Source organism: Nonomuraea sp. NPDC003214, assembly GCF_053590035.1.
The window spans coordinates 337,589-393,407 of record NZ_JBSFSX010000001.1 but is presented as its reverse complement, the minus strand read 5'-3'; the positions used below and the strand labels follow the sequence as shown (position 1 = coordinate 393,407).

The 55,819-nt window shown below is 71.5% G+C and carries 51 protein-coding genes (2 of these 51 cut by a window edge); 24 read left to right on the top strand and 27 right to left on the bottom strand.

Annotated features, from left to right (window positions below):
• Positions 1-30, bottom strand: the beginning of a protein-coding gene (locus ACWDXC_RS01855; RefSeq protein ID WP_364179472.1) for a maleylpyruvate isomerase family mycothiol-dependent enzyme. The gene continues 675 nt to the left of window position 1, outside the view; the window shows 30 of its 705 coding nt (coding positions 1-30); the start codon lies at positions 28-30; the stop codon falls past the left edge of the window.
• Positions 31-130: 100 nt separating this feature from the next.
• Positions 131-865 carry a hypothetical protein gene (locus ACWDXC_RS01850; protein ID WP_449976962.1) on the bottom strand — a complete coding sequence of 245 codons (735 nt, stop codon included), beginning with the start codon at positions 863-865 and terminating at the stop codon, positions 131-133.
• A 187-nt stretch (positions 866-1,052) separates the two neighbouring features.
• Between ACWDXC_RS01850 and ACWDXC_RS01845 the strand changes: the two genes are divergently transcribed.
• Positions 1,053-1,925: a sugar kinase gene (locus tag ACWDXC_RS01845; RefSeq protein ID WP_449976959.1), complete on the top strand. Its 873-nt coding sequence runs from the start codon at positions 1,053-1,055 to the stop codon at positions 1,923-1,925.
• A gap of 15 nt (positions 1,926-1,940) precedes the next feature.
• Here the strand turns inward: ACWDXC_RS01845 and ACWDXC_RS01840 are convergent, their stop codons facing one another.
• Positions 1,941-5,210 carry a discoidin domain-containing protein gene (locus tag ACWDXC_RS01840; protein WP_449976957.1) on the bottom strand — a complete coding sequence of 1,090 codons (3,270 nt, stop codon included), beginning with the start codon at positions 5,208-5,210 and terminating at the stop codon, positions 1,941-1,943.
• Positions 5,211-5,438: 228 nt separating this feature from the next.
• Between ACWDXC_RS01840 and ACWDXC_RS01835 the strand changes: the two genes are divergently transcribed.
• The 6 genes from ACWDXC_RS01835 (at position 5,439) to ACWDXC_RS01810 (ending at position 11,694) form a co-directional block, all read left to right on the top strand.
• Positions 5,439-6,428, top strand: coding sequence for a LacI family DNA-binding transcriptional regulator (locus tag ACWDXC_RS01835; RefSeq protein WP_219505424.1), 990 nt, complete (start codon positions 5,439-5,441; stop codon positions 6,426-6,428).
• A gap of 93 nt (positions 6,429-6,521) precedes the next feature.
• Positions 6,522-7,871, top strand: a complete 1,350-nt coding sequence (locus ACWDXC_RS01830; RefSeq protein ID WP_449976954.1) for an ABC transporter substrate-binding protein — start codon at positions 6,522-6,524, stop codon at positions 7,869-7,871.
• A gap of 3 nt (positions 7,872-7,874) precedes the next feature.
• Positions 7,875-8,741: a carbohydrate ABC transporter permease gene (locus tag ACWDXC_RS01825; RefSeq protein ID WP_219505428.1), complete on the top strand. Its 867-nt coding sequence runs from the start codon at positions 7,875-7,877 to the stop codon at positions 8,739-8,741.
• On the top strand, positions 8,738-9,613 hold the full coding sequence (locus ACWDXC_RS01820) for a carbohydrate ABC transporter permease (protein ID WP_449976950.1): 876 nt from the start codon (positions 8,738-8,740) through the stop codon (positions 9,611-9,613). The genes ACWDXC_RS01825 and ACWDXC_RS01820 overlap by 4 nt, the downstream gene beginning before the upstream one ends.
• Positions 9,610-11,121, top strand: coding sequence for a glycoside hydrolase family 13 protein (locus ACWDXC_RS01815; RefSeq protein ID WP_449976948.1), 1,512 nt, complete (start codon positions 9,610-9,612; stop codon positions 11,119-11,121). Before ACWDXC_RS01820 ends, ACWDXC_RS01815 begins: the two co-directional genes overlap by 4 nt.
• Positions 11,122-11,163: 42 nt before the next feature.
• On the top strand, positions 11,164-11,694 hold the full coding sequence (locus ACWDXC_RS01810; protein WP_449976945.1) for a carboxymuconolactone decarboxylase family protein: 531 nt from the start codon (positions 11,164-11,166) through the stop codon (positions 11,692-11,694).
• A gap of 6 nt (positions 11,695-11,700) precedes the next feature.
• Here ACWDXC_RS01810 and ACWDXC_RS01805 read toward each other — a convergent pair whose 3' ends face one another.
• The 7 genes from ACWDXC_RS01805 to ACWDXC_RS01775 form a co-directional block, all read right to left on the bottom strand.
• The gene (locus ACWDXC_RS01805) at positions 11,701-12,933 is read right to left on the bottom strand and encodes a hypothetical protein (RefSeq protein WP_449976942.1); all 1,233 of its coding nucleotides are present in this window, start codon (positions 12,931-12,933) and stop codon (positions 11,701-11,703) included.
• Positions 12,934-13,005: 72 nt separating this feature from the next.
• Positions 13,006-14,247 carry a phospholipase D-like domain-containing protein gene (locus ACWDXC_RS01800; RefSeq protein ID WP_364179455.1) on the bottom strand — a complete coding sequence of 414 codons (1,242 nt, stop codon included), beginning with the start codon at positions 14,245-14,247 and terminating at the stop codon, positions 13,006-13,008.
• A gap of 43 nt (positions 14,248-14,290) precedes the next feature.
• The gene (locus tag ACWDXC_RS01795; RefSeq protein ID WP_449976938.1) at positions 14,291-15,286 is read right to left on the bottom strand and encodes a LacI family DNA-binding transcriptional regulator; all 996 of its coding nucleotides are present in this window, start codon (positions 15,284-15,286) and stop codon (positions 14,291-14,293) included.
• A 33-nt stretch (positions 15,287-15,319) separates the two neighbouring features.
• Positions 15,320-16,690: a GH1 family beta-glucosidase gene (locus ACWDXC_RS01790; RefSeq protein ID WP_449976936.1), complete on the bottom strand. Its 1,371-nt coding sequence runs from the start codon at positions 16,688-16,690 to the stop codon at positions 15,320-15,322.
• Positions 16,687-17,490 carry a carbohydrate ABC transporter permease gene (locus ACWDXC_RS01785; protein ID WP_357583798.1) on the bottom strand — a complete coding sequence of 268 codons (804 nt, stop codon included), beginning with the start codon at positions 17,488-17,490 and terminating at the stop codon, positions 16,687-16,689. Before ACWDXC_RS01785 ends, ACWDXC_RS01790 begins: the two co-directional genes overlap by 4 nt.
• Positions 17,487-18,449 carry a carbohydrate ABC transporter permease gene (locus ACWDXC_RS01780; protein WP_219505444.1) on the bottom strand — a complete coding sequence of 321 codons (963 nt, stop codon included), beginning with the start codon at positions 18,447-18,449 and terminating at the stop codon, positions 17,487-17,489. The genes ACWDXC_RS01785 and ACWDXC_RS01780 overlap by 4 nt, the downstream gene beginning before the upstream one ends.
• Positions 18,446-19,729, bottom strand: a complete 1,284-nt coding sequence (locus tag ACWDXC_RS01775) for an ABC transporter substrate-binding protein (protein WP_219505446.1) — start codon at positions 19,727-19,729, stop codon at positions 18,446-18,448. The genes ACWDXC_RS01780 and ACWDXC_RS01775 overlap by 4 nt, the downstream gene beginning before the upstream one ends.
• Positions 19,730-20,087: 358 nt before the next feature.
• Here ACWDXC_RS01775 and ACWDXC_RS01770 point away from each other — a divergent pair, with 358 nt between their 5' ends.
• The 4 genes from ACWDXC_RS01770 (at position 20,088) to ACWDXC_RS01755 (ending at position 24,322) form a co-directional block, all read left to right on the top strand.
• Positions 20,088-21,167, top strand: coding sequence for a HesA/MoeB/ThiF family protein (locus ACWDXC_RS01770; RefSeq protein WP_219505450.1), 1,080 nt, complete (start codon positions 20,088-20,090; stop codon positions 21,165-21,167).
• Positions 21,164-22,321, top strand: a complete 1,158-nt coding sequence (locus tag ACWDXC_RS01765; protein WP_449976930.1) for a hypothetical protein — start codon at positions 21,164-21,166, stop codon at positions 22,319-22,321. The genes ACWDXC_RS01770 and ACWDXC_RS01765 overlap by 4 nt, the downstream gene beginning before the upstream one ends.
• A gap of 64 nt (positions 22,322-22,385) precedes the next feature.
• Positions 22,386-23,372 (top strand): Fe2+-enterobactin ABC transporter substrate-binding protein, encoded by a 987-nt coding sequence (gene fepB, locus ACWDXC_RS01760; RefSeq protein ID WP_449976928.1) that lies wholly within the window; start codon positions 22,386-22,388, stop codon positions 23,370-23,372.
• Positions 23,372-24,322 carry an alpha/beta hydrolase-fold protein gene (locus ACWDXC_RS01755; protein WP_449976926.1) on the top strand — a complete coding sequence of 317 codons (951 nt, stop codon included), beginning with the start codon at positions 23,372-23,374 and terminating at the stop codon, positions 24,320-24,322. Before fepB ends, ACWDXC_RS01755 begins: the two co-directional genes overlap by 1 nt.
• A 12-nt stretch (positions 24,323-24,334) precedes the next feature.
• Here ACWDXC_RS01755 and ACWDXC_RS01750 read toward each other — a convergent pair whose 3' ends face one another.
• Positions 24,335-25,351, bottom strand: a complete 1,017-nt coding sequence (locus ACWDXC_RS01750; RefSeq protein ID WP_364179440.1) for a FecCD family ABC transporter permease — start codon at positions 25,349-25,351, stop codon at positions 24,335-24,337.
• Positions 25,348-26,274 carry a FecCD family ABC transporter permease gene (locus ACWDXC_RS01745; RefSeq protein ID WP_449976923.1) on the bottom strand — a complete coding sequence of 309 codons (927 nt, stop codon included), beginning with the start codon at positions 26,272-26,274 and terminating at the stop codon, positions 25,348-25,350. Before ACWDXC_RS01745 ends, ACWDXC_RS01750 begins: the two co-directional genes overlap by 4 nt.
• A 133-nt stretch (positions 26,275-26,407) precedes the next feature.
• Here ACWDXC_RS01745 and ACWDXC_RS01740 point away from each other — a divergent pair, with 133 nt between their 5' ends.
• From ACWDXC_RS01740 to ACWDXC_RS01710, 7 genes are read left to right on the top strand one after another with little or no spacing between them, the layout of a single operon-like run.
• Positions 26,408-27,160 (top strand): 2,3-dihydro-2,3-dihydroxybenzoate dehydrogenase, encoded by a 753-nt coding sequence (locus ACWDXC_RS01740; protein WP_449976921.1) that lies wholly within the window; start codon positions 26,408-26,410, stop codon positions 27,158-27,160.
• 11 nt (positions 27,161-27,171) lie between these two features.
• Entirely contained in the window at positions 27,172-28,257 is a 1,086-nt protein-coding gene (locus tag ACWDXC_RS01735) for an isochorismate synthase (protein WP_449976918.1), read from the top strand.
• Positions 28,244-29,755, top strand: a complete 1,512-nt coding sequence (locus ACWDXC_RS01730; RefSeq protein ID WP_449976915.1) for a (2,3-dihydroxybenzoyl)adenylate synthase — start codon at positions 28,244-28,246, stop codon at positions 29,753-29,755. The genes ACWDXC_RS01735 and ACWDXC_RS01730 overlap by 14 nt, the downstream gene beginning before the upstream one ends.
• Positions 29,756-29,757: 2 nt before the next feature.
• Positions 29,758-30,372, top strand: a complete 615-nt coding sequence (locus ACWDXC_RS01725; RefSeq protein ID WP_219505471.1) for an isochorismatase family protein — start codon at positions 29,758-29,760, stop codon at positions 30,370-30,372.
• Positions 30,369-30,560 carry a phosphopantetheine-binding protein gene (locus ACWDXC_RS01720; RefSeq protein ID WP_219505472.1) on the top strand — a complete coding sequence of 64 codons (192 nt, stop codon included), beginning with the start codon at positions 30,369-30,371 and terminating at the stop codon, positions 30,558-30,560. Before ACWDXC_RS01725 ends, ACWDXC_RS01720 begins: the two co-directional genes overlap by 4 nt.
• Positions 30,553-34,458, top strand: coding sequence for a thioester reductase domain-containing protein (locus tag ACWDXC_RS01715; RefSeq protein ID WP_449976912.1), 3,906 nt, complete (start codon positions 30,553-30,555; stop codon positions 34,456-34,458). The genes ACWDXC_RS01720 and ACWDXC_RS01715 overlap by 8 nt, the downstream gene beginning before the upstream one ends.
• Positions 34,452-34,733, top strand: coding sequence for a DUF2218 domain-containing protein (locus ACWDXC_RS01710; protein WP_449976909.1), 282 nt, complete (start codon positions 34,452-34,454; stop codon positions 34,731-34,733). Before ACWDXC_RS01715 ends, ACWDXC_RS01710 begins: the two co-directional genes overlap by 7 nt.
• Before the next feature lie 72 nt (positions 34,734-34,805).
• Here the strand turns inward: ACWDXC_RS01710 and ACWDXC_RS01705 are convergent, their stop codons facing one another.
• Entirely contained in the window at positions 34,806-36,713 is a 1,908-nt protein-coding gene (locus ACWDXC_RS01705; RefSeq protein ID WP_449976907.1) for a hypothetical protein, read from the bottom strand.
• Positions 36,714-36,831: 118 nt separating this feature from the next.
• Between ACWDXC_RS01705 and ACWDXC_RS01700 the strand changes: the two genes are divergently transcribed.
• A complete protein-coding gene (locus ACWDXC_RS01700; protein WP_449976904.1) occupies positions 36,832-37,128 on the top strand; it encodes a hypothetical protein in 297 nt (98 codons plus the stop codon).
• Between the two features lie 77 nt (positions 37,129-37,205).
• Here ACWDXC_RS01700 and ACWDXC_RS01695 read toward each other — a convergent pair whose 3' ends face one another.
• From ACWDXC_RS01695 to ACWDXC_RS01660, 8 genes are all read right to left on the bottom strand, one after another.
• Complete coding sequence (locus tag ACWDXC_RS01695; protein WP_219505476.1) at positions 37,206-37,616, bottom strand: type II toxin-antitoxin system VapC family toxin; 411 nt, start codon at positions 37,614-37,616, stop codon at positions 37,206-37,208.
• A complete protein-coding gene (locus ACWDXC_RS01690) occupies positions 37,613-37,837 on the bottom strand; it encodes a FitA-like ribbon-helix-helix domain-containing protein (RefSeq protein ID WP_449976901.1) in 225 nt (74 codons plus the stop codon). The genes ACWDXC_RS01695 and ACWDXC_RS01690 overlap by 4 nt, the downstream gene beginning before the upstream one ends.
• Positions 37,806-38,261, bottom strand: coding sequence for a hypothetical protein (locus tag ACWDXC_RS01685; protein WP_449976899.1), 456 nt, complete (start codon positions 38,259-38,261; stop codon positions 37,806-37,808). The genes ACWDXC_RS01690 and ACWDXC_RS01685 overlap by 32 nt, the downstream gene beginning before the upstream one ends.
• A 15-nt stretch (positions 38,262-38,276) precedes the next feature.
• Positions 38,277-38,693 (bottom strand): hypothetical protein, encoded by a 417-nt coding sequence (locus tag ACWDXC_RS01680; RefSeq protein ID WP_449976896.1) that lies wholly within the window; start codon positions 38,691-38,693, stop codon positions 38,277-38,279.
• Positions 38,694-38,759: 66 nt separating this feature from the next.
• Positions 38,760-39,893 (bottom strand): NAD(P)/FAD-dependent oxidoreductase, encoded by a 1,134-nt coding sequence (locus ACWDXC_RS01675; RefSeq protein WP_449976894.1) that lies wholly within the window; start codon positions 39,891-39,893, stop codon positions 38,760-38,762.
• 45 nt (positions 39,894-39,938) lie between these two features.
• Positions 39,939-40,784: an RNA polymerase sigma factor SigJ gene (gene sigJ / locus ACWDXC_RS01670; RefSeq protein WP_449976892.1), complete on the bottom strand. Its 846-nt coding sequence runs from the start codon at positions 40,782-40,784 to the stop codon at positions 39,939-39,941.
• Positions 40,784-41,671: a serine/threonine-protein kinase gene (locus ACWDXC_RS01665; RefSeq protein ID WP_449976890.1), complete on the bottom strand. Its 888-nt coding sequence runs from the start codon at positions 41,669-41,671 to the stop codon at positions 40,784-40,786. The genes sigJ and ACWDXC_RS01665 overlap by 1 nt, the downstream gene beginning before the upstream one ends.
• A gap of 40 nt (positions 41,672-41,711) precedes the next feature.
• Entirely contained in the window at positions 41,712-43,466 is a 1,755-nt protein-coding gene (locus ACWDXC_RS01660; RefSeq protein WP_449976888.1) for an HsdM family class I SAM-dependent methyltransferase, read from the bottom strand.
• Between the two features lie 75 nt (positions 43,467-43,541).
• Between ACWDXC_RS01660 and ACWDXC_RS01655 the strand changes: the two genes are divergently transcribed.
• Positions 43,542-44,312 (top strand): PP2C family protein-serine/threonine phosphatase, encoded by a 771-nt coding sequence (locus ACWDXC_RS01655; protein WP_219505488.1) that lies wholly within the window; start codon positions 43,542-43,544, stop codon positions 44,310-44,312.
• Positions 44,313-44,552: 240 nt separating this feature from the next.
• On the top strand, positions 44,553-45,230 hold the full coding sequence (locus ACWDXC_RS01650; RefSeq protein WP_449976886.1) for a CHAP domain-containing protein: 678 nt from the start codon (positions 44,553-44,555) through the stop codon (positions 45,228-45,230).
• A gap of 310 nt (positions 45,231-45,540) precedes the next feature.
• On the opposite strand, the gene ACWDXC_RS01645 is transcribed toward ACWDXC_RS01650, so the two are convergent.
• Complete coding sequence (locus ACWDXC_RS01645) at positions 45,541-46,581, bottom strand: glucose 1-dehydrogenase (protein WP_449976884.1); 1,041 nt, start codon at positions 46,579-46,581, stop codon at positions 45,541-45,543.
• Between the two features lie 88 nt (positions 46,582-46,669).
• Between ACWDXC_RS01645 and icmF the strand changes: the two genes are divergently transcribed.
• A complete protein-coding gene (gene icmF / locus ACWDXC_RS01640; protein WP_449976881.1) occupies positions 46,670-49,867 on the top strand; it encodes a fused isobutyryl-CoA mutase/GTPase IcmF in 3,198 nt (1,065 codons plus the stop codon).
• Between the two features lie 187 nt (positions 49,868-50,054).
• Entirely contained in the window at positions 50,055-50,555 is a 501-nt protein-coding gene (gene tpx / locus ACWDXC_RS01635; protein ID WP_219505497.1) for a thiol peroxidase, read from the top strand.
• On the opposite strand, the gene ACWDXC_RS01630 is transcribed toward tpx, so the two are convergent.
• Positions 50,525-51,436 carry a TIGR03619 family F420-dependent LLM class oxidoreductase gene (locus tag ACWDXC_RS01630; RefSeq protein ID WP_364179404.1) on the bottom strand — a complete coding sequence of 304 codons (912 nt, stop codon included), beginning with the start codon at positions 51,434-51,436 and terminating at the stop codon, positions 50,525-50,527. The two genes, tpx and ACWDXC_RS01630, sit on opposite strands and share 31 nt — an antisense overlap.
• 4 nt (positions 51,437-51,440) lie before the next feature.
• Positions 51,441-52,259: an SAM-dependent methyltransferase gene (locus ACWDXC_RS01625; RefSeq protein WP_357583765.1), complete on the bottom strand. Its 819-nt coding sequence runs from the start codon at positions 52,257-52,259 to the stop codon at positions 51,441-51,443.
• 54 nt (positions 52,260-52,313) lie between these two features.
• On the opposite strand from ACWDXC_RS01625, the gene ACWDXC_RS01620 reads away from it, so the two are divergent.
• On the top strand, positions 52,314-53,096 hold the full coding sequence (locus ACWDXC_RS01620) for a helical backbone metal receptor (RefSeq protein ID WP_449976875.1): 783 nt from the start codon (positions 52,314-52,316) through the stop codon (positions 53,094-53,096).
• Here the strand turns inward: ACWDXC_RS01620 and ACWDXC_RS01615 are convergent.
• The 3 genes in view from ACWDXC_RS01615 to ACWDXC_RS01605 are tightly spaced (at most 3 nt apart) and all read right to left on the bottom strand, a layout consistent with a single transcriptional unit that may run on beyond the window.
• Positions 53,061-54,233, bottom strand: coding sequence for an ROK family transcriptional regulator (locus ACWDXC_RS01615; RefSeq protein ID WP_449976872.1), 1,173 nt, complete (start codon positions 54,231-54,233; stop codon positions 53,061-53,063). The genes ACWDXC_RS01620 and ACWDXC_RS01615 overlap by 36 nt on opposite strands.
• 3 nt (positions 54,234-54,236) lie before the next feature.
• Entirely contained in the window at positions 54,237-55,082 is an 846-nt protein-coding gene (locus ACWDXC_RS01610) for a carbohydrate ABC transporter permease (RefSeq protein ID WP_449976869.1), read from the bottom strand.
• Positions 55,069-55,819, bottom strand: partial view of a carbohydrate ABC transporter permease gene (locus ACWDXC_RS01605; RefSeq protein ID WP_219505506.1) — the 3' portion only. 164 nt of this gene lie beyond the right edge of the window; the window shows 751 of its 915 coding nt (coding positions 165-915); its start codon lies beyond the right edge, outside the window; the stop codon is at positions 55,069-55,071. Before ACWDXC_RS01605 ends, ACWDXC_RS01610 begins: the two co-directional genes overlap by 14 nt.

Here is a 55,819-nt window from a genome sequence, read left to right as displayed (position 1 = left end):
GTCGAAGTCGCGGAGCAGATCTTCAGCCATACCTGCGCGCTACCCCCAGGACCGCGCCTCTCACCGGGGCCGCCGAACGGCGAAGGCCCGGCCCCCCACGTTGGGGGACCGGGCCGTCAGTCGTCAGGGCTTAGCGGTGCCAGCCCCAGGAGGAGACGCGCACGTAGTCGTGACGGCTCTCGGCGCCGTCACGCTTCCAGTCGCCCTTGTAGACGGCCTTGAACGTGCCGCTCTTGTAGGCCTTGGTGCTCGCGTGGAAGTCGCCGCGCCAGTTGGTGCGGTCGGAGTCGACCCACTTCCAGCCGCTGTGGCCGTTGGCGCGGTAGTAGATGTGCACCTTCTGGTTGCGCAGGGGCTCCCAGCCACGGTCGTCGGCCTGGAGGCGGCCGGAGAAGTGGATGGTGCGGCCCTTGCGGACCTTGTACGGGTCGGCGGAGAACCGGGTGATCCGGGTGTCGGCCTTGCCCGCGCGGATGTCCACGTAGAAGCGGATCGTGTCGGTGGCGACCTTGTCACCGTCGTCGTCGAAGGCGACCGCGGTGGCCTTCCACTTGCCCTCGACGTCGTTCTTGTTGAAGGGCACCGAGAAGAGCCACTTCTCCAGCTCGCGCACGTCGCGGGCGACGAGGGTGCGGGCCGCGCGGCCGTCGGGCTCGACGCTGAGCTCGACGCGCTCGACGTCGGAGCTGGCGCCGACCTTGAACTTGGCGGTGGTCTCGCCGTCGCCCCGGACGACCACCGGGTTGGGCGAGATGTCGAGGATCTCGACCTCGGACGCCTTGGCGGTCGCGCTCGCGGCGCCACCGGACACCAACATGGTGCCGCCCACCAGGGCGGAGACGATGCCTACAGCGATTTTCTGCATGAGGGTGCTGATTCCTCTCCCCGTATCGCTGGAGCCGGTCCGGGATGACCAGCTCCGTCTACTACTTTGAGCCACAGTAGGAGGAAAAGGTTCGCAAAAGTTACGAGAAAAATATGATCACGGTGTTTACCTGGGGCCTTGATAGAAAATCCGTTTTGGGACAGATGACCGACTACAGTCGGTCTTCATGATTGACGTCTACACCCTCGGCGAGGCGCTGGGGGTCGTGTCCAGCGGCCGGGTCCGGCACGAGAGCGAAGCCAGGCTGGACGTCTGCGGGCCGGAGTTCACGCTGGCCGTGGGCCTGGCGCGGCTCGGTCACCGGTGCGCGTTCGCCGGCAAGGTGGGCGCCGACGAGCTGGGCGCGCGGGTGCTGACCGCGCTGCGCGGCGAGGGCGTCGACGTGGCCGACGTGCGCGTCACGGAGGGCGCCGCCACCGGGCTGCTGCTGCGCGAGACCCGGGTGGGCCGCCCGCCCCACGTGAGCCACTACCGCACGGGCTCCGCCGGGTCGCGGCTGACCCCGGGCAACGTGCCCATCGACCGCGTCGGCGCGGCCAAGATGCTGCACGTCTCCGGCGTCACCGCCGCGCTCGGCAGGGACGCGCTGGAGGCGGTACGCGCCGCCGTGGCCGCCGCGAAACGCGCCGAAGTGGTCGTCTCGTTCGCCGTCGAGTACCGGCCCGAGCTGTGGCCGTCGGTGCGCGAGGCCGAGGACGTGCTGAGCGAGCTCGCCTGCGACGCGCACCTGCTCTTCGTCCACCAGGACGAGCTGGACCTGGTCAAGCCCGCGCTCACGCCCGAGCGCGAGGTCGTCGTCGACCGGGGCGCGAAGGGCGCGAGCGTGCGGGCCGACCGGATGCGCTACGACGCGCCCGGCCCGCAGGTGCCGATCGTCGACACCTCGGGCGCGGCCGACGCGTTCGTGGCCGGGTACGTCAGCGCCGCCCTGGACGGGCTGACCCCGCCCGAACGGCTGCACCGCGGGACGCTGCTGAGCGCCGCCGCGGTGTCCAGCGCGAGCGACTGGCAGGGCCTGCCGCATCGGGGCGAACTCTGACGGCCCGGGCTCCGGTTACTGGATGTTCAGGGTGAACGTCGAGGTGGTGTTCCTGACGTCCTGATGGTTGCCGCCGAAGCGCAGCCCCCGGAACGTCGCCGAGCCAACCGCCGGACCCTGTCCCGGCTCGGGCAGCTCGTTCACCCAGATGCCGAACCCGGACTTGGCGTCGAAGGCGTCACCGCTCTTGCGCGCCCCGGTGATGGAGACGTTCTCGAACACGGTGTCCGTGACCGGGTTCAGCGGCTGGTTGCCCGCGTACCCGGTCTGGAACATGATCCCCGAGTACGTCGGGTCCACGATCTCCAGGTTGCTGACCCGGATGCCCTGGAACACCTTCGAGGCCGAGAACAGCCACATCGCCGGGAACGTCTGCTGCCCCCAGAAGTGCCCGCCGGCCCGGACCAGCGAGATGTTCTCGAACCGCGTGGGCGGGCTGGCCCCGAAGCCGTGCATCGGGATGCCGAAGTCGAGCGAGCTGATCGTGACGCCCGAGTAGACGAGCGTGTCGGCCACGTAGATGTTGCGGAACACGTTGTCGTAGCCGCCGTAGACCGCGACCCCGGCCGCCCGCCAGGTGAGCAGCGACGTCAGGTTCTCGTACACGTTGCCGTGCTGCTGGCCGCTGTTGTTGTCGATGGCCGAGAACAGCGCGAAGCTGTCGTCGCCCGTGGAGCGGGTCTCGATGTTCGTCACGTGGTTGCCGGTGCTGCCGTTGGTCATGTTGAGCCCGTCGGCGAACACGTTGCGGATGCGCGAGTTCTTCAGCGTCATGTCGTCGGTGTTGGAGCCCCAGTACATGCAGATCTGGTGCTCGACCCACAGGTTGTCGATCGTCATGCCGGCGACGTTGCTGAGGTCGAACACCTTGCCGGGGCCGTCGATGCGGCTGGTGTAGTTGCCGAAGTAGGCGAATCCGGCGAACGTGGAGCCGTTGGCGGTGGCGTCGGCGCGGAAGCCGATGTCGGTGTTCTCCTGCCCGGCGGGGGCGTGGAAGCGGGTGTACCAGGGCCCGGCTCCGACGACCTTGACGGGCTTGCCGTACACCTGGAACTTGCCGGAGGTCCGGTAGTCGCCCGGGGGCAGGTAGACGCCCTCCAGCCCGGGCTCCTGGCGGGCGCGGTCGAGCGCGTTCTGCACGTCCTGGTGCCCGAGGCCGGCGGGCACGGCGTAGCGCGCCGGGTCGGGGTTGGCGGCGGGGGAGACGTGCTCCAGGTCGACGAAGTCGATCGTGTAGGTGGAGGTGTTGGCCGCGTCCTTCTGCAGCCTGATCTTGCTGCCGGCCTCGACGGTGGTGCCGAGCATCAGGTTGGCCTCGTCGTAGATGTGCCGGGGCGGCCCGGAGCCGGGGGAGTTGTTCGGGCTCGCCTCCGGCCCGTACAGCCAGGCGTAGCGCGAGGTCAGCGGGATGGCCTTGAGGAACATGCCGTCGACGTAGACGTTCAGCGTGGAGTCGATGCCGCCGCCGCCCGGCGCGTCGGGGATGGAGAACCGGGTCACGAGCGTGTTGGTGCGGGCCCGGGCGGTGAACTCGACGTAGGAGCCGGTGCTGCCGAGCGTGACCGCGCGGCGGCCGGACGCCTCGCCGGCCAGGTGGCCGATCTCCCTGCTGGGGCCCAGCCGGGTGGCGCCGCCGCCGACGGCCGCGTCCTCGGCCTCGTAGGTGTCGTACGGCATGCTCGCGCCGCGGCCGACGGCGAGCTGGTGGGTGCTGGTGTTGTTGGCGCGCTTGACCGGGAGCTCGGCGGCGTCGGCCGCGAGCACCACCTTGACCGTGTGGCGGCCGTCGGCGGCGGTCCAGGCGCCGAGGCTGACCGGGGCGGTGGTGGCGCCGGGCGCGATCACGCCGGAGGCGGAGCCGGTCAGCGTGCGGACCACGGCGCCGGAGGCGTCGGCGACGGTGAGCGTGATGCCGTGCGAGCCGCCGCTGGACGCGATCGTGCCCTGGTTCCTGATCGCGACGGAGAACGTCACGGTGTCGCCCTGCGCGGGGTTGCCCGGGGTCCACGCGACGGAAGCGGCGACCAGGTCGGCGGTGTCGACCGGTTTGACGGTCAGGTTGGCGGTGGCGGTGTTGTTGGTCTCGTCCCGCTCGATGATCTCGCCGCCGGGGTCGACCTCGGCGGTGACGGCGTACGTCCCGGCGTCGCGGGCGCCGATCGCGGCGGTCACGGTGGCGGTGGCGCCGGGGGCCAGCGGGCCGACGTCCGCGCTGCCGGCCTCGGCGTCTCCCAGGGAGAACGTGACCGACGTGGCGGCGGACGGGGCCGTGCCCGCGTTCCTGACCTGGGCGGACAGGGTGATCGTGTCGGTCTCGACCGGTGCGGCGGGGGAGGCAGTGGGCGCGGTGACGGTCAGGTCGGGGTTGGCCGAGGCGGCGCCGAACACCTGGAACTCGGCGACCTGCCCGCCCGGCGCGCCGGAGTTGGCGGTGAAGCGGAGCTGCACGTCGGCGGCCTTGCCGGTGACCGGGATCGTCACCGTGTTGCCGGTGGCCGGGCTGAAGCCGTAGGTGGCCTGGGCGGCCAGGGTGGTGAAGGAGGTGGCGTTCTGGCCGCGGCCGAGCACCTGGATGGCCTGGGTGCGCGGGCCCCACGCGCCGTCGGGGTTCAGTTTGACCGCGACCGAGGTGAGGTCGTGGTCGGCGCCGAGCTTGACGGTCAGCGTGCTGGGGTGGCCGGCGCCCTCGTAGTAGGTGGTCAGGTCGCCGTCGTTGGCGTTGGCCGGCACGTACGTGTGCGTGTGGGCGGAGCCGGTGACCGGCTTGCCCGCCGCCAGGTTCGCGCCCGGGTCGGGGCCGGGCCCGCCACCGGCGCCCCACACCTCGAACTCGGCGAGCTGCCCGGCGGGCCAGCCGGTGTTGGCGCTGAACTGCAGCCGCACGTAGCGGGTGCTCGCGCTGACCGGGACGGTGGCGGTGGGGGCGAAGGCGTAGGCGGCCTGGGCCTTGATCGTGGTGAAGGTCGACCCGTTGGCGCTGCCCTGGACGGTCAGCGTCTGGGTGCGGCTCGGCCAGCCGGAGGGCAGCTTGAGCGTGAGGCTGTTGACGGTGGCGGTGGCGCCCAGGTCGACCTGGACCCATTGGGGGAAGGCGTTGTTGGCGGACTCCCAGTAGGTGGCCTGGTTGCCGTCGGTGACGTGCGCCGCCGCGTACGTCTGGGTGTGGCTGCTGGCGGTGGCCGGGCGGCCGGCCGCGAGGTTGACGTCGGCCGCCGCATGGGCGGGGGAGGCGGGTGCGGCGAGGATTCCGATGACCAGGGCGAGGGCGGCTAACAGTGCTCTCATGGGGGGTGGCCCTTCGAAGAAGTCGGTTGGCCGAACCATAGGTTGTTCAGCAGATGTCAGCAATATTCCGACGAGATTTCGCAAACAATTGACTGACTGGTGCTGGACCGTCGACGGCCAAGGCGCTGGTCAAGCCGCGAAAGGGCCCTGGAAGCAAGGCGTGAGTGCCCCGCAAGGCCGAGCGTAAGCGGTTGCAAGGACTTGCGTTGATAGCCGTATAGTTTGCGCATGACGCGACGACTGGCAGAGGTGGCCAAGAAGGTCGGGGTGAGCGAGGCGACCGTGAGCCGCGTGCTCAACGGCAAGCCGGGGGTGTCCGACGCCACGCGCGAGGCCGTGCTGACGGCGCTCGACGTGCTCGGCTACGAGCGCCCCACCCAGCTGCGCGGCGACCGGGCCCGCCTGGTCGGCCTCGTCCTCCCCGAGCTGCAGAACCCGATCTTCCCCGCCTTCGCCGAGGTGGTCGGCGGCGCGCTGGCCCAGCAGGGGTTCACCTCCGTGCTGTGCACCAGGACCGTCGGCGGGGTGTCCGAGGCCGACTATGTGGATCTGCTGCTCCAGCAGCAGGTCAGCGGCGTGGTGTTCGCCGGCGGGCTCTACGCCCAGGCCGACGCCTCGCACGGGCACTACGAGCTGCTGCACGAGCGCAAGCTGCCCACGGTGCTGGTCAACGCCGCCGTGGAGCGGCTGGACTTCCCGCAGGTGTCGTGCGACGACGTGGTGGCCGCCGAGATGGCGCTGGGCCACGTGCGGGCGCTCGGCCACGAGCGGATCGGCCTGGTGCTGGGCCCCAAGGACCACGTGCCGTCGCGGCGCAAGCTGGAGACCTTCCAGGCGGAGGGCGGCGACCCGGAGCTGGTCGAGCACACGATGTTCTCGCTGGAAGGCGGGCACGCGGCCGCCGCGAGGCTGGTCAGGCGCGGTGTGACGGCGGTGATCTGCGCCAGCGACCTGCTCGCGCTCGGCACCGTGCGGGCCGCCAGGCGGGCCGGGCTGAGCGTGCCGGGTGACGTGTCGGTGGTCGGCTTCGACGACTCGGCGCTGATGAACTGCACCGAGCCGCCGCTCACCACGGTGCGCCAGCCGATCGACGCGATGGGCCGGGCCGTGGTCGACCTGCTGGTGGCCCAGATCGACAAGGCCGTCGTCCCGGCCGACGAGCTGCTGTTCGAGCCGGAGCTGGTGGTCCGGGCGTCGACCGCGCGCCCAAGGGCGTAACACAGTCGTTATCTTGCAATAGTCCGTCGAAATCTTGCGGACTTTCGTTGGCGATCCTATGGTGTGGGCACCTCGCATCAGAAGGGTCAGCCCATGAAGAGATCCACGGGACTCTTAGTTGCAACCGCGCTCGGCCTCGCCGCCACCGCCTGTGGTTCCGGCGAGCCGGCCGAGCCCGCGGCCGGCGGGGCGGCCAAGGTGACGATCACCGTGGCCTGCCAGCCGGCCAAGTCCGCCCCCAAGGAGCGCCAGGCCTGGGACGACGACGTGGCCGCCTTCATGAAGGCGCACCCGAACGTGACGGTCAAGAGCACCGACCAGCAGCCGTGCTTCGACCCCAAGACGTTCGGCCCCAAGCTCGCCGGCGGCCAGATGGAGACCGTCTTCGTCGTCCCCGTGACCAACTACGACGACGTGATCGCCCAGGGCCAGGCCAAGGACATCACCCAGCTCACCGGCGAGATCAAGAACTGGAACGACCTCCGCCAGGACGTGCGCGACCTGGTGACCAAGGACGGCAAGGTCTACGGCGTCCCCAACGTCCACTACGGCGTCGGCCTCGTCTACAACCGCAAGCTCTTCACCGAGGCCGGGCTCGACCCCGACACGCCGCCGGCGACCTGGGCGGAGATCCGCGAGGCCGCCAAGAAGATCGCCGCGCTCGGCCCCGGCCACGTCGGCTACGGCGAGTACTCCGGCGGCAACACCGGCGGCTGGCACTTCACCCAGGCCATCTACGGCCGCGGCGGCAGCATCCTCACCGAGGACGGCAAGAAGGCCGCCTTCAACTCGCCCGAGGGCAAGGCCGTGCTCCAGACGCTGCACGACATGCGCTGGATCGACAACAGCATGGGCAGCAAGCTCCTGGTCGGCTGGGAGTCGCTCATGGTGGCGATGGGCAGCGGCAAGGTCGGCATGATGCTCGGCGCCCCCGACGTGGTCACCGACGTGGTCGGCAAGTTCAAGGGCAACGTCGCCGACTACGGCATCACCGGCTTCCCCGAGGCCAAGGCGTCGCTGAGCGGCGGCGAAGCCTTCATGATCAACCCGAAGGCCACGCCCGAGCAGGCGAAGGCGGGCATGCAGTGGCTCGACTTCCGCTTCAACACCCCCGGCAAGGGCCGCTTCGACTACGCCCGCGGCAAGGCCAACGGCAACCCGGTCGGCGTCCCCGACAACGCCGTCTACGGCGACTCGCCCACCGGCCAGGCCATCCAGGCCGACCGGGTGAAGAACGCCTCCCTGCCGGTCGAGAACTACGACCCGTACGTCAAGGCCTCCGCCACGATCCCGCCCAAGGCCGAGCCGGTCCACGCCCAGGAGATCTACGCGATCCTCGACGTGGCCATGTCCGGCGTGCTGTCCGACAAGGACGCCGACATCGACCGGCTGCTCGCCGACGCCGAGACCAAGGTGAACGCCGTGCTGGCGGCCAAGGGCTGACGCATGGGTGTTCTCAGGCGCAATCTGACGGCCTACGGGTTCCTGTGCGCGGCGCTGTTCTGCTTCGCGGTGTTCGCCTGGTATCCGATGATCAGAGAGTTCATCCTGAGCTTCCAGGAGACGAACCTGATCGATCCGCCCACCTGGGTCGGGCTGGACAACTTCGAGTACGCCGTGAAGTACCCGGGCTTCACCGAAGCCTGGATCGCCACCCTGCAGTTCACGTTCCTCGCGCTGGTGTGCGGCTTCGTCGTCCCGTTCGTCGTCGCGCTCGTGCTCAACGAGCTGCGCCACGCCCGGGCCTATCTCAGGTTCGTGGTCTACCTGCCGGTCATGCTGCCGCCGATCGTCGCGGTGCTGCTGTTCAGGTGGTTCTTCGATCCGGGGCCCGGGCTGTTCAACCAGATCCTCGGACTCGTCAACCTGCCTGGCCTGGCCTGGCTGGACTCCCCGCACACCGCGCTGATCTCCCTGGTCATCGTCTCGACCTGGATGAACATGGGCAGCGCGACCCTGATCTACCTGGCGGCGCTGCAGAACATCCCGCCGGAGCTGTACGAGGCGGCCGAGCTGGACGGCGCCGGCATCCTCAAGCGGATCCGGCACGTCACGATCCCGCAGACGAAGCTGATCCTGCTGCTCATGCTGATGCTGCAGATCGTGGCCACCATGCAGGTGTTCATCGAGCCGTACATGCTCACCGGCGGCGGGCCCGCGGGCTCCACCGTCACCGTCGCCTACATGATGTTCCAGTTCGCCTTTACGAACCAGAACTACGGCGTGGCGGGAGCGCTCGGCATGATGCTCATGATCGTGTTGCTGGTCTTCGCCGCGTTCCAGCTCCGGCTCACCCGGGAGGACAAGGCATGACCATCCATTCCGGCCAGTTCCGTACGATCATCTCCCCGCTCCAGCTCAACAGCCCGTGGGGACGGCGCATCTACTGGATCGTGCTCGTCACGGTCGTGATCACCTTCACGCTCGCCTTCGTCTTCCCGCTCTACTGGATGATCACCGGGGCGATGAAGACGGGCGAGGAGATCGCCCAGATGCCGCCCACGCTCTTCCCCGCCGACCCCACGCTCGACGCCTACGCCGAGGCGTGGAGCCTGTTCGACCTCGGCACGCTGCTCGGCAACACCGCCTACTACTCGCTGGGCGGCTGGATCTTCTGCATGCTCGTGGACGTGTCGGCCGCCTACGCGCTGTCGAAGCTGCGGCCGATGTTCGGCACCGTGATCCTCGGCGCCATGCTGGCCACGCTGATGATCCCGGCCATGGTCGTGCTGATCCCGCTCTACGTCACGGTCGTCGACCTGGGGCTGCTCAACAACCCGTGGGGCCTGTGGTTCCCGGCGGCGGCCAACGGGTTCAACGTCTTCCTGCTCAAGCGCTTCTTCGACTCGATCCCGAAGGAGCTCGTCGAGGCGGCGCAGATCGACGGCGCCGGCCCGGTGCGGGTGCTGTGGTCGGTCATCCTGCCGATCTCCAGGCCGATCCTCGGCGTCGTGTCGATCTTCACGATCGTCACCTCGTTCAAGGACTTCACCTGGCCGCTGCTGGTCATGACCGACAGCGACAAGATGACGCTCAGCGTGGGCCTGTCGCAGACCGCCGGCATGGTCAGTCAGAACGCCATCATGGGCGGCCTGGTCGTGGCGAGCATTCCGACGATCATCGTCTTCTTCATCTTCCAACGTCACATCATGGCGGGTCTCACCGCCGGATCTATCAAGGGATGAGCATGTCGCACACGTGGTGGCGGGGGGCCGCGATCTACCAGGTCTACCTGCGCAGTTTCGCCGACGGCAACGGCGACGGCGTCGGCGACCTGGCCGGGCTCCGATCCCGCCTGCCCTACCTCAAGGACCTGGGCGTCGACGCCGTCTGGCTGAACCCGTGGTATCCGTCGCCGATGGCCGACGGCGGCTACGACGTGGCCGACTACCGCGGCATCGAGCCGGTGTTCGGCACGCTGGGCGAGGCCGAGCGGTTCATCGCCGAGGCGCACGAGCTGGACATCAAGGTCATCATCGACGTGGTGCCCAACCACAGCTCCACGGAGAGCGACTGGTTCAAGGAGGCGCTGGCGAACCCGGCGGCCCGCGACCGGTTCTGGTTCCGCGACGAGCCCAACGACTGGCAGTCGATCTTCGGCGGCCCCGCCTGGACCCAGGTCCCCGACGGCCAGTGGTATCTGCACCTGTTCGCCCCCGAGCAGCCCGACTTCAACTGGGACAACCCGGAGGTGCACCGCGAGTTCGAGGACGTGCTGCGCTTCTGGCTGGACCGGGGCGTCGACGGCGTCCGCATCGACTCGGCCGCGCTCCTCGTCAAGTCCGACACCGCGTACGAGGACCTCGACCCCGTGCACGACGTCTACCGGCGCTGGCGGCAGGTGGCCGAGGAGTACGACGACCGCGTGCTGATCGGTGAGCTGTGGCTGGCCGACCAGGAGCGGTTCGCCCGCTACCTGCGGCCCGACGAGCTGCACACGGCGTTCAACTTCGACTTCCTGGCGTGCCCGTGGGACCCGGACGAGCTGCGCCGGGTCATCGACCTCACGCTCACCACGCACGCCCCGGTCGGCGCGCCGCCGACGTGGGTGCTGTCCAACCACGACGTCACCCGCCCGGTGACCAGGTACGGCCGGTCCGACACGTCGTTCGCGCACGGCGGCGCGCTGCACGGCGTCCCGTCGGACCCCGAGCTGGGCTACCGCCGCGCCAGGGCGGCCGCGCTGCTGGCGATGGCGCTGCCCGGCGGGCTGTACGTCTACCAGGGGGAGGAGCTGGGCCTGCCCGAGGTCGAGGACCTGCCGGACGAGCTGCGCCAGGATCCCATGTACGCCCGCTCCGGCGGCACGAACCCGGGCCGCGACGGCTGCCGCGTGCCGCTGCCCTGGTCCGGTGACGAGCCGCCGTTCGGCTTCGGCGGCTCGCGCCCGTGGCTGCCGCAGCCGGAGAGCTGGCGCAAGCTCACCGCCGAGTCGCAGCTCGCCGACCTGGACTCGATGCTGAACCTGTACCGCCACGGGCTGCGGCTGCGCCGGGAGCACCTCGGCGACGGCACGCTGACCTGGCTCCCGGCGGCGGACCGGGTGCTGGCCTTCACCCGCGACACCGGCGTCACCTGCGTCACCAACCTCGGGACCGAGACGGTGCCGCTCCCGGACGGCGTCGTCCTGCTGGCGAGCGGGGGCCTGGAGGACGGCGCGCTGCCCCCGGACACCACGGCCTGGGTGCGCTGACCAGAGGGGCGGGCCGATCGGGGGCGGGCTAGCATCGGTGCGGTGACGCGCCTTCGCCCGATGCCGCCCGCCGGGCTCGACCCCGACGCCCGCGCCCTCTACGACCGCATCGTCGCCGGCCCGCGCGGCCTGTCGATGGTCGGCGACGGGGGCGCGCTCGCCGGGCCGTTCAACGCCATGCTGCTCAGCCCGGCCCTGGGCGATCCGCTCCAGGAGCTGGGCGCCGCCGTCCGCTACCGCTCGGCGCTGCCGGCCCGGTGCCGGGAGCTGGCGATCCTGGTGGTGGCCGCGCACTGGGACAGCGCCTTCGAGCGGCGGGTGCACGAGGGGCTGGCCGCCGGGCTCGGCTTCACCGCCGCCGAGCTCGCCGCGATCCGCGCGGGCGAGCCCCTGGACCTGGCCGACCCGCAGGAGGCGGCCGTCCTGCGGGTCACCCGCGCGCTCGTGGCCAGGGGCGACGTGGACGACGACGAGTACGCCCTGCTGCCGGAGCCGATGCTGTTCGAGCTGACGACGCTGACCGGCTACTACGCCACCCTGGCGCTCCAGCTCCGCGTCTTCCGCGCAGGCTAGGTCCGGCTAGTACCGTGCGGTGCGGCGGCGCAGGAGCAGGCCGCCGACGCCGGCCGCGAGGACCAGGGCCGACCCGGTCAGCACGAACAGCCGCCCGTCCGGCCCCGCCGTGCCGCCCGCGCCCGTCGCCACGCCGTCCTTGGGCGTCCTGGACTCATCCGCCGAGGGCTCGTCGGCGGGGTCGTCGTCCGTGGGCGTCGGAGTGGGGGTCGGGGTGGGCGTGGTGGTCGTCGGGGTCGGGGTCGGGGTGGAGGTCGAGCCGCCCGCGCCGATGGTCAGCGTGTACGTCTTCAGCAGGTCGGAGTTGTCCGGCTCGCACTCGATGAGCGGGCTCGTCGGCTGCAGGCCGAAGTTGATGGAGGCCGGCTTGACGGTCGCGGTGCCCGCCTGCTGCGAGGTCGTCTTCATGTCCACCGACGCGGGCAGCGGGATCGGCTGGCCGACGGTGACGCCGCTCAGCTCGCCCACGCCCGTCGCCGAGGTGAGCCCGGTCAGACCGGAGATCGACGCGTAGGCGTACATCTTGAGCCCGGTCGTGGGCAGGCCGTTGGGGGCCTCCAGCTCGGCGCCGCTCTCGTAGACGCCCTTCCAGCCGATCGTGAACTGCTGGCCGGGCGCCGGGTTCGTCGTCGGCAGGGTGAGCGTGACCTTGACGTCGACCTCCTGCTCGGCGCCCGAGGTGGGCTTGCAGGTGTAGAGGACGATGTCGCCGCCGGTGGTGTCGCCGCCGCCGGGGCCGACGGTGACGGTCACCCCCTGGGTGCTGCTGGTCGTGCAGGAGGTGACGTCGCTGGGGGCGCTCGCCAGCGACAGCTTGAGGCTGCCGGTCTCCGTCGACGGCTTGACCGTCACCTCGGTCGTGGAGGTCACCGTGACCTGGCTGGTCACGGTGCTCGCGGCGGCGGACGTGGCTCCGGCGGCCACGCTCGCGCCCGTCGCCACCAGGTCCGCGTGGGTGCCGCCGTTGACGACGAGCTTGCCGTTCACCTGGACCTGCGTGGCGGCCGTCGCGGCGGTGCGGAGCGTCAGCGCCGGGATCGCCCACTCCGCGTCGAACGTCCCGGTCGCCGAGTCGGGCACGACGACCGGCACGCTCAGCGAGGCGTTGCTGAACGGCCCGCCCGAGCAGGTGTAGGACACGGTCAGGGTCTTGTCCGCGGCCAGCGCGGGCGGGGCCAGGCCCGCCAGCGCCGCGGTCAGGACGAGCAGCACGCCTAAGGCGGAACGCGAGGACGGCACCGTCCATCCCCCTCATCGGAGCGGTTTGTCGTAGCCGACCCACAATCGCAGCATTTGGTCACAACGGTGTCTCTAGGCGCGGCACGTATCACGGATCTTGTAGAACCACGACAGGTACGGCGTGTGCACGTCCCGACCGGAGATCCGCAGCAGGCTGTCGTCGGCGTTCTCCAGCGTGGTGAAGTTGGCGCTGCCCGTGTAGACGCGCGGCGTGATGTCGTCGTCGTAGAAGCCGTCGATCATCATCAGCTTGGCGTGCGGCACCACCGAACGGCCGCCCACGGTGAAGCGGCAGGGCGTGAGCTGGATGCGCCTGCCGTTGACGGTCTTGGCCAGCTCCTCGCGGATCGCCGTGGTGACCGCGCTGCCGTCGTTGTAGACGACGTCCACCCAGCAGTTCTCGCCGCGCAGCCGCAGCAGCTCCCTGGCGATCTCCACCCGCGACCAGTTGAACGCCGTGAGCACCAGGCGGACGTCCGTCTGCCGGGTGACGCCGTCGGTGTCGCGGTAGGAGCACTCGACGAGCTTGAGCACGTTCGCGATGTGGTCGCCGGTCGCCGAGTCGCGCGGCAGGAAGTGACCCCGGTGCTTGGTCCCGGTCGGCGTCGTCCAGAAGTAGTCCGGGTTCACCGGCCGGTGCCGGCCCGCCCGCAGGTCGTCGAAGTAGCGCACGTACGCGTCGTGCACGACCGCGTCCTGGAAGGTGTAGGCGTCGTTGTAGGAGTTGTACAGATACCAGTCCGACAGGTTCGACGACGTCTGGAACACCACGTCGGCGCGCGTGACCCCGCCCACCTGGAGCTCGGAGAACGTGGCGAACTTGCTGTGCAGGTAGTTGCGCGCGATGCAGCCCCGGTCCACCGCCGCCGGGTCCGGGTACTCGCACTGCACGACGAACGAGGCGGCGCCCTCCGCGCTCCCGAGGGCCGCGCCGAGCCGCGCCAGGACGGAGTCGTTCTTGCCGTCGTCGGTGCTGTCGAGGATCACCTTGACCCGTACGCCCCGGGCGTGCGCGTCGATCAGCGCGTCGGCCACCTCGCTCGACCGCTGGCCCTCGCCGAACTCGAACATGACGAACCGGATGTCGCTGCCGGGCCGGGCCGCCCGGATCAGCCTGATGAGCTGGTCCATCACCGCCGACTGGGCGGCGCTGGGGGTGCCGGGGACGCCCGAGCCGGCCACCGGGTCGTTGAACACCGGCCCGCCGATCACGGGCGGACCCGTGACGTCGGCCGAGGCGGGGGAGGGGAGCGACAGGGTGAGGGGCAGGGCCAGGCACAGCGCCGCCAGGACGGCGGCCCGTTTCGACATCATGGACGGACGATCCGCCGACGTAGATCGGCTGTCAAGAAGCCTGTCAGGCCGACTCGCGCACCACCAGCTCGGTCGGCAGGATGACCGGATCGCCCGGCCCGCCCTCGAACAGGTCGAGCAGCAGCCGCACCATCGCCGCCGTCTGCTCGGCGATCGGGTGGCGGATCGTGGTCAGCGGCGGCTCGGTGTACTTGGCCGCCTCGATGTCGTCGAAGCCCACCACGGCCACGTCGTCCGGCACCCGGCGCCCCGCCTGCCGCAGCGACTGCAGCGCGCCCACCGCCATCAGGTCGTTGGCCACGAACACCGCGTCCAGCCCGGGATCGTCGCCCAGGAGCTGGCGCATCGCCACCGCGCCCGACTCGCGGGTGAAGTCGCCCACCGCCACGATCGAGCGCCGGTCGGAGTCGCGCAGCACGTTGCGGTAGCCGGTGAGCCGGTCCTGGCCGCCGATCATGTCCTGCGGCCCGGCGATCGTGGCGATCCGCCGCCGCCCCGACTCCACCAGGTGCCGGACCGCCGCCTCGGCCCCGCCCACGTTGTCGTTGTCCACGTACGGGATGTCGACGGGCACGGCCGGGCGGCCGTAGGAGACGACCGGCACGCGCAGGCGGGCGAGCGCCGGCGGGAGCGGGTCGGCGCCGTGCATCGAGATGAGCATCGCGCCGTCGACGTGCCCCCCCGCGATGTAGCGCTCCACCCTGGCGTGGCTCTTGGCGGAGGAGGCCAGCATCAGCACGACCTGCTTGTTGACCGCCTCCAGCTCCACGCTGGCCATCCGGATCACCGTCGAGAACAGCGGGTCCTCGGAGAACACCCTGGTCGGCGGCTCGGAGACGACCAGGGCGATCGAGTCGGTGCGCTGGGTGACCAGGCTGCGCGCCGCCGAGTTGGGCACGTAGCCCAGCTCGTCGATGGCCTGCTGCACCGCGTCGCGGATGTGCGGGGCCACCGTCGTCTGCCCGTTGACCACGCGCGACGCCGTGGCCCGGGAGACTCCGGCGCGGGCGGCGACCGCCTCCAGAGTGGGACGTCTCATGACTTCACCATGTGGGAGAGCACGCAACGAAATCTACAACCGGTTGGCGGCGATCACGTCCCGGTACCAGAGCGCGCTGTCCTTGAGCACCCGGGCCTGCGTCGCGTAGTCCACGTGCACGATGCCGAACCTGCGCCGGTAGCCCTCGGCCCACTCGAAGTTGTCCAGCAGCGACCAGACGAGGTAGCCGCGCAGATCGGCGCCCGCCTCGATGGCCCTGCCGACCTCGCGCAGGTGGCCGTCCAGGTAGGAGACGCGGTCGGCGTCGTGCACCCGGCCGTTCTCCACGACGTCGTCGAAGGCCGCGCCGTTCTCCGTCACCATGAGCCCGACCTGCGGGTAGTCCTGCGACAGCCGGACGAGGAGCCGGGACAGGCCGTCGGGGACGATCGGCCAGCCCATGGCCGTGGTGGGCGCGTCGGCGGGGGCGAACCGGACGTCCTCCGAGCCCGGCCAGGCCGCGTCGGCGGGCAGGCCGGGGCCGGCCTCCACCACGCACGGGTTGTAGTAGTTGACGCCGACGACGTCGACGGGGGCGTTGATGAGCGCCAGGTCGCCGTCCAGGATGTGGCCGGTGCCCCCGTTGCGGGCGGCGGCGGCCAGCACCTCCTCCGGGTAGCGGCCGTGGATCGCCGGGTCGAGGAACTGCCGGGTCAGCAGCGCGTGGATGCGGTCCACGGCCGCCTGGTCCGCCTCGGACGGCACCGCCTGCGGGTCGTTGACCTGGGCCGGGGTGAGCACCGGGGAGGAGTTGACGACCAGCATGAGCCGCTGCGCGCCGAGCTCGCGCAGCCGGGCCGCCGCCAGGCCGTGGCCGAGCAGCAGGTGGTGGGCCGAGCGCAGGGCGTCGCCCGGGTCGCGGCGGCCGGGGGCGTGCACGCCGTTGCCGTAGCCGAGGAAGGCCGACACCCACGGCTCGTTCAGCGTCGCCCAGTCGCCGACCCGGTCGCCGAGCCGGTCGTGGACGAGCTCGGCGTACTCGGCGAACCGGTAGGCGGTGTCGCGGTCGGCCCAGCCGCCCCGGTCCTCCAGCGCCTGGGGCAGGTCCCAATGGTAGAGCGTGACGTACGGGGTGATCCCGGCTTCCAGCAGCCCGTCCACGAGCCTGTCGTAGAAGGCCAGCCCGCGCGGGTTGGCCGCGCCCGCGCCGTCGGGCTGGATGCGCGGCCAGGCCACCGAGAACCGGTAGGCGCCCAGGCCCAGCTCGCGCATCAGCGCGATGTCGTCGGGATAGCGGTGGTAGTGGTCGCACGCCACGTCGCCGGTGTCGCCGTCGGCCACCTTGCCGGGGGTGTGGGAGAAGGTGTCCCAGATCGACTGGCCCCGCCCGTCCTCCTTGACCGCCCCCTCGATCTGATACGAAGCCGTTGCGGCACCCCAGACGAAGTTTTCCGGGAAGATCATCCCTTGACCGCTCCTTGCATGATTCCACCGATGATTTGCTTGCCGAACAGGGCGAAGACGAGGACGAGCGGCAGCGTGCCCACCGCCGTGCCCGCCAGGCCCAGCACGTAGTCGTTGACGTAACCGCTCGCCAGCGTCGAGAGCGCCACCTGGACCGTGGGGTTGTCCGGGCTGAGCACGACGAGCGGCCAGAAGTAGTCGTTCCAGGCCGACATGAACGTCAGCATGCCGAGCACCGCCGCCGCCGGGCGGGCCGTGGGCAGCACGACGTGCCAGAACAGCCCCCACGTGGTGCACCCGTCGACCCGCCCCGCCTCCAGCAGCTCGGTCGGCAGCGCCCGGGACAGATACTGCGTCATGAAGAACACGCCGAACGCGTTGACCAGCGCCGGGACGATCAGGGCGTAGTTGGTGCCGGTCCACTCCAGCTTCACCATGAGCATGTAGAGCGGGATGATGCCGAGCTGGGCCGGCACCATCATCGTCGCCACCGTGATGACGAGCATGGCGTTCTTGCCCCGGAAGCGCAGCTTGGCGAAGGCGAACCCGGCCAGCGTCGAGAAGAACATCACCGCGACCGAGATCGACCCGGCCACGATGAGCGAGTTCAGCAGGGCCAGCCCGAACGGCACCGTGTCGAAGACCCGCGCCACGTTCGCGAAGAAGTTGCCGCCCGGCAGCAGCGGCGGCGGCACCTGGGCCAGCGCCGAGTTGTGCCGGGAGGCGACCACGACGCTGTAGTAGAGCGGGAACGCCGAGAAGAAGGCGACCCCGGTCAGCGTCAGGTAACGCAGTCTCATACCAGCCCGCCCTTCACCTTGCGGGTCAGCAGGAAGTTGATCCCCGCCACGATCACCACCGCCAGAAACATCAGCCAGGACGCGGCCGAGGCGTAGCCGAAGTCGAAGGTCGAGTTCGCGAAGCCCTGCTCGTAGACGAACAGCGCCAGGGTCTGGAACTGCCGGTCCGGCCCGCCGGTCGCCAGCCCGCCCCCGCCGCCGGTGCTCTGCCCGAACAGCATGGGCTCGGCGATGATCTGCATCGCGCCGATCGTCGAGACGATCACCACGAAGATGATCGTCGGCCGGATCATCGGGATGGTGATGCTGCGCAGCTGCTTGAGGTTGCTCGCCCCGTCCAGCGTGGCGGCCTCGTACAGCTCGCGCGGCACCGCCTGCATGGCGGCCAGGAAGATGAGCGCGTTGTAGCCCGTCCACCGCCACATGATCATCACCGAGAGCGCCAGGTGCGAGGTCGCGGTGCCGGCCGCCCAGTCGATGTGACCGGCGCCCAGCCCGCCCAGCACCCAGTTGATCAGCCCGAAGTCACGGCCGAAGAGCTGGCTGAAGATCACCACCACCGCCACCACGCTCGTCACGTTCGGCAGCAGCAGCGAGATCCGGAACAGCGTGGCGAAGCGCAGCCGCTTGTTCAGCAGGTGTGCCAGCCAGATCGCCAGCACGAGCTGCGGGACCGTCGACAGCACGCCGATCGACAGCGTGTTGAACGTGGCGTTCCAGAAGTAGCCGTCGGCCAGCAGCGTCCCGTAGTTGCCCAGGCCGATGAAGGTCTGCGTCTCCGACAGCAGCGTCCACTCGTGCAGGCTGACCCAGGCCGTGTAGATCAGCGGGAACAGCCCGAACGCGCAGAACAGCAGAAAGAACGGGGCGACGTAGGCGTACGGCGACACCCTCGTGTCGAGGGTGTGCCGCACACCGCGCCTACGCCGTCGCGTGACCGCGAGGGGGAGCGTGCTCATTTGATCTTCTTGACGTCCTCGAGCACCTGCGCCCACGCCTCGTCCGGGGTCTGCTTGCCCTGCTCGACCCGGCCCAGGCCGTTGCCGATGGCGACGCGGACGTCGGCCTCCTTCGGGCCGAGGTGCTGCGGCTTGAGCGCCTTGGCGGCGTTGGAGTAGATCTTGCCGATGGGGGCGTCACCGAAGAACGGCTTGGTGAAGTTCTGGATCGACGGGTCGTCGTAGAGCGAGGGGATCGACGGGAACGTGCCCTCCTCCTTGAAGACCTTGGCCTGGTTCTCCTTGGAGGTCAGGAAGTCGATCAGCTCGGCGGCCTCCTTCGGGTGCTTGCTCTGCTTGGGCACCATCAGGTGGGAGCCGCCGCTGTTGCCCGAACCGCCCGGCACGGTGGCGATGTCCCACTTGCCGGCCGAGTCCTTGGCCTGCTCCTGGATGAAGCCGGTCATCCAGGCCGGGCAGATGATCGTGGCGAACGAGCCCTTGGCGAAGCCGGTGTTCCACGGCGGCGAGAAGGCGGCCAGCTTGGCCGTCAGGCCCTCGGCCGTGAGCTGGTTGGACAGGTCCCAGGCCTTCTTCACGTCCGGGTTGGAGTCCACGATGATCGTGTCCTGGGCGTCGTAGAGGCCGACCGGCGCCTGGTTGACCATGGCGCGGAAGATCTCACCGGGGGAGTCGACGAACTTGGCGCCGGCCACGTCCGCCGCGGCGAACTTCTTGCCGGTCGCGATGTAGTCCTCCCAGGTGGGCCAGAGCGCCGACACCTCGTCGCGGTCCTCGGGCAGCCCGGCCTTCTTGAACAGGTCCTTGCGGTAGCACATGGCCAGCCCGCCCACGTCGGTGCCGAGGCCCAGCACCTGGCCGCCGTCCTTGCTCAGGCCCTGCTGCCACTTCCAGTCCAGGTAGTCGCCCTGCCGCTGGTCGAGGCCGTACTGCTTGAGGTCGGTGAACTTCTGCGGCTGGGCGGTGAAGGTGCTGACGTAGCCCACCTCGACCGCCACCACGTCCTCCGCGCCGGCGTTCGTGGCCAGGCGCTTGACCAGGTTGTTGTGGTGGTCGTTGAACTGGGTGACGTTCTCGGCGATCTCGATGTTCGGGTGGGTCTTCTTGTATTCCTCGTAGAGGGGCTTGAAGCCGAAGTCGCCGAAGAGGCCGATGGTCAGCTTGATCTTCTCGGTCGGCGCGGCCGCCGGCGTGGCGGTGTCGCCGCCGCTCCCGCAGGCCGCGAGGGCGAGCAGCGACGCGGTGACCAACGGAACGATCCGCCGGGTGCGAGGGGTCATGGAACCCTCCTCGGGTTCGTACTAGGGGGGTGGACGAGAGAGCGCTCTCTCGCCAGATTCGTGGGCATCGTACGGCCCTGTCAACGGCTCGTCGGTAACGATCGCTGTTATCAAGAGAGCGATCTCTCGGTTCGTGGCCGGGGCGTGTGGCCCGGCTGTGGCGATTGTGTGGCGGCGGCGGCGATGATCGGTCGCGAACGAGCGCAACGGAAGGAGGTCCCCATGAAGATCGAGGTCCGCAAGGTCGAGGCGGTCAAGGCCACCGGCTTCGCCGTCTGAGCCGAGTGCTCTGCCGGGTGGGAACGGGGTCCCGTTCCCACCCGCTTTTTTGTCTTCGAGGGGGATGCGAGGAGGAGCTGTGCGGATTGCGCTGAAGGAATGCGTCTGGGAGTCGCTCGGCGGTGATCTGTTCGTCATCACCGATCCGCGCGAGGTGGTGACGCTGGCCGACGAGGAGGGCCAGGTGGCCGCGCTCTTCGCCGCGCTGGACCGGGGCCCGTGCACGGTGCCCGAGCTGCGCGAGCGGCTCGCGGAGGGCGGCGTCGCGCTGGGCGAGGACGACGTGCACGGCGCCGTGGCGGCGCTGGACTCGCTCGGCCTGGTCGAGTACGAGGCCGACCGCACGCTCGGCGACCCGGCCCTGGACGCCCGCCACTTCTCCAACCTGGCCTTCTTCGGCACGCACTCCCGGCTCGACAGGCCGCGCGCCGAGTTCGTCTCGCGGTTGCGCCGCTCGCACGTGCTCGTGCTGGGCGTCGGCGGCGGCGGCTCCTCGGTCGTGCAGGCCCTGGCCGGGCTCGGCGTGGGCCGGCTGACGCTGGTCGACCGGGACGAGGTCGAGCCGCGCAACTTCGCCAGGCAGTTCCTCTACCATCACGCCGACATCGGCCGGTCCAAGGTCGAGTGCGCGGCCGAGTGGGTGCGCGCGTTCGACCCGGAGATCGAGGTGCGCCCGGTGGAGCGCTGGATCTCCGGCCCCGACGACCTGAAGGACCTGCTGGACGGCGTGGACCTGGTCGCGGGCGGCCTCGACGGGCACCCGGACGCCAACCTGTGGATCAGCGACGCGGCCGTGGGCGCGGGGGTGCCGCTGGTGGTGGGCGGGATCACCCGCTCGGAGGTCGTCTACTACTCGGTGTCGCCGGGCCGCAGCGCGTGCGTCCGGTGCGACTGGAGCGACCGGCCGCCGGCGGACGAGGCGAGCAGCGGCGGTTTCGTCGAGCGCAACCGGGACCGGCTGGCGCTGAGCAACACCCTGATCGGGCCGCTGGCGATGCAGATCGGCTCGCTGGTCGCCTACGAGGCGCTGCGCTACCTGACCGGGTTCGAGGAGCCGCGGGCGGCGGGCGCGTACATCCGCCTGGACCTGCGTGAGGGCCTGGCGCCCTCGCGGCACCCGTTCACCCGCGACGACGCCTGCCCGGTGTGCCCGCGATGAGCGGCGGGACTGTCGCGCTGCGCCCGCTCAGCCTGGTCGAGGAGGGTGACGAGGTCCTCGTCGGCGATCCGGAGACCGGCACGTTCGTGGCGATCCCGGCGGTCGGCGGCGTGGTGATCGCGGCGCTGCGTGACGGCGCGAGCGTCGAGGAGGCCGCCCGGCGCGCCGAGGAGTTCGCGGGCGAGCCGGTGGACGTGCCGTCGTTCGTGGAGACGCTGCGTGAGCTGGGCTTCCTCGACGAGGGCGAGCGGGCGCCGGTCGCGACCGCGCCCGTGCAGGGCCGCCGGTGGCTGCGCGGGGTGCCCGCGTGGGTGGCCAGGCCGCTGTTCGGCCGCGTGGCGTGGACGGTGTACGCGCTGGCGGCGGTGTTCGACCTGGCCGTGCTGGTCCTGGTGCCGTCGTTGCGCCCGGCGCCCGCGCAGGACGCGTTCGTCCTGGACGACGTGGGGCTGAGCGCGGTGCTGCTGTACGCCTTCCAGCTCGGCCTGGTCGCCGTGCACGAGTGCTGGCACTGGCTGGCGGCCCGGTCGCTGGACATCCCGGCGCGGTTCGGGCTGGACCGGCGGATGGCGTTCCTGGTGTTCGAGACCGATCTGTCGCAGCTGTGGTCGGTGCCGAGGCGGCAGCGTTACGGCCCGCTGCTGGCCGGGCTGGCGATCGACGCGGTGATGCTGGCCGTGCTGCTGGCGGGGCAGCTCGTGGTGACCTCGCCGCTGCTCGCGGCGTGGGCGTTCGTGCTGCTGTTCCAGATCGCCTGGCAGTGCATGGTGTTCCTGCGCACCGACCTGTACGCGGTGCTGGCCACCCGGCTGGGCTGCAAGGACCTGTGGCGGGTCAAGTCGCTGATGCTGCGCCGGGCGTTCGGCCGGCTGAGCGCCGAGCAGGAGGCGGAGCTGGCGGCCGCCGACCCGAACGACGTACGGGCCGGGCGCTGGTTCCGCTGGGTGTGGCTGGGCGGCCTGCTGGTGGTGGCGGTGTGGCTGGCCTACTTCGTGCTGCCGGTGGTCACCGGGCTGCTGGCGTGGACGGCCGGCGAGGTCGCCGCCGGGCCGGGCGCCTGGGGGTTCTGGTGGGCGATCGGCTGCGCCGCCGTGGCGCTGGGCCCGTGGCTGGTGGCCGCCGCGCTGGCCGTGAAGGAGAGGACTGCCCGGTAGTGCCTATTAGGTAAGGCTGCCCTAATATTGCTTAGGCTTTGCTTACCTAACATGGGAGTCGACTGTGGCATCCTCCATCCGCGCGAGCCTGATCGCGCTCCTGGCCGCCGTCAGCCTGGCGGCCTGCGGGTCGGGCGGGACGACCGCCGAGGGCGGTCAGGCTGCGGCGAAGGCGCAGACACGCACCGTCCAGCACGACGCGGGCACCGCCGAGGTGCCCGTCGCGCCCAAGCGCGTCGTCTCGGTCAGCGTGACCATCACCGGTCACCTGCTCGCCCTGGAGGCGCCGGTCGTCGCGTCGCAGGCCACCGCGCCCGGCCCGATCACCGACGGCAACGGCTTCTTCAAGCAGTGGGCCGACGTGGCCGCCCAGCGCGGCGTCCAGGTCCTCTACCAGGGCTTCGAGCCCGACCTGGAGAAGGTCATCGCGGCCAAGCCCGACCTGATCGTCGGCGCGGCCACCGGCGCCGACAGCGCCGCCAAGGTCTACGACAAGCTCCAGGCCATCGCGCCCACCGTGCTGTTCCGCCACGACAACCTGACCTGGCAGGACCTCAGCGCCAAGCTTGGCAAGGCCCTCGGCCTGGAGGCCAACGCCACCAAGCTAGTCGAGACGTACGACGCCAGGATCGCCGAGGTCAAGGCCAAGATCAAGGTGCCGGAGCAGGACGCGGTGCTGCTGCGCGACAACAACACCGACATCCCCGTCTTCACCGACAAGTCCGCGCAGGGCGGGCTGCTCGCCTCCCTCGGCTTCGCCATCCACCCCATCGACGCCTCCATGGCGGCCGAGTCCAGCAAGGAGGGCGGCGGCCGCACCGACATCGTCAACGTCGCCCAGGAGAACGTGGTCAAGGCGTTCGGCGACAGCTCGCTCTTCTTCGTCTCGCACAGCCCCGAGCAGATCGCCGCGACCAGCGCCAAGCCGCTGTGGAAGGACCTGCCCGCCGTCGCCGGCAAGCGCGTGCACGACCTCGGCCTCGACTCCTTCCGCATCGACTACTACAGCGCCTCCAACATCGTGGACCGGATCGAGCAGCAGTTCTCCTGATGCGCGATCTGCCTCCCCAGGTGCCCAGACCAGCGCCGCCGCAGGTCGTGCCCACCCCGCCGGTGGACGGCACGACCTCGCCGGTGATCTCCGCGCCCGCCCCGGACCGCCGCGCCGTCACGTTCCTGTGGCGCGGCCGGGCCGGGGAGGTGCGGGTGCGGGCCAACAAGCTCACCCACCAGAGCGACGCCGCCCTCATGGAACGCGACGGCGACCTGTGGCACCGCACCTACCTGGTGCGGCCCGGCTGGCGCTCGTCCTACCTGCTGACGGTCGACGGCCAGGACGTGCCCGACCCGCTCAACCCGCGCCGCTGGCGGGGCTTCTCGATCGCCGAGACGGCCCCGCCGTCCCCCTGGCTCACCCCCGGCGAGCCGCGCCACCGCCTGTCCCGCCTGCCCCTCGGCTGGCGCTACGACCCGGTACGGCCCGCCGAGGGCAGCCTGGTCATGCTCGACGGCGAGCACTGGGTGGACGACCTGCCCGTCATCCTCGACAACCTGATCGGGGCGGGCGCGATCCCGCCGGTCACCGCCTGGCTCGTCGAGTCGGGGCCGGACCGGGCCGCCCGCCTCACCTGTGACGCCGCCTTCGCCGACGCCCTGCCGTACGAGGGCCGTACCGTGATCGCCGGGCAGAGCTTCGGCGGCCTGGCCGCCGTGCACGCCGCGCACCGGCATCCCGACCGGTTCGCGGCGGCGCTGTCGCAGTCCGGGTCGTTCTGGTGGCCCAACGGCCCGGAGCCCGAAAGGCTCACCGGGCAGATCGCTGCGCGGCCGCCCCGGGTGCACCTGCAGACCGGCACGCTGGAGTGGGCGCTGCACGGCCCCACCGAGCGGCTGCGGCAGGCGCTCGGCGACGCGGGCACCCACGCCGCGTTCGAGGGCGGCCACGACCGCTACTGCTGGCGCAACGAGCTGGCGGACGGCCTGATCGCCCTCCACGGCTGATCGGTGCCGCCGCTACTTGCGCCATTCGCGGTAGATGAGCCACGCCAGGTAGATCCCGCCGAGGCCGCCCGTCAGGACGCCGACCGGGAGCTGCCCGGGGGTGGGCAGCCGCTGCACGAGCAGGTCCGCGGCGGCCAGGAGCAGCGCGCCCATCGCGGCCGACGAGCCCACCCCCGGCCCGGGGGCCCGCGTGACGCGCCGGGCGAGCTGCGGCGCGGCCAGCGCAACGAACCCGATCGGCCCGGCGCTCGACACCGCCACCCCGGACAGCCCGACCGCGACCAGCAGCAGCACCAGGCGCAGCCGCTCCACCCGGACCCCGAGCGCCCCGGCCGCCGCGTCGCCCATCTCGATCAGCGCCAGCGCCCGGCTGAGCCCCAGCGTGACCGGCAGCCCGATCGCCACGGCCAGCGCGACCGGCCACACCTTCTCCCAGCCGGTCCCGGACAGGCTGCCGATCAGCCACACCTTGGCCCCCTGCGACTCGTACAGGTCGGCCCTGGTCAGCAGGTAGGCGATGAGCGACTGGAGCATCGCGGTGACGCCGATGCCGACGAGCACGAGCCGCGTCCCCTTGACCCCGCGCTGGAACGACAGCACGTACACCAGCAGCCCGGCCCCGAGCCCGCACGCCAGCGCCCCCAGCGAGATCGCCTGCGCGCTCGCCGCGCCGAACACCAGGAGCATGAGCACGGCTCCGGCGGCGGCTCCGGCGTTGACGCCGATGATGTCGGGGCTGCCGAGCGGGTTGCGCGACAGGCTCTGCACGACCGCGCCGCCCACGCCGAGCGCCGCGCCGACCAGCAGGGCGAGCAGCACCCGGGGCGCGCGCAGCGAGTAGACGACCATCTCGCTGGTGGCGTCGCCCTGGCCGAGCAGCGTGCGCAGTGCCTCGCCGACGCCCACGGCAGAGCCGGTGCTCAGCCCGAACAGCCCCACCGCCAGCCCGGCCGCGGCCAGGCAGAGCACCACCGCGGACGCGCGCGGGTGGACCCGCACCGCGATCCCGGACATCCGTACCGTCTTCACGCCGGGATCGCCTTCCGCCTGCGCAGGAGATAGATGAAGATCGGCGCTCCGAGGAACGCCGTCACGATGCCGCTCTCCAGCTCGGCCGGCCGGACGACCACCCGGCCGAGCACGTCGGCGGCCAGCAGCAGCGCGGGCGCGAACACCGCCGAGTAGCCGATCACCCACCGGTGGTCGGGCCCGGTGAAGGCGCGCACCGCGTGCGGCGCCATCAGCCCGATGAACCCGATCGGCCCCGCCGCCGCCGTGGCCGCGCCGCACAGCAGCGTGATCGCGATGCCGGTCAGCAGCCGGATGCGGCCCAGCCGTACGCCGAGCGCCTGGCCGGTCTGCTCGCCGAGGGCGAGCGCGTTGAGCCCGCGCCCGAGGCCCAGCGCCAGCAGCGTGCCGGCCAGGACGAACGGCGCGACCTGCCGCACCACGTCGAGCGAGCGCCCGGCCAGCGCCCCGACGTCCCAGAAGCGCCACTGGTCGAACACCCCGGCGTCCAGCGAGAGCACGCCGTTGATGGCGGCGATCAGCGACGCGCTGACGGCGGCCCCGGCCAGCACCAGCCGGGTCGGATGGTGGGCGCCCAGCGCGTAGACGACGACGGAGGCGATCAGCGCCCCGGCCATCGAGAACCACACCCACGTCGACATGTCGGAGGCGCCGAAGAAGAGGATCGAGCACACGACGGCCAGCGACGCCCCGGAGTTGACGCCGAGCAGCCCGGGGTCGGCCAGCGGGTTACGGGTCAGCGCCTGCATGAGCGCCCCGGCCAGGCCGAGGGCGACGCCGACGCAGATGCCGAGCAGCGTGCGCGGGACCCGCAGGTCGTGGACGACGGCGGCGGTCTCGCCTCCGTCGGGCTGCCAGAACTGCTGCCACACCTCGCCGAGCGGGATGTCCTGCGCACCGACCGCGAGGCTCAAAACGCTCATACACAGGAAAACCGCACTCAAGACCACAAGTCCCGTCAAGCGCATGAAATCCCTCTCTTTAGGCAAGGCTTACCTTATCTTGAACGCCGGGCCGTCTCGCTCTAGATTAGGCAAGCCTTACCTAAGGAGTGAGATGGAGTTTCGGGGGAGTCATGCTCTCGTGACCGGCGCGGGCCGGGGCATCGGCGAAGCGGTCGCGTCCCAGCTCGCCGGGCTCGGCGCCGCCGTCACCGTCGTCGACGTGGACGCCGGCCTGGCCGGACGCGTCGCCGCCCGGCTGCGCGAGGCCGGCCATCTGGCCACCGCCCGGCCCGCCGACGTCAGCGACGCGGCCGCCGTCGAGCGGGCGGTCGCCGAGGCCGAGGCCGAGTTCGGGCCGCCGGGCATCCTCGTCAACGTCGCCGGGGTGCTCGCGCTCGGCCCGGTGCTGGAGTTCGGCGACGCCGACTGGCAGCGCCTGTTCGCCGTCAACGCCGACGGCGTCTTCCACACCAGCCGCGCCGTCGCCCGCCGGATGGTCGCCCGCGGCGACGGCGTCATCATCACCGTCGGCTCCAACGCGGCAGGCGTGCCCCGCGCCCACATGGCCGGCTACGCCGCCTCCAAGGCCGCCGCCACCATGTTCACCAAGTGCCTCGGGCTGGAGCTGGCCCCGCACGGCATCCGCTGCAACGTCGTCGCGCCCGGCTCCACCGACACCGCCATGCAGCGCGCCATGACCGCCGACCCGATCAAGGGCGCGCCCGAGATGTACCGGCTCGGCATCCCGCTCGGCCGCATCGCCGACCCCGCCGACGTGGCCGACGCGGTCGTCTTCCTCGCCTCCGACAGGGCGCGCCACATCACCCTGCACGACCTGTACGTGGACGGCGGGGCCTCACTGTGAAGGACACACCGATGGACGAGTTCTTCCTCGCCTCGCCGCGCGGCACCCTGCTGGCCGGCGGGCCGTACTTCGCGGTGCCGCCGTCGGCGCGCAAGAACGCGCTGGCCGACCTGCCCGCGCGGGCCGCCGGCGCGCTCGGGGTGGCGCTGGCGGCCGGGCACACCGCCCCGGTCGTCGTGGGCGCGATCCCGTTCGCGCCCGACGCCGACGCCTGCCTGTACGTCCCCCGCTGGGTACGCCACGGGCCGCCGCCGGGGCCGGGCGCCCCGGCCGCGCCGCTCGCCGCCGACCCGGGCGACTCCGAGCAGGTCCCGCCGCCCCTGGAGTACGCCGAGGCGGTACGCCGGGCCGTGAAACGGCTGCGCGCCGGCGACCTGGACAAGGTGGTGCTGGCCCGCTCCCTCACCATCCCGTACGAGGGCGACCTGACGCCGCTGGTCGAGGCGCTCGCCGAACGCGACCCCACCGGCTACACGTTCGCAGCCGCGCTGCCCGGCGGCCGGACCCTGCTGGGCGCCAGCCCCGAGCTGCTCGTCTCCCGCTCCGGCCGGACCGTCGTGGCCAACCCGCTGGCCGGGTCCGCACCGCGCGGCGCCGACCCGGGCCACCTGATGACCTCGGCCAAGGACCGGCGCGAGCACGCCCTCGTGGTCGAGGCCGTCGCCGCCGCGCTGCGGCCCTACTGCAGCACGCTGTCGGTGCCCGAGCAGCCGTCGCTGGTGCCGACCGCCTCGATGTGGCACCTGTCCACCCGCATCTCCGGCGAGCTGGCCGACCCCGCCACCACGTCGCTGGAGCTGGCCGCCGCCCTGCACCCCACCCCCGCCGTCTGCGGCACCCCCACCGACGCCGCCCGGCAGCTCATCGCCGAGCTGGAGCCGTTCGACCGGGGCTTCTACACCGGCCTCGTCGGCTGGCAGGACGCCGCCGGCGACGGCGAATGGGTGGTCGCCATCCGCTGCGCGGTCGCCGACGGCACCGCCCTGACCCTGTACGCCGGCGCCGGCATCGTGGCCGACTCCGACCCCGACGCCGAACTCGCCGAGACCTCCGCCAAATTCCGCACGACGCTGGGAGCGCTGCATGTGGCCCGATGACTACGCCGCCCGCTACCGGGCCGCCGGCTACTGGACCGGCCAGACCTTCGGGGACTGGCTGAGGGAGCTGGCCAAGGAGCACGGGGACCGGGAGGCGGTCGACAGGCTGACGTACGCCGCGCTGGACGCCCGCGCGGACCGGCTGGCCGCCGGGTTACACGGGCTGGGGCTGCGGCGCGGCGACCGCGTGGTGGTGCAGCTCCCCAACGAGCCGGTGTACTTCGAGGTGATCTTCGCGCTGTTCCGGCTCGGCGCGCTGCCCGTCTTCGCGCTCCCGGCCCACCGGCTCAACGAGATCACCCACCTGGTCACCCACAGCGGCGCCGCCGCCTACGTGACGACCCGCGCGCTGGAGGTGCCGGCCCCGGTGCCGCGCGTCCTGCACGCCGACGCGCTGCCGTACGAGGACCCGATCGACCTCGACGGGCCGCGCCCGGAGGACGTGGCGTTCCTGCAGCTCTCCGGCGGGAGCACCGGGCTGCCGAAGCTGATCCCGCGCACGCACGACGACTACCTCTACAGCGTGCGGGCCAGCGCGGAGATCTGCGAGCTGTCGACGTCCACCGTGTACCTGTGCGCGCTGCCCGTGGCGCACAACTTCCCGATGTCCTCGCCCGGCGTCCTCGGCGTGATGCACGCCGGCGGGCGCGTCGTGCTGGCGCCGCAGCCGTCGGCCGAGGTCGCGTTCGGGCTGATCGAGCGGGAGCGGGTCACGATGACCGCCGTGGTGCCGCCGCTGGCGCTGCTCTGGCTGGACGCCGCCCGGCGCACCGGCCGCGACCTGTCCAGCCTGGAGGTGCTGCAGGTGGGCGGCGCCAAGCTGGCCGCCGAGACCGCCCGCCGGGTGCGCCCCGAGCTCGGCTGCCGGCTCCAGCAGGTCTTCGGGATGGCCGAGGGGCTGGTCAACTACACGCGCTCCGACGACCCCGACGAGATCGTGGAGACCACCCAGGGCCGGCCCATCTCACCGGACGACGAGATCCTCGTGGTGGACGACGACGACCGGGCCGTGCCGCCCGGCGAGGTCGGCCACCTGCTCACGCGCGGCCCGTACACGATCCGCCGCTACTACGGCGACTCCGACCCCGGCGCGTTCACCGCCGACGGCTTCTACCGCACCGGCGACCTGGTCCGGGTGACGCCCACCGGGCACCTCGTGGTCGAGGGGCGGGCCAAGGAGGTCATCAACCGGGGCGGCGAGAAGGTGTCGCCCGAGGAGGTGGAGAGCCACCTGCTGGCCCACCCCCGCATCCGCGACGCCGCGGTGGTCGCCGTGGACGACCCGTACCTGGGGGAGCGCAGTCACGCCTTCGTGCTCAACCGCGAGCCCGTCACCGTGGCGGAGGTCAGGGCGTTCCTGCGCGAACGCGGGCTGGCCGCGTACAAGATCCCCGACCGGATCGAGTTCGCCGGCGAGTTCCCCGTCACCGGGGTCGGCAAGACCAGCAAGAAGGACCTGCGAGCCGCGCTGCGCGCGCGTGCGGAAGGAGACTCCTGACCATGGGACTGCCCGTCATCGAGCCGTACCCGCTGCCGTCGTCGCCGCCCGAGGGCCGGGTGGGCTGGGAGCTCGACCCCGGCCGGGCCGCGCTGCTCGTCCACGACATGCAGAACCACTTCCTCGCCCCGTTCCAGGCCGCGCCCATCCCCGAGGTGATCGGCAACATCCAGCGGCTGCGCGAGCACTGCGCCGACGCCGGCATCCCGGTGCTGTACTCGGCCCAGCCGGGCGCCCAGCCGCCCCGGCAGCGCGGGCTGCTGACCGACTTCTGGGGGCCGGGCCTCGGCGCCGAGCCGTTCGCGGCGGCGATCGTGGACGAGCTGAAGCCGGAGGATCCCGGCGCGGTGCTCACCAAGTGGCGCTACAGCGCCTTCGTCCGCACCGACCTGGCCGACCGGCTGGAGGGACGCGACCAGCTCATCCTGGTCGGCGTCTACGCCCACATCGGGGTGCTGGCCACCGCCCTGGACGCGTTCATGCGCGACATCCAGGCGTTCGTCGTGGCCGACGCCGTGGCGGACTTCTCTCTCGGCCACCACGAGTCGGCGCTGGACTACGCCGCCTCGCGCTGCGCGCGCGTGGTGACCACCGGACAGATCGTGGAGGGCGCGTGAGCGACGAGGAGTTGCGGTCGTACGTGGGCGAGCTGCTCGGTGAGCAGCCCGGCGCGGACGACGACCTGCTGGAGCTGGGCATGGACTCGATCAGGCTGATGGCCGTCGCCGACCGGCTCGGCGCCGACTTCGCCGACCTGGCCGAGCGGCCCACCCTGCGCGCCTGGGGAGAGCTGATCCGTGGCTGAGCCGCTGACGGCCGCGCAGCTCGGCATCTGGACGGGGCAGGCGCTGTCGCCGGGCAGCCCCGTCTACAACGCGGGGGAGTACGTGGACATCCGGGGCGCCCTGGACGAGCGGCGCTTCGAGGCGGCGCTGCGGGAGGTGATCGGCGCGGCCCCGGCCCTGCACGCAGTCTTCTCGGACGCCGGGCAGGTCGTCCGCGAGACGGACGGGTGGCCGCTGCACCGGCTCTCGGCGTCCTCCGTGGAGGAGGCCGAGGCGTGGATGCGCGAGGACCTGCGGAACTGCGCCGACCTGGCCGCCGGGCCGCTGTTCGCGCAGGCGCTGATCCGGATCGACGAGGACCGGCGCCTCTGGTACCAGCGCATCCACCACATCGCGGCCGACGGCTACGCGTTCTCGCTGCTGGCCAGGCGGGTGGCTGACGCGTACTCGGGACGGCCGGGCTCCTTCGGGTCGTACGCGGCCGTGCTGGAGGAGGCGGCCCGCTACGAAGGCGGCGATGGCACCAGGGCTCGCGACCGGGCCTACTGGGTCGGCCGGTGCGCCGGGATGCCCGCGCCGCCGCTGCTCGCCCCCGCCGCGCCCGTCAGCGGCGAGGTCCACCGGCGCACCGCGAAACTGCCCGACCGGGTGCCCCCGGAGGTCGCCGTCGCCGCCACCGCCGCCTACCTGCACGCCCGGACCGGCGCGGCCGAGGTGGTGCTGGGGCTGCCGGTCATGAACCGGCTCGGGTCGGCCTCGCTCAAGGTGCCGTGCATGGCCATGAACATCGTGCCGCTCCGGGTGCCCGTCTCCCCGTCGGACACCCTGTCCTCGCTGGCCGGGCACGTGGCCGCCGAGATCCGCGCCGGGCGGCCGCACCACCGCTACCGCTACGAATGGCTGCGGCGTGACCTGGGGCTCGTGGGCGGTGACCGGAGACTGTTCGGGCCGGTGGTGAACGTGCTGCCGTTCGGCTACGACCTGCGGTTCGGGGAGGCGCGCGGGACCGTGCACAACGTGTCGGCCGGGCCGGTGGAGGACCTGTCGATCGCCGTGTCGGACCGGGGCGGGCCGTGCGCGGACTTCGACGCCAACGCCGCCGCCTACTCCCGGGACGAGCTGGACGCCCACGCCGACGGCTGGCTGTCCCTGCTCCAGGAGCTGACCGCCGACCCGGACCAGCCGCTGTCGCGCGTCTGGAGGCCTTTGACCGGGGGAGTCGTGCTCGACGGGGGGCCGCTGTCCGTGCCCGCCGTGCCCGTCGCCCACCTGATCGCCGCCCAGGCCGCCGCCACCCCCCACGCCGTCGCCGTCGAGCAGGAAGGGCGGCGGCTCACGTACCGGGAGCTGCTGACGTCGGCGCGCGCCTTCGCCGACCGGGTCGCCGGCGCGTCCCTCGTGGCGATCATGCTGCCGAGGGGCTTCGACGCCGTCACCGCGATCGTCGGGACCGTCCTGGCCGGCGCCGCCTACCTGCCGCTCGACCCCGCCTGGCCGAGGGCGCGCGTCGACGGCATCCTCGCCGCCGCCCGCCCCGACGTCCTCGTCACCGCCGGCGGGGTGGAGCGCCGCCCCGGCGTCCCGCGCGACCCCGGGCTCGCGTACGTCATGTACACCTCCGGCTCCACCGGCCGCCCCAAGGGCGTGGCGGTCGGCCAGGAGGCGCTGGCCCACTTCGTCGCCGGAGCCACCGGCGTATACGGACTCCGCGCCGACGACCGGGTGCTGCAGTTCGCGCCGCTGCACTTCGACGCCTCGGTGGAGGAGATCTTCCTGACCCTGTGCGCCGGGGCGACGCTGGTGTTGCGCACCGACGAGATGCTGCAGTCCGTCGGCCGGCTCCTCCAGGCGTGCGCCGACCTCGGCGTCACCGTGCTCGACCTGCCGACCGCGTTCTGGCACGAGGTCGTGTACGCGCTGTCCACCGGGACCGCCGCGCTGCCGCCCCGCGTCCGCACGGTGATCATCGGCGGTGAGGCGGCGCTGCCCGAACGGGTCGCCCGCTGGCACGCCGCCGTGCGCGGCTCCGCCCGCCTGCTCAACACGTACGGGCCCACCGAGGCCACGGTCGTGGCGACGGTCGCCGAGCTCGTCCCGGGGGACCCCGACGTGCCCATCGGACGGCCGCTGCCCGGGGTGCGGGCCGCGGTCGTGGACGGCGAGCTGGTGCTGATGGGCGGCGGGCTGGCCCGCGGCTACCTGGACGCGCCGTTCGGCAGCCATGCGGGCGAGCCCGCGTACCGCACCGGCGACCGGGTCCGGGTGCGGGCCGACGGCGCCCTGCTGCACCTGGGGCGCATCGACGACGAGTTCAAGATCAGCGGGCACCGGGTGGACCCCGCCGAGGTCGAGTCCGCGCTGCTGCTGCACCCCGGCGTGCGGGAGGCCGCGGTGGTCGGGCAGGTGCTCGACAGCGGAGCCAAGCGCCTGGTCGCCCACGTCGTCCCCACCGGCGAGGAACCGTCCGGCCTCAGGGAGCACCTGGCCGGGCTGCTGCCCGCCGCCGTGATCCCCTCCGCCTACGTCTTCACCGCCACCCTCCCCAGGACCACCTCGGGCAAGATCGACCGCTCCGCCCTCAAGGAGACCGCCGTCGAGACCACGCCCCGAGGCGACGACGGGCTGGTGGGCGTGGTCCTGCGCGTGTGGGAGGAGGTCCTGGGCGCCACCGGGATCACCCCGGCCGACGACTTCTTCCAGCTCGGCGGGCAGTCGCTGCAGACCATACAGGTCGTCAACAGGCTCGCCGCCGAACTGGGCCGCGACGTCCCGGCGACCCTCCTGTTCCGCCACCCGACGGCGGCGTCCCTCGCCGCCGCCCTGCCCCCGGGCGCGCGGGCCACGGCCGAGGCGCCCTCCTACGTCGCCGACGCCGTGCTTCCCCCGGACGTCCTGCCCCGGGCCGTCCCCGCCACCCGGCCGCCCACGTACCTGCTCACGGGCGCCACCGGCTTCGTCGGCGCCCACCTGCTGTCGGAGCTGCTCACGTCCACCGACGCCCGCATCGCCTGCCCCGTCCGCGCCGCCGACGAGCCCGCCGCCCTCCAACGCCTCGCCGGCGCCCTGGCCGCCCAGGGACTGCCGGAGCTCCCCCGGGGCCGGGTCCTCCCCATCCCCGCCGACCTCACGAGAGCCGAGCTGACCGGCGACTACCAGGCCGTCTACCACAACGCCGCCGTCGTCAGCGTGACGCGCCCGTACAGCAGCATACGCGCCGCCAACGTCACCGCCACCCTCGACCTGCTCCGCCTCGGAGCCCCCTTCCACTACATCTCCACCCTGGCCGTCGCCGCCCCCGGCCCGTCCGTGCCCGAGGAGTACGTCCCCCCGCACCCCGGCCTGCGCGACGGCTACACCCAGTCCAAATGGGCGTCGGAAGAGCTCGTCCGCCAGGCGGGGGAACGCGGCCTGCACACCGCCGTCTACCGCCTCGGCCGCGTCGCCGGAGCCGGCGGCCACGTCAACCCGGGCGACCTGTTCTGGCGCATCGTCCGCGCCGGCGTCCTCGCGGGCGCCCGCCCCGACCTGGACCTCGCCGAACCCTGGACCCCCGTCGACTACGCCGCCCGCGCCGTCGTCACCCTCTCCCACGCGGGCTCCACCGGCGTCCACAACCTCGCCCCCCTCCCGCCCGTCCACCTCGCCGAAGCCTTGGAATGGGTCGCCGAGGACGGCTACGACCTGCCGGTCGTCCCCCTGGACGCATGGGTGCGACGGCTCAGGAACGGCGACGCCGAATCCGCGGCCACCGCCGCCTTCTTCGACCTGGCCACCGGACCGCCGCCGCCGATGGGCCACGTCCACGCCGGCCGATCCGCCGGCATCCCCTGCCCGCCCATCGACCGCGACACCATGCGCCGCTACCTCGCCCACTGCCGGGCGACCGGCCTCCTGCCCGCGAAAGGAACCCCATGCTGACCAGCACGTCCCGGGTGGAGACCGACCGCGCCGCCCGCTACCTCGTCCAGCTCTGCAAGCACTTCGCCCGCAAGGTGCCCGCCGAATGGACGGACGAGAAGGGCACGGCCACCTTCGACTGGGGCACCTGCGCCCTGCTGGCCTCGCCCGACGCCCTCCACCTGACCATCGAGGCACCGGACGAGGAGAGCCTGGGCCGAGTCCGCTACGTCGTCACCGACCACCTCGAACGCTTCGGCACCCGAGACAACCTGACAGTCACCTGGTCGGAGTGAGTTCCATGTCGACCGGCCTCGCCGAACCGAAGGGGCGCGGTCCGCTCGCCACGTGAAGGCCCGCCGGGCGGCTCAGCCGGGCCCGGCGGTCCAACGCCCGACCTGTACGGACTTCACGTGTGCCTTCGCCTGACTGTGGACGGCCTTCGCGATCCCGTGTCGGATCGTCGACGCGTTGACCTCGATCCCGTCGGACGTGGCGCGGCGGATCTCCTCGACGACGGCCGAGGATGAGGCGTGGTCGTCGAGGAGATGCGCGATGCCCGCAAGATGGTCGGGGCCGTACAGCGGACCGAGCGGATCGATGAGCTCCTCCGGCGGTCCGACGTCGAAGATCTGCTTGACCGGGCGATACTTCCTGTTGGTCTCCTGCATCTTCGCGTAGAACATCTCCCGCTCCGCCTCGTACTGCTCGAAGTACTGCGTGGGGAACACGGCGACCTGGGCGTCCACGGAGACGGAGTCCTCCGCGGTGTAAGTTACGAGTTCGTCGTCGCTGGGGGTTCCGTCCCCCGAAACCCTGATCGTCTCGGTCACGGCGAATGACACGCTGAACGACGGGTTGGCCGCGTTCTCGCTGGTCACCTCCAGCCAGAGCACGCCGCGAGGCGGCCACTCCTTCTCCAGTCCCGGGATGGGGTCGTGCGCCGGGTCGCTGACCTGGACCCGGCAGCTGAAGAGCACCCGCCCTTCGCCTTCCTCCTCGGTCCAGTAGGTCGTGCCGGACGAATCGACGAAACGCAGGTAGGTCGCCGTCTCCAGCTCGACGTCATGGTCCGGGCCGAAACGGGGCACCGGCTTGAGACCGGCTGGTCCCGGGTCGCCGGTGTGCCACAGCCCTTCCTCGCCTTCCAGACGGCGGACCTGGGACTCGAACACGGAGATCCGGGTGCCGTCGTTGCCGACCAACTCGACCTTGTAGCCGAACGTGACGTCGCTGGAGGCGAGCCGGCGAAGGTTCGGTACGCCGTCCAGGCCGGGGTTCGCCTGGATCGCGATCGGCACCCGTACCTTCACCGCGCGGGCTTCACGTACGCCGTCGAACGTGGTGGGCGGGACCAGGATGTTGAACGTCTCCGCGCTGGTCTGTGCGGTGGAGAGGACGCTCAAGGTCTCCGTCCGGGCGCGGTCCGCGTAGATGCCCAGCGTTTCCGACTGAGGGGGAGGGAAGAGAAGCTGCCCCAAGCTGTTGATCACTGACCAGAGGTCGCTGAGCCCGTTGTTCCGGCACACCCATTTGAGCGATGCCTGACGGTCACGGAAGAACCCGCCCATCTGATCCTGGCCCATCAGCCCCGTTGAGAACCCCGCCGGATCGGGCACCCACCACCCCGGCTGGTACGCACTGGTGCCGAAAGCCGGATCGGCCGCCCCGCACGGCCAGCTGGAGAACGTGAAGCGGGGCAGATACCGCTCCTCGCTGAACGGGGTCGCCGGAACATGGTCGAAATGCGGAGCGGGCATCGGCGCGCTGACCAGAATCTGCGCGTACCAGTCGGCGGCGAACTGGGAAAGCGCCTCTATCAAGCCCAGCAGACGCTCCCGCTCATGTCCCGTCGAACGGAAATAGGGCTCGACGAAGCGAATTCCATTGAGATAGCAGAGCGCTCCCGCCATCAGAACCGGTGCATGGAACCGCCCGTCCCAGCGGAGATGGCTGGCATTGAGGCTGTCCGGTGTCTGCCAATCATGGTAGGAGGCGGAGAGCGGACGCATGACCTGGACCGGCCACACGGTCGCCGGAACCACTCTTGTCTCGTTCGGCCACGACCTCTCCGAGGGAGGTAGGGAACTCGCGAACACACTTTCCGGTTGGCCCATCAAATGGGCCCCGGCGTAGACCTGGTCGCCGCCCATCATCCAGTGCGGCGCCGGGTTCCCGGACAGCATCGTGTAGGTCTCGGGATGGAACGGCAGCAGATTGGCCTCGGGCATGGCATGCCCCAGAAGCTTGGGACGCATCACGTTCAGGGCGTTCACCAGCTCGCGCCGGTGCTGGGCGGAATGGTCCGCCGCGAAGGACCGAATTCCGTCGGCGACATCCTTGATGAGCCCCTGCGTCGGTAGCCCGTTCCAGGCGATCGGAAATGAGTGTGCGGTGATTCTGGTCGCCGATCTTCTTGATTTCTTCGCGGATCTGGTCGAGTGCCTCCTGGATCGGGTCTTTGCCGCCGATGATCGCCTTGATGATGTCGGCGGCCACGGCAACGACACCCACGACGGTCGACGCCGCCGCGACCCAAGTGGCGATGCTCTTGAAGGTGGCCACGGCGCCGGCGGAAATGCCCACGGTACGGGCGAACGCCTCGGGGTTCCTGAAGCTGATCGACACCGGACCACCGTTCCTTCACAACATCGGTTGACGCCCCAAGATTCGCACCCCGCGAAGAGCTGATCCAGAACTGCGGGCCGTCACCCGGTTACACAGAAGGCATGAGGATGGAAAGCATTTCTTTCCTGAAAAGAAGGCGGTTATGCCGGTGGTGGGTAGCGGTGGATCTCGGCCCGGTGGCCTGTCGAGCCGGCGAATTTGGCGTCGTCGGTGAGTAGCGGCACCCCGAGCAGTTCGGCGAGCGCCACGTACATGCCGTCATAGGCGGTCAGGTTGTTGCGCAGCTCCAGCACGCGCGGCTGCAGGGGCAGCATCGGATGGCGGACGATCTTCAGCTGGGCGTAGCGCTCCAGCATGATCTCGGCCCTCGCCTCGGAGATGCGCACCTCGGGCTTGCTGGTGATGACATGCCCGCGCACGACGGAGGCGATCTCGACGTCGATCAGGGCCGGTGCGTGAAGTTTCCGCGCCAGGCGCTGCCGGAGAAGGTCGTCGCCTTTGACGTTGGCCAGCAGGCGGAAGACGATCGAGGCGTCGACGACCAGGCTCACCGGCCGCCCTCGCGCATGGTCTCCCGGACGAAGTCGGGGTCGTACGCCACCGGCTCGTCGGCGGCGATCCTGGCCATCACCTCGTCCAGTGTCGGCGTGGCCGCCTCCTCGTTCAGGAGGTCGCGGACGAAGGCGGTCAGCGACTTGCCCTCACGCTCGGCCCTGACCTTCAGCGTCCGTTCGGTCGCGTCAGGGACATCCCTGATCTGTATGGTCCCCATGCAAGCACTTTAGCTTGCAACGTGCATGCACGCATGCGGCGCCAAGCCCGGCATTGATGTTGATGTGCCATTCGGTGCTGTCCAGGGCGTCGATCCGGACGAGGAGTTCCGAGGCGTCGTCCTGGTCGGCGAGGCGGCGCGGCACGGCGTGCGGCCGTTCGGTCGCCACGATCAGGCAGTCCATGACCTGGTCGAGCCCGGCGGCGAGGTCCAGCAGCTCGGGCCAGGTCATGGGGTAGCCCGTCTCGGCGGACGAGATGAAGTTCTCGAAGGACGGCATGGTCATCCCGTTGGGCGGGGTGCCGACGGCCCAGAGCTCCAGGATGGTCCACGTCCAGGTGTTGTCGGGGATGGCGCGGAGTATCTCCATGAGCGCGACCGTCTCGCCGGACGGTTCGGTCATCCTGATCACGACGGTCGGCATGGCACCATCCGGTCGTCAGCTGGTGAAGACGTTGCTGGTGCAGACGTTGCCGTTGTAGGTGAGGCGGATGAAGACCTTGAGGCCCTCGGCGAGGCTCAGGTCGCGGGTGCGGCCGGAGGCGGCCGTCGACGCGTCGGCGAGCCAGGTGTTGCCGCTGGGCGTGATCCGGTAGAGGTCGGCGTCCACCCAGCGGGGGCTCAGGCCGTTGCGCAGCCGCAGCACCTCGCCGTTCGCCGCGAAGGAGGCCGTCACCGAGGGGGAGGTGGAGCCGGACCAGTAGCCGGTGGTCTCGCCGGAGGAGCCGCCCGCGTCGCCGTCGTCCTGCCGGAACTCGTTGGCGCAGTCCCACCGGCCGTCGACCTGGGCTGCGGTCGACGGCGACGGGGTGGGCGTCAGGGTCAGCAGCGCGGCGGCGGCAAGGTGCGTGAGCATGGCGGGTCCTCTCCGGTTCGGCGTCCAGTGGGGACAAACTATGCGCGCGCGCTTTCGTCCCGCTTTCTACGGGGCGGTGGTCAGTGTCCTGGTGGTGCGGGCCTTTCCCTTGGGCCACAGGTACGTGCCGGGCCGGCGGCGTTCGAGGCGCAGCGAGCCGACGGTGAACCGGCACACCTGCTCCTTGACGAAGGCCGCGAGCCGCCCGCGCAGCACCGTCTCCACGGGCGAGTCGTCGTGCCGGACGAACTGGATGAGCCCGTCGTGGCGGCCGAGGCTGACGCACTGGATGAGGTACCGGAACCGGAACGGCCTGGCCTGGCGTCCGGCGGCGCGGGCGTTGACGGAGTCGGCGGCGTGGGCGGCGATGGGCATGCCGGCAGCGCAGGACATGCGGGACTCGCCGGCGCCGGGGATCCGGACGGCCGCCGCGTCGCCGACGACGTAGACGTCCGGGTGCGACACGGATCGCATGGTGGCGTCCACGACGGCCCGGCCGCGGGCGTCGACGGTCAGCCCGGCTTCGGCGGCGAGCGTCGGGACGGTGAACGAACCGGCCCAGACCACGACATCTGCGGAAATGTCGCCCCCGGTGGTGTGGACGGTCCCCGCCGACACACCGGACGCGCGGACCCCGTACCGGGTGGTGACGCCGAGCCGAGACAGCGCCCCCGCGACGTGCCGGCGGCCGCGCGCCGACAGCACCGGCTCGTTCCCCGACACCAGCGTGACCCGCCACGCCGGGTACGTCTCGGCCAGCTCGGCCGCCATCTCGACGCCGGTCAGCCCGCCGCCGACCACCGCCACGTCACCGCCGCCGGAGGCCAGCCGGGTCCGCAGGGCGGCGGCCGACTCGGCGGTGAAGGCGTGCTCGGCCACCCCGGGCACGCGCACGTCGGTCCGGCTGCCGAGCGCGTACACCAGCGTGTCGTAGCCGAACTCCCGCCCGTCCTCCGTGCGCACCACGCGCGCCGAGGGGTCGAGCGCGGCGACCCGGGCGACGACGGTTTCGATGCCGGTGCCGCGCGTCAGCTCCGCCAGCGGGACCTGTACGGTGGGCCGGCCCGCGGCCAGCTCGTGCAGCCGGATCCGCTGCGTGAAGTGCGCCTCGGCGCTGATCAGGGTGATGTGATGGGTCCGGTCCAGCCGCAGCGCCGCTGTGAGACCCGCGTATCCCGCTCCGATGACCACGATGTTCATGCAAGGGAGACGGCGCCGGCGGACGCGATGTCTGAGTGAGGTGCGTCACACGTTGCGCAGCTTGGCGGGATTGCGTACGACGTCGACCTGGACGACGCGGCCACCGGAGACCACGAAGGCCATCACGCTGTCGGGGACCCCGTCGCCGTCGCGGATGACCACGCCCGGAGCCCCGTTGACGTCGCGGAACTCGGCCGTCATGCCGTCGAACCAGCGCTCGACCATGCCCAGGACCATCCTGGCGACCCGATCGGAGCCCACCACCGGCACCGCCGCGGCCGTGACCACGCCGCCGCCGTCGGCCCGCCACACCACGCCGGGGTCGAGCACCGCGACCAGCCCCGGCAGGTCGCCCGAGGTCGCCGCCGCCGCGAACGCCTCCACGACCTTCAGGTGCGCGGCGCGGTCGGCGGTGCCGCGCGGCGCGTACTCCTGCACGCGCGCGCGGGCCCGCGACGCGAGCTGCCGCACGGCCCCGGGGCTGCGCCCGAGGATCTCGCCGATCTCCTCGAACGGCACCTCGAACGCGTCGTGCAGCACGAACGCCGTCCGCTCCGCCGGGGAGAGCCGTTCCAGCACGGCGAGCAGGGCGATGCTGACCGAGTCGTCCAGGGTCACCCGGTCCTCGGGGCCGAGCTCGGCGACGACCGGCTCGGGCAGCCACTCGCCGACGTAGGACTCCCGGCGGGCGCGGGCGGAGGTCAGCAGGTCGTAGCAGACCCGGCTCACGGTCGTGGTCAGGTACGCGCGCGCGTCGCTCACCGCCTGGCGGTCGGCCTGCCGCCAGCGCAGCCACGTCTCCTGCACGGCGTCGTCGGCGTCGGCCACGGTGCCGAGAATCCGGTACGCGACGGCCCACAGATGGTCACGGTGCTCCTCGAACGCCTCCATCAGCTCAGCACCCGCCCCACCATCCGGGCGTACATGCGCCCCGGGCTCGGGGACCGGGCGAGGAAGCCCGGCAGCATCGGCAGCGACACCGCGAACGGCTCCAGCAGCCGGTAGAGCTCGTGGGCGTCGCGGGGCCGGTCGGCCGGGTTCTTCTCCAGCAGTTGCCCGAGCAGCGCGCCCAGCCCGGCGGGCACCCCGGGCACGGCGGGCGGACGCTCCTTGACCTGCTTCTCGAACACCACGTAGTCGGTGGGCCCGGTGAACAGCTGCCTGCCGGTCAGCATCTCGTGCAGCACGCAGCCCAGCGCGTAGAGGTCGCTGCGGGGCTCGGCGATGCCGTGCTGGATCTGCTCGGGGGCCATGTAGGCGGGCGTGCCGAGGATCTGGCCGATGCGGGTGAACGTCGTCACGTCGGCGTCGCGGAGCATGGCCAGGCCGAAGTCCAGCACCTTGACGCTGCCGTCGGGGCAGAGCATCAGGTTCGTCGGCTTCAGGTCGCGGTGGCAGATCGCCAGCGCGTGCGCCGCCGACAGCACCGCGCACGCCTGGGCGGCGATCGCGACGGCCCACGGCACCGGCAGCGGCCCGTGCTCGCTCACCACGTCGGCCACCGTGACGCCCTCGATGAACTGCATCACCTGGAAGAGCCGCTGCTCGTGGGTGCCGAAGTCGTACAGGACGGGCGCGCCGGGGTGCTCCAGCCTGGCCAGGATGCGGGCCTCGCGGATGAACCGGCGCTCCAGCTCCTGGTCGGGGCCGCTGGGCAGGCGGAGGAGCTTGACGGCCACGCGCCGGTCGAGGTGACGGTCGTGGCCCGCGTAGACGGCGCCCATGCCGCCCTGGCCGAGGGGGAGGTCGTCGAGCTCATAGCGGTCGCCGATGACCACAAGTCCCCCCTCCCGCATCCTTCCGGGAAAAACTACACCGTCAGGACTGCGGGTGCAGGTGGCCGCCCGTGAGCCCGTCCAGGCCCAGCCGGATCAGCGTCTGGCCCAGCGCGGACGTCTCCCGCAGCGCGTCCTCCAGCACGGCGAGCTGCCGGAACGCCTCGCCGTAGGCCCGCTGGTCCTTGAGCGGGAGCCTCGGCAGGCGGGTGCGCCGCACGTCGAACCTGCTGGAACCGGTGGTCGCCCGGCTGCCCGCCGCCCGCAGGAACCCGGCCAGGAAGTCGGCGTCGAGCCGCCGCGCGTCGACCCGGTAGAGCGTCAGGTGGGGGCCCAGCACCATCCCGCCGCCCGCCATGACGCGCACGCTGGAGTAGGAGGCCACGACGTCGCCCGGCTCGACGGCCACCAGCCCCTTCTGGGCCGTGGTCAGGCCCGACGGCGGCGCGTCGCCGGCCACGTCGTCGGCCGTGAGCACGGGCACGTCGCCGCCCTCGGCGGCCATCCGAGGCGGCGCCTGGAACACGCTCACCAGGCCCTCCTTGATCAGGTCGCCGATCGTGGTGGCGGGCTGGTCGAGCGGCTCGTCGAGCACCTTGAGGTCGGGCGGCGCGGCGGCGGCGGCCAGGAACCGGTCGCGCGCCTCGGCGAAGGCCCGGCCCACGTCGTCGCGGCGCTGGTGGCGGGCCGGGGTCATGTCGACCTCGTCGGCCAGCAGGTCGATGATCCGCACCGCCTGGCCCGAGCCGTCGGCCAGGTAGGCCCGCCAGGCGGGCTCGACGACGGACATGTCGGCGGCCGCGTCGAGGATCAGCACGTCGGACGGCGGGCGCTCACCGGCCGCCGGGCGGCGCAGCAGCCACAGGTCGGCGCCCGGCAGCGCGATGACCGCGCGCAGCGCGCCCGCCCTGAGCAGGTTGGCGCGGATGCGGCGGCCGGCCTTGCGGCTGGCGGCGGCCGGAGGCATGAGGATCGCGACCAGGCCGCCCGGCCTGACGTGGGTGAGGCAGTGCTGGACCCAGGCCAGCTCGGGCTCGCCGCGCGGCGGCAGCCCGTACTCCCAGCGGGGGTCGCCGACCAGCTCCTCGTAGCCCCAGGCCCGCTCGTTGAACGGCGGGTCGCACAGCACGGCGTCGGCCCGGTCGCCGGGGAAGCCGTCGTGGCGCATCGCGTCGCCCGCCACGATCGTCGTCTCGGCCCCGCGCAGGCGCAGCCGCGCGGTGGCGATGGCGGCGGACGTCTCGCTCAGCTCCTGCCCGAGCACCCGCGCGTCGCCGGCCGCCAGCAGCAGCGTGCCGACCCCGCAGGCGGGGTCGAGCACGCGCGGCACGCCCTCGCCCGGCGGCACCAGGCGGACCATCAGCTCCGCGACGTCGTCGCGGGTGACCGACAGTTGCCGGGAGTGGGCCTCCAGATAGCGCTCCACCAGGAACTCGTACGCCGTCAGCGCCCCATGTCGCTCGGCCAGCTCCGACACGAGCGAGGCCGACTCGGGCTCCAGCTCGCTCTCACCGGTGGTCAGCAGCGCCCCGGCCTGGGCGACGACCTCACCGAGCCGCAAATCGCCCGCGGCTTTCAGGCGTTGCCATGCCCGGTCCGCCAGGGAGACCTGGTAGGACTTCCCATAGCGGCGCAGCCAGTCCTCGACCTGAGGCAGTGAAAAAAGTGGCTGGTTGGCGGTTCCGCCGATGGGGGCGGGGAAGTCGTCGTGGCGGCGGCGCCAGTTGCTCACCGCGGCACGCCCGACACCGGCGAGCCGGGCGATGTCCCCGGCGTTCAGGGTCGGGTCGTGGCTCATGAAGGTCAGACTAGTTCAACCGAGTCTTCACCGCATCTGCTTGTGAAGTCTTTCAACCAGTGATTTACTGCAGGTATGAAGCACAACATCCGCTATGCCGCCGGATCAGACGTGGGCCGCCGCAGGGAGCAGAACGAGGATTCTGGCTATGCGAGCGGCCGGTTGCTCGTGGTGGCGGACGGGATGGGCGGGCACGCCGCCGGCGAGCTGGCGAGCTCGGCGGCGATCGCGGTGATGCGCGAGCTGGACGCCACGCTTCCCGAGACGGGCACCGACCTGGAGGCCGCGCTCGAAGGGGCCGTGCACGAGGCCGCGCGCAGGCTGGTCGAGCTGGCCGACATCGACCCGGCGCGCAGGGGGATGGGCACCACGGTCACCGCCATGCTGTGGGACGGCTACCGGTTCGCGCTGGCTCATCTGGGCGACTCCCGCGGATACCTGCTTCGCGATGGTGCTCTTTACCAGATGACCAAGGATCACACACTTGTGCAGTCGATGGTGGACGAAGGGCGCATCACGGAGGACCAGGCCGCCGTGCACCCCCGCCGCTCGATGGTGCTGCGCGTCCTCGGCAGCGAGGGCAGGGCGGAGCCCGACATGGCACTGCGCGAGGCCGACCCGGACGATCGCTATCTCCTCTGCTCCGACGGGCTCACCACCGTGCTCGGGCCCGAGGTCCTGCACGAGGTGCTGACCACGGTGGCAGACCCGGCGGCGGCCGTCCAGAGGCTCATCGATCTTGCCAACGAGGGCGGTTCGCCCGACAACGTGACGGTCATCGTGGCCGACGTCGTCGCGGCGGGCGCCGGCGACACGCAGGTCTTCCGGGTAGGCGCCGGGGCGTAATCCGGACTCCTGTCCCACCAGCCACAAGACCGTTATTTCCCCTCATGGCTAGACACTTTCGGAATGCTCTGCGCGTGGTCGTGATGTCGCTATTACAGTCCATCATGATCTGCCACATTTCTGGGGGGAGTCGAGCTGGACCCGATCGCGGAAGAGTTACTCGCCACCGTCCGTAAGGAACTCGGCTACCGGGAGAAGTCCGGCCAGCACACCAAGTTCGGCCACTGGTACGCCGACCGGGTGCAGGATCCGCAGTACAAGAACGCCGCCTGGTGCGACATGTTCATCGCCTGGGCCGCCGACAAGGCAGGCGTCGGCGAATACGTCGGCCAGTTCGCCTGGACACCCTCCCACGCGGTCTGGTTCATCAAACAGGGCGCCTGGACGCGCAAACCCGAACCGGGGGCCCTGGTCTTCTTCGACTGGCGCGGCGGTGACAGCTACAAGGGCGTCGACCACGTCGGCATCGTCGAACGCGTCGTCGGCAAGAAGATCCACACCATCGAGGCCAACGTGGACCGCGTCTGGCTCAAGCGCAAGGTCCGCGAAACCGACAAGGTCGTCGGGTACGGGCTGCCGCGCGTCGTCAAGGCCAACGCCGAGCTGAGCGAGATCCGCTCCAGCCAGCAGCCGTTCCCCCTCCGCGAACGCGCCGACCCGCCCGCCGCCTCGCCCTTCGACGTTCTCGGCGGGCCGCTGGCGCTGCTCGCCGTCATCATCGTCACCACCGTCGTGGTCTCCTTCCGCGTCGCCGGGCGCCGCGCGGGCCACCACCGCCGCCTCACCGGCCCCTGGAACGCGCCAACGCCCCCCGCGCCCCTGGAGCCCACCCAGCCGCCTTCCGCGGACCCCGCGGCCCCACGCGTCCCCGTAGGCGCCACCCCCACCCGCCGCCACCCCTACAACCCCAACCCCTGACCCCCGGTAGAACCCTCCTGGAGCAGGAGTGCCCGGGCGCGGCACCGGTGGGTGGTGCGGCGTCTTCGGGGGGAGGGCAGGCCTGGTTCGGTGCCCGGCTGGCGCGGTGGCCGCTGGGTGGTGCGGCGTCTCCGAGGGGAGGGCAGGCCCTGGTTCGGTGTCCCGCTGGGGCGGTGGCCGGTGGGTGGCGCGGCGTCTCCGGCGGAGGGCACACCCCGGACCAGGGCGCGCCCGGGCGCGTACCCGGTTGCCCCGGCTTCGGGCGGGTGGACCCTTCCGGGGGGAGGGATCGGCCGTACGGCGGGGCGGGTCAGGTGGTCAGGTCGATGACCACCTTGACGTCCTGGCCGCGTTCGAGGGCTTCCGGGGCGCGGTCCAGGGGGAGGCGGCGGGTGATGAGGCGTTCGAGCCAGGCGGGGTCCGCCTGGGAGAGCGCGTCGGCGGCGGCGCGGTAGTGGCGCAGGTTCGCGTTGACGGTGCCGAAGACGACGTCGTTCTCCAGGACGATGTCGCGGTTGATCTGCCCGGCGTCGGCGCTGATGGGCCGGCCGCCGGCGGAGACGCCGGCGAGGCAGACGATGCCGGCTTCGGCGGTGTTGAGCATGGCGTCGAAGACGAGCGGCCCGGCGCCGGTGCATTCGAGGATGATGTCCGGTTTGAAGCCGACGGCCTTGAGGTCGCTGGCGGCGTGGTAGGTGGCGTCGAGGTCGGCGACGAGGGCGGGTTTGATGCCGTCGGCGGCGCGGTCGAGGACGTGGACCTCCAGGCCGCGCTGGCGGGAGAGCAGGGCGCCGAGCAGTCCGATGGGCCCGGCGCCGGTGACGAGGACGGTGCGGGGCTCGAACCAGGCGCGGGAGCCGATGGCCTCGATGTGCTCCCAGGCCTTGGCGACGACGGAGGCGGGTTCGACGAGGACGCCGAGGGTGCCGAGCGCGGGGTCGATCTTGACGGCGTAGGCGGCTTCGACGGTCCAGCGTTCGCTGCCGTAGCCGTCGCGTTCCTTGATGCCGCGCTCGGTGTATTCGCCGTTGCGGCACATGTCGAACTCGCCGCGGGCGCAGGCGCCGCAGGGTACGGGGTCGGGGCGGCGGACGACGCCGACGACGAGGTCGCCGGGGGAGTAGGCGGAGCCGTCGGGAACCTGGAGCACCTGGCCGAGTGATTCGTGGCCGAGGATCATGGGCTCCTGGCGCGGCCAGCCGTACTCGCCGGAGATGAGCTCGCGGTCGGTGCCGCATATGCCGAGTGCGAGGCCCTGGACGAGCAGTTCGCCCGCCCCCGGCTCCGGCTCGGGAACCTCTGTGACGCCGAGCGTGCCCTGCTTGCCCGGCACGAATGTGATCGCACGCATGCTTCACCCCTACCCACCAGGGCACCTTGGGAATTAGTAGGACGTCCTAGTATCTTCGAATCAGGGCCCCACGAAGGAGTGATCAGGCGTGCACGTTCCGGTCAACCCGGTCCGATTCGTGACAGCGGCAGCGCTGTTCGACGGCCATGACGCGGCCATCAACATCATGCGGCGCATCCTGCAGACCCAGGGCGCCGAGGTGATCCACCTTGGGCACAACCGATCGGTGGACGAGATCGTCACAGCCGCCATCCAGGAGGACGTCCAGGGGGTGGCGATCAGCTCGTACCAGGGCGGGCATGTGGAGTTCTTCTCCTACCTGGTGGACCTGCTGCGCGAGCGCGGCGCCGGGCACGTCAAGGTGTACGGCGGCGGTGGCGGCGTGATCGTGCAGGACGAGATCGACCTGCTGCACGAGCGGGGTGTCACGCGCATCTTCTCGCCGGAGGACGGGCAGCGGCTCGGGCTGCCCGGGATGATCAACAAGCTGATCGAGGAGTGCGACGTCGAGCTGGACGACGCCCCGTCGGTCGAGGCGGTGGTGTCGGGCGACCAGGCGGCGCTGGCCAGGGCGATCACGCTGATCGAGGCGGGCCGGGCGCCGGCCGGGCTGGTCGAGGGGGTGCGGGCGGCGGGCCGTTCGGCTCCGGTGCTGGGCATCACGGGCACCGGCGGGTCGGGCAAGTCGTCGCTCACCGACGAGCTGGTGCGCCGGCTCCGCGTGGACAACGACGACAAGCTGCGCATCGCGGTCATCGCCATCGACCCGACGCGACGGCGGGGCGGCGGCGCGCTGCTCGGCGACCGCATCAGGATGAACAGCCTGAGCCCGCAGACGTACTTCCGCTCCCTGGCCACCCGGGGCGCCGCCAACGAGGTGCCGGCCTGCCTGGACGACGTGATCGCCGCCTGCCGGGCCGCCGGTTACGACCTGGTGGTGGTGGAGACGCCGGGCATCGGCCAGGGCGACGCGGGCATCGTGCCGCACGTGGACGTGCCGATCTACGTGATGACGCCGGAGTTCGGCGCGGCCTCGCAGCTGGAGAAGATCGACATGCTCGACTTCGCCGAGGCCGTGGTGATCAACAAGTACGAGCGGCGCGGGGCCGAGGACGCGCTGCGTGACGTTCGGCGGCAGCTCGTGCGCAACCGGGAGGCGTTCGGCGTCTCGCCGGAGGAGATGCCGGTCTTCGGCACGATCGCGGCCCGCTACAACGACGCGGGCGTGACCGCGCTCTACCAGCACCTGAAGGAGTTGCTGGTGGACAAGGGCATGCCGGCCGGCCCCGGGCTGCTCGCGCCGGTGCGCGGGCGCACGTCGCAGGCGTCGGCGGCGATCGTGCCGCCGGCGCGGGTCCGCTATCTGGCGGAGATCGCCGAGACCGTGCGCGGCTACCACGAGGAGACGCGGGCCCAGATGGAGGTGGTCCGCCGCCGCCAGCAGCTCGCCGCGGTGAGCGCGCTGCTGGAGGACGACCGCCTCGACGAGCTGTCGGCGCGGGCCGAGGCGGAGCTGAGCGACGAGAGCCGCGCCCTGCTGGAGAGCTGGCCCGCCACGAAGGAGCAGTACACGGCCGACGAGCTCGTGGTGAAGGTGCGCGACCGGGAGATCCACACGCCGCTGTGGCGCGAGACCCTGTCGGGCAACCGCATCCCGCGCGTGGCGCTGCCGCGTTACGAGGACCACGGGGAGCTGCTCAGGTTCCTGCGGAGCGAGAACCTGCCGGGCCGGTTCCCGTTCACGGCCGGGGTGTTCGCGTTCAAGCGGGACGACGAGGACCCGACGCGGATGTTCGCCGGCGAGGGCGACCCGTTCCGCACGAACCGGCGCTTCAAGCTGCTGTCGGAGGGCCAGCCGGCCACCCGGCTGTCGACGGCGTTCGACTCGGTGACGCTGTACGGGAACGACCCCGACCTCCGGCCCGACATTTACGGAAAAGTGGGCACTTCTGGGGTGTCGATCGCCACCCTCGACGACATGAAGGTGCTCTACGACGGCTTCGACCTGTCGGCGCCCAACACCTCGGTCTCGATGACGATCAACGGCCCGGCCCCGACGATCCTCGCCTTCTTCCTCAACGCCGCCGTCGACCAGGCGCTCCAGCGCTTCCGCGACGAGCACGGCCGCGAGCCCGACGAGGCCGAGTCCGCCGAGCTGAAGGCCCGGACCCTGGCCACGGTCAGGGGCACGGTCCAGGCCGACATCCTCAAGGAGGACCAGGGCCAGAACACCTGCATCTTCTCCACCGAGTTCTCGCTGCGGATGATGGCCGACATCCAGGAGTGGTTCATCCGCAACGGGGTGCGCAACTTCTACTCGGTGTCGATCTCCGGCTACCACATCGCCGAGGCCGGGGCCAACCCCATCAGCCAGCTCGCCTTCACCCTGGCCAACGGCTTCACCTACGTGGAGGCGTACCTGGCCAGGGGCATGAACGTGGACGACTTCGCGCCGAACCTGTCGTTCTTCTTCTCCAACGGCATGGACCCCGAGTACAGCGTGCTCGGCCGCGTGGCCCGGCGCATATGGGCGGTGGCCATGCGTGAGCGCTACGGCGCGGGCGAGCGGTCGCAGAAGCTCAAGTACCACGTCCAGACCTCGGGCCGCTCGCTGCACGCCCAGGAGATGAACTTCAACGACATCCGCACCACCCTCCAGGCGCTGATCGCCGTCTACGACAACTGCAACAGTCTGCACACCAACGCCTTCGACGAGGCGGTCACCACCCCGTCGGCCGACTCGGTGCGCCGGGCCATGGCCATCCAGCTGATCATCAACCGGGAGTGGGGCCTGGCGCGCAACGAGAACCCGTTGCAGGGCTCGTTCATCATCGACGAGCTCACCGACCTGGTGGAGGAGGCGGTGCTGCGCGAGTTCGAACGGCTGTCGGACCGGGGCGGCGTGCTGGGCGCGATGGAGACCGGCTACCAGCGCGGCCGGATCCAGGACGAGTCCATGCTGTACGAGACCCGCAAGCACGACGGGTCGCTGCCGATCATCGGGGTCAACACGTTCCGCAACCCGGGCGGCGACGAGCCGGGCCCGCACAAGCTGGAGCTGGCCCGGGGCACCGAGGAGGAGAAGCGCTCGCAGCTCGACCGGCTGCACGCCTTCCACGAGCGCAACCGGGCCGAGGCCCCGGCCGCGCTGGCCCGGCTGCGGGAGGCGGCGATGTCGGAGGAGAACGCGTTCGAGGTGCTGATGGAGGCGGCCCGGGTGTGCTCGCTGGGCCAGATCACCGAGGCGCTGTTCGAGGCGGGAGGCCAGTACAGGCGCAACGTCTAGGGCGCTCGCCGGCTGGATGACCGGGCTGTCAAGATTCGGGGCCGAAGGCGGCTTTGCCGCCTTCGGCCGGTTCGACCTGTCGCTGCGCACCCGGGTGCGGCTCGGCCGGCACGCCGCCCGCAACGGCTGGGCCTGACGGCGGACGATAAGATCCGGACGCGGGATTCCACTGCCATCAGGAGGCTTCATGTCCGACGTCACGTTCAAGGGAAACCCCATCATCGTGGGCGGTTCCTTCCCCAAGCAGGGCGACCCGGCGCCCGGGTTCAGCCTGGTCGGCGCCGACCTCTCCGACCGCACGCTGGCTGACTTCGGCGACGCGGTGAAGGTGCTCAACATCTTCCCGAGCGTCGACACCGGCGTGTGCGCGGCCTCCGTGCGCCGCTTCAACCAGATCGCCGCCGAGCACCCCGGCGTGGCCGTGCTCTGCGTGTCGGCCGACCTGCCGTTCGCCCAGAAGCGGTTCTGCGGCGCCGAGGGCCTCGACAACGTCACCACGCTGTCGCTCATGCGCGGCCGCTCGTTCCTCAAGGACTACGGGGTGGCCCAGGAGAGCGGCCCGCTGGCCGGGCTCGCCGCCCGCGCGGTGGTCGTGCTCGACGGCGCCAACAACGTGATCTACTCCGAGCTCGTCCCGGAGATCACCCAGGAGCCCGACTACGACGCCGCGCTGGCCGCGCTCACGTAGGACCTGAACTCCCCGGCCAGCTCCAGCAGGTGCGGGGCGTTCTCGGCGGTGTGCTGGAGGTCCAGGACGCACTCGTGGACCCCGGCCGCCGCCGCCTCGTCCAGATAGGCGGCGATCTGCGCCACGGTGCCGCTCCTGGGCGGCGTGCCGCCCGCCTCGACGACCGGGTTGGCGCGCAGCACCATGCGCAGCGCCGCCGGGTCGCGGCCGGCCTCCTCGGCGGCCCGCAGCACCGTGCCCCACATCGAGGTCAGCATCCGGATCGGGAGCGAGGCGGTCAGCCAGCCGTCGGCCCGGCGGCCGATGCGCCGCAGCGCGTCGGGGGCGAACCCGCCCAGCAGCAGCGGCGGGCGGCCGACCGGCTTGGGGTGGATGCGGCTGGGCGCCACCGTCCACAGCTCGCCGCTGTAGGCGACCGGGTCGGTGTGCCAGATGGCCTCCAGCGCGTCGAGCGTGGCCTCGTACCTGGCGGCCCTCGACTTCCAGGGCACGCCGACGGCGGCGTACTCGTCCGACGACCAGCCGAGCCCCAGCCCCACGTCCAGCCGGCCGCCGCTGAGCTGGTCGATCGTCGTCAGCGAGCGGGCGAGCAGCGGGGGAGCGTACCAGCAGGCGTTGAGCGCGCTGGTGCCGAGCCGGATGCGCGAGGTCGTCGCGGCGGCCACCGACAGCACCGCGAACGGGTCGAGGAACACGCCGTGCGCCTCGGGGATCGAGCCGTCGCCGCCGGGATAGCGGTCCTTGGGCTCCAGCGGCGTCAGCAGCCGGTCGCCCACCCACAGGCTCGCGAAGCCCATCTCCTCGGCCTCGCGCGCCACCAGGCGCAGGCTCTCCAGCGAGGCGAACCTGCCGTACTGCGGCGCGGCCAGGCCGATCCGCATCGCCTCAGGCCCTTCTGCCCACGCCGCAGAGGATGAGCGAGGAGGCGGGATCGTCGGTGAAGTCGATCGCGTCGGTCTCGCCGGGACGCCATTCGGGCAGCCACACCAGTCCCGGGTCCACCAGGTCGAACCCGTCGAACATGGCGGCGATGCCGGCCCGGTCGCGCAGCGTCAGCGGCGCGGTGGCGTTGCGGTAGACCTCGGTGCCCTTGCGGACGGCGGCGCGGCGGGCGTCGCTGGTGCCGTGGGACAGGACCAGGTAGCTGCCGGGCGCCATGGCCTCGCGCAGCGTGCGCAGGATGCCGGCCGGGTCGTCGGACTCGGCGATGAAGTGCATGACGGCCACGAGCAGCACGCCGACGGGCCGGTTGAAGTCGATGGTGTCCAGCACCACCGGGTCGTCGAGGATCTGCCGGGGCTTGCGCAGGTCGCCCTCGACGGCGACCGTGTCGGTGTCGGAGGCGAGCATGGCCCGCGCGTGCACCATGACGACCGGGTCGCGGTCCACGTAGACGACGCGGTTGCCGGGCGAGACGGAGTTGGCCACCTCGTGCACGGCGCCCTGCGACGGCAGCCCGGTGCCGATGTCGAGGAACTGGCTGATGCCCTCGCCGGCCAGGAACCGCACGGCCCGGCCGAGGAAGGCGCGGTTGGCCCGGGCGGCGGCCCGCACTTCGGGCGCCACCTTCAGGATGCGCTCGGCCGCCTCGCGATCGGCCGGGAAATGATCCTTGCCGCCCAGGTAATAGTCGTACAGCCGGGCGACGTTGGGCTTGGTCGGATCGAAGCCCCGAGGTTCGTGCTGGTGATCCCCCAGATTCACATTTCAAGATTGTATGGATATGTATCCCTTCGTGGGGGGATTTAGGGTGTTGTTGTGAGCGATTCCGTCGAATTTGTCGATGACACCGGGGTACGCGTCCCCGTGCCCGCCTCCGTGGGCCGGATCGTGTCACTGGTGCCGTCGCTCACCGAATCGGTCGCCGCGACCGTCCCGGAAGCGCTGGTCGGGGCCACCGACTGGTGCTCGCACCCGCCCGGCCTCGACGTGACCAGGGTCAGGGGCACCAAGAACCCCGACCTCGCCGCGATCACCGCGCTGCGCCCCGACGTGGTCCTGGCCAACGCCGAGGAGAACCGGCCCTCCGACCTCGAGGCGATGCGCGCCGCCGGGCTGGCCGTGTGGGTGACCAGGATCGAGACCGTGGACCAGGCGTTCGCCTCGCTGGCCAGGATGTTCGAGCTGGCCTGCCGGGTGCCCCGGCCGGACTGGCTCGACCGGGCCGAGCGGGTCTGGCGCGAGCCGCAGCGGGGGCCGCGCCGCACCGCGATCGTGCCCGTCTGGCGGCGGCCGTGGATGGTGGCGGGGCGCGACACGTTCACCGGCGACGTGCTCGCCCGCCTCGGCGTCGACAACCTGTACGCCGGCCACCCCGAGCGCTACCCCAAGATCCCGCTCGCCGAGCTCGTCGAGGCCCGGCCCGACCTGGTCGTGCTCCCCGACGAGCCGTACGCCTTCAGCGCGGACGACGGCCCCGAGTGCTTCCCCGGCCTGCCGTGCGCGCTGGTCAGCGGGCGGCTGCTCACCTGGTACGGGCCGTCGCTGCTCACCGCCAGGGCCGAGCTAGCCGGCCAGATCGGGGCGGGCCGGCCCGCCTGAGGCGGCCAGCGCCGCGTCGACCGCCTCCGGCGACAGCACGTGCTCCATGACGATCACCGCCGTGCCCACGATGCCCGCCCGGTCGCCCAGCGAGCTCGTGACGATCTCCAGGTTGCGGGTCGTGTACGGCAGGCTGCGCCGGTAGACGCTCTCCCGGATGCCCGTCAGGTAGTGCTCGGCGGTCTCGGCCATGTCGCCGGCCAGCACCAGGACGCCCGGGTTGAGCAGGCTGACCGCGGTCGCCAGCACGATGCCGAGCGTCCGCCCGGCCTCCTGGGTGCGCGCGATGGCCGCCGGGTCGCCCGCCTGCACCAGGCGGACCACGTCGCGGCTGGTCTCCATGCCCAGGTCGGCGGCCACCGCGTGACCGCTGGCCAGGGACGCCACGCAGCCGCGCGAGCCGCACGTGCACACCCGGTCGTCGGCCTCGTGCAGCCGGACGTGGCCGATGTTGCCCGCGGCCTCCTCCACGCCCCGGTGGATGCCGCCGTTGAGCACGATGCCGGTGCCGATGCCGGTGGACACCTTGACCAGGACGAGCGCGTCGGTGTGCCGCCACGACGACCACCACTCGCCCAGCGCCATCGCGTTGGCGTCGTTCTCCACCAGGATCGGCACGTCGAAGTCCGCTCCGACGGCCGGGCCGATCGGGTGGTCGTCCCAGCCGGGCATGAGGAACGACCGGATGGCCCGGCCCGAGGTGTGGTCGACCGAGCCCGGCAGGTCCACGCCGATCCCGCACACCTGGGCGGCCGGGCGGCCGGTGCGGTCGAGCAGCCGCCGGAACGCCTCCCGCACCCAGGACAGCACCGCGTCGGGGCCGCGCTCGATGCGCATCTCGGTGTGCTCCTCGGCCAGCGGCCGGGCCGCCAGGTCGGTCAGCGCCACCCGGGCGTGGCTGGCCCCGAGGTCGGCCACCAGCACGAGCCGGCTGCCGGCGTCGATGTCGAGCACCGAGGGCGGCCGCCCGCCCCCCGAGGACGCCACGCCCGACTCGTGGATGTAGCCCGCCTCGATGAGCCGGTCCACCCGGTCGGTGATCGTCGACCGGGACAGCCCGGTGAACTCGATGAGCTGCTTGCGGGTGCGGCAGGAGCCGTCGCGGATGAGCTGGAGGACCTGCCCTGCCGTCAGCATGGTCTATCCCTTCTCCGCTCCTGCCGTGAGCCCCTCCGTCAGCAATCTCTCGCTGGCGAAGAAGACGATCACGATGGGCAGCGTCAGCACCACCGATCCCGCCATGAGCACCGTGGTCGGGATCTCGATGCTGCCCGCGAGCTGCGAGAGCCCCAGCGAGACCGTCCAGCTCTCCCGCCTCTCCACCAGGAAGAGAAGGGCGAACAGGAACTCGTTCCAAGCGATCATGAACGCGTAGAGACCGGTGGCCATGAGCGCCGGCTTGGACAGCGGCAGCACCACCCGCCAGATGGTCGACAGGCGCGTGCAGCCGTCGATCGCCGCCGCCTCCTCGACGCTCTGCGGCACGGTCTCGAAGTAGTTGCGGAGCATGTATACCGTGACTGGCACGGTTTGCGCGATATAGACGAGAATCAGGCCGACCAGCGACCCCCGCAGCCCGAGCATCGTGAACAGCACGAACAGCGGGATGGCCAGCACGATCGCCGGGAACAGGTAGACGGCCAGGAACAGGAAGTGCACCTGCCGCCGCCCGAAGAAGCGCAGCCGCGCCACCGCGTACGCCCCCGGGATCGAGATCAGCAGCGTGACCGCCACCGAGGCGACGGCCACGATCGCGCTGTTGCGCATGAAGATCAGGAACCCCTGCCGGTCCAGCACGTTCGCGTACGTGTCGAGCGTGAACGTCGCCGGCCACAGCGAGCCCGGGTCCAGGATGAGCTCCTGGATGTCCCGGAACGACAGCATCACCATGTAGTAGAACGGGAACGCGGTGATCACGAAGAGGAAGAGGATCACCAGCGGCCTGAGCGCCTTGAGCAGCGCCCGCTCGAACCTATCCCTGCTCACGTTCGCCACCTCCGAAGAAGCGCAGGTAGAGCACCAGGAACACGACCAGCACGACCGCGAGCACGATCGCCTGCGCCGCCGAGGCCCCGATGTCGTCGCGCGCGGTCAGGAAGTTGTAGACCCGCACGCTGACCACCTCCGTGCCCGCCCCGCCGCCGGTCAGCAGGTAGACGTCGTCGAACTTGGTGAAGGTGAAGACGAACCGCAGCACCGACAGCAGCGCGATGATCCGCCAGAGCTGCGGCATGATCACGTAGCGGAACCGCTGCGTCGGCGTGGCCCCGTCGACCACCGCCGCCTCGTCCAGCTCCGCGGGCAGCGCCTGGAGCCTGGCCAGCAGGAACAGGAACGCGAACGGGAAGTAGCGCCACGCCTCGAACGCGATCACCGTCAGCAGCGCCACCGGCACCTCCAGGCCCAGGAACGTGCCCCGGGCCTGGGTGAGGAAGGCGATCGGCTCGTCCAGCCAGGAGTTGACGATGCCGTACTGGGGATTGAGCATCGTCTCCCACAGGAACGCGACGGCCACCACCGGAGCCACGTACGGGATCAGGATCGAGGCCCTGACCAGCGTCCGCAGCCGGAACCTGTCGCGCAGCGCCAGCGCCGCGACCAGCCCGATCACGATCGACAGGGCGGTGCCCGCGACCGTGTAGACGAGCGTGTTGACCAGTGCGGACCAGAACCCCGGCTCGGAGATCACGTACGTGAAGTTCTCCAGCGTGTAGTTGCCGAAC

Excerpts from the sequence above, each read along its gene's own strand:
- ACWDXC_RS01730 (WP_449976915.1), top strand. The coding sequence starts at position 28,244 with ATGTGGCCCGATGACTACGCCGCCCGCTACCGGGCCGCCGGCTACTGG.
- sigJ (WP_449976892.1), bottom strand. The coding sequence starts at position 40,784 with ATGGAGGCGTTCGAGGAGCACCGTGACCATCTGTGGGCCGTCGCGTAC.
- ACWDXC_RS01850 (WP_449976962.1), bottom strand. The coding sequence starts at position 865 with ATGCAGAAAATCGCTGTAGGCATCGTCTCCGCCCTGGTGGGCGGCACC.
- ACWDXC_RS01765 (WP_449976930.1), top strand. The coding sequence starts at position 21,164 with ATGAGCGGCGGGACTGTCGCGCTGCGCCCGCTCAGCCTGGTCGAGGAG.
- ACWDXC_RS01785 (WP_357583798.1), bottom strand. The coding sequence starts at position 17,490 with ATGAGACTGCGTTACCTGACGCTGACCGGGGTCGCCTTCTTCTCGGCG.
- ACWDXC_RS01815 (WP_449976948.1), top strand. The coding sequence starts at position 9,610 with ATGAGCATGTCGCACACGTGGTGGCGGGGGGCCGCGATCTACCAGGTC.
- ACWDXC_RS01630 (WP_364179404.1), bottom strand. The coding sequence starts at position 51,436 with ATGCGGATCGGCCTGGCCGCGCCGCAGTACGGCAGGTTCGCCTCGCTG.
- ACWDXC_RS01725 (WP_219505471.1), top strand. The coding sequence starts at position 29,758 with ATGGGACTGCCCGTCATCGAGCCGTACCCGCTGCCGTCGTCGCCGCCC.
- ACWDXC_RS01835 (WP_219505424.1), top strand. The coding sequence starts at position 5,439 with ATGACGCGACGACTGGCAGAGGTGGCCAAGAAGGTCGGGGTGAGCGAG.
- ACWDXC_RS01660 (WP_449976888.1), bottom strand. The coding sequence starts at position 43,466 with ATGAGCCACGACCCGACCCTGAACGCCGGGGACATCGCCCGGCTCGCC.
- ACWDXC_RS01710 (WP_449976909.1), top strand. The coding sequence starts at position 34,452 with ATGCTGACCAGCACGTCCCGGGTGGAGACCGACCGCGCCGCCCGCTAC.
- ACWDXC_RS01795 (WP_449976938.1), bottom strand. The coding sequence starts at position 15,286 with ATGAGACGTCCCACTCTGGAGGCGGTCGCCGCCCGCGCCGGAGTCTCC.
- ACWDXC_RS01755 (WP_449976926.1), top strand. The coding sequence starts at position 23,372 with ATGCGCGATCTGCCTCCCCAGGTGCCCAGACCAGCGCCGCCGCAGGTC.
- ACWDXC_RS01840 (WP_449976957.1), bottom strand. The coding sequence starts at position 5,210 with ATGAGAGCACTGTTAGCCGCCCTCGCCCTGGTCATCGGAATCCTCGCC.
- ACWDXC_RS01825 (WP_219505428.1), top strand. The coding sequence starts at position 7,875 with ATGGGTGTTCTCAGGCGCAATCTGACGGCCTACGGGTTCCTGTGCGCG.
- ACWDXC_RS01800 (WP_364179455.1), bottom strand. The coding sequence starts at position 14,247 with ATGATGTCGAAACGGGCCGCCGTCCTGGCGGCGCTGTGCCTGGCCCTG.
- ACWDXC_RS01740 (WP_449976921.1), top strand. The coding sequence starts at position 26,408 with ATGGAGTTTCGGGGGAGTCATGCTCTCGTGACCGGCGCGGGCCGGGGC.
- ACWDXC_RS01775 (WP_219505446.1), bottom strand. The coding sequence starts at position 19,729 with ATGACCCCTCGCACCCGGCGGATCGTTCCGTTGGTCACCGCGTCGCTG.
- tpx (WP_219505497.1), top strand. The coding sequence starts at position 50,055 with ATGTCCGACGTCACGTTCAAGGGAAACCCCATCATCGTGGGCGGTTCC.
- ACWDXC_RS01745 (WP_449976923.1), bottom strand. The coding sequence starts at position 26,274 with ATGAGCGTTTTGAGCCTCGCGGTCGGTGCGCAGGACATCCCGCTCGGC.
- ACWDXC_RS01680 (WP_449976896.1), bottom strand. The coding sequence starts at position 38,693 with ATGCTCACGCACCTTGCCGCCGCCGCGCTGCTGACCCTGACGCCCACC.
- ACWDXC_RS01655 (WP_219505488.1), top strand. The coding sequence starts at position 43,542 with ATGAAGCACAACATCCGCTATGCCGCCGGATCAGACGTGGGCCGCCGC.
- ACWDXC_RS01820 (WP_449976950.1), top strand. The coding sequence starts at position 8,738 with ATGACCATCCATTCCGGCCAGTTCCGTACGATCATCTCCCCGCTCCAG.
- ACWDXC_RS01845 (WP_449976959.1), top strand. The coding sequence starts at position 1,053 with ATGATTGACGTCTACACCCTCGGCGAGGCGCTGGGGGTCGTGTCCAGC.
- ACWDXC_RS01615 (WP_449976872.1), bottom strand. The coding sequence starts at position 54,233 with ATGCTGACGGCAGGGCAGGTCCTCCAGCTCATCCGCGACGGCTCCTGC.
- ACWDXC_RS01685 (WP_449976899.1), bottom strand. The coding sequence starts at position 38,261 with ATGCCGACCGTCGTGATCAGGATGACCGAACCGTCCGGCGAGACGGTC.
- ACWDXC_RS01645 (WP_449976884.1), bottom strand. The coding sequence starts at position 46,581 with ATGCGTGCGATCACATTCGTGCCGGGCAAGCAGGGCACGCTCGGCGTC.
- ACWDXC_RS01780 (WP_219505444.1), bottom strand. The coding sequence starts at position 18,449 with ATGAGCACGCTCCCCCTCGCGGTCACGCGACGGCGTAGGCGCGGTGTG.
- ACWDXC_RS01675 (WP_449976894.1), bottom strand. The coding sequence starts at position 39,893 with ATGAACATCGTGGTCATCGGAGCGGGATACGCGGGTCTCACAGCGGCG.
- ACWDXC_RS01790 (WP_449976936.1), bottom strand. The coding sequence starts at position 16,690 with ATGATCTTCCCGGAAAACTTCGTCTGGGGTGCCGCAACGGCTTCGTAT.
- ACWDXC_RS01735 (WP_449976918.1), top strand. The coding sequence starts at position 27,172 with ATGGACGAGTTCTTCCTCGCCTCGCCGCGCGGCACCCTGCTGGCCGGC.
- ACWDXC_RS01830 (WP_449976954.1), top strand. The coding sequence starts at position 6,522 with ATGAAGAGATCCACGGGACTCTTAGTTGCAACCGCGCTCGGCCTCGCC.
- ACWDXC_RS01690 (WP_449976901.1), bottom strand. The coding sequence starts at position 37,837 with ATGGGGACCATACAGATCAGGGATGTCCCTGACGCGACCGAACGGACG.